The organism is Ruminococcus sp. RTP21484sp1_RTP21281st1_A8_RTP21281_210402 (assembly GCF_040914025.1).
In the GTDB taxonomy this organism is placed as follows: Bacteria; Bacillota; Clostridia; order Lachnospirales; family Lachnospiraceae; genus Blautia_A; species Blautia_A faecis.
The window spans coordinates 1-57,671 of sequence record NZ_JBCPGE010000014.1 but is presented as its reverse complement, the minus strand read 5'-3'; the positions used below and the strand labels follow the sequence as shown (position 1 = coordinate 57,671).

Sequence of the window (57,671 nt, the reverse complement as noted above, 5' to 3'; positions counted from 1 at the left end):
TATGGAAGCTTGGGGAAAATTACCGGGGAAGAAGTTGGGGAAGATCTGGTGAATGAGATATTTAGTAAGTTTTGTATGGGTAAGTAGTGGCAGAGGGACGCGATAATATATGAATGAGTGTGTTATAGAGGAGATAAAAATGAAACATTTAGAGGAGAATTATGACATAGTAGTGGTCGGTGCCGGACATGCTGGCTGTGAGGCAGCGTTGGCTGGGGCGAGATTGGGATTGAGTACGATCATGTTTACGGTAAGCGCAGAGAGTATTGCGCTGATGCCTTGTAACCCAAATGTAGGCGGTAGTTCAAAGGGACATCTGGTCCGTGAGTTGGATGCTCTTGGTGGAGAGATGGGAAAAAATATTGACAAGACTTTTATTCAGTCTAAGATGCTGAACTGTTCCAAGGGTCCGGCAGTGCATTCCCTTCGTGCTCAGGCTGATAAGCAGGCTTACAGTAATGAAATGAGAAAGACGTTGGAGAATCAGGAGAACCTGACCATCCGCCAGGGAGAGGTTACCAAGCTTCTGGTAGAGGATGGCAAGATCACAGGTGTGAAGACGTATTCCGGCGCTGTCTACCATTGTAAGGCGGTAGTTTTGTGTACTGGAACTTATCTGAAAGCACGCTGTATTTACGGTGATGTAAGCAATTATACAGGTCCAAATGGACTGCAGGCAGCCAATTATCTGACTGATTCTCTGAAAGAATTGGGAATTGAAATGTTCCGTTTCAAGACTGGAACACCTGCCCGAATTGCAGGAAATACCATCGACTACAGCAAGATGGAAGAGCAGTTTGGGGATGAGAGAGTAGTGCCATTTTCTTTTTCCACAGATCCGGAGGATGTGCAGATCGAGCAGAAATCCTGCTGGCTGACTTATACCAATGAGGCTACCCATGATATCATCCGTGCAAACCTGGATCGTTCCCCACTGTACTCTGGTATGATCGAAGGAACTGGTCCGCGTTATTGCCCTTCTATTGAGGATAAAGTAGTTCGTTTTGCAGATAAAAAAAGACATCAGGTGTTTATTGAGCCAGAGGGAATGTACACAAATGAGATGTACATTGGCGGTATGTCCAGCTCTTTGCCGGAAGATGTGCAGGAGGAAATGTACCACAGCGTACCAGGCCTTGAGCATGCAAAAATTGTGAAGAATGCTTATGCTATTGAGTACGATTGTATTAACCCAAGACAGCTTTATCCAACGCTGGAGTTTAAGAAAATTAAAGGTCTTTTCAGTGGCGGACAGTTTAATGGAAGTTCAGGTTACGAGGAGGCAGCAGCCCAGGGACTGATCGCTGGTATCAATGCAGCCATGGAAGTGCTGGGAAAAGAGCAGCTGATCCTGGATCGTTCTGAGGCTTATATCGGTGTTCTCATTGATGATCTGGTTACAAAAGAGAACCATGAGCCATACCGTATGATGACCAGCCGTGCCGAGTACCGTCTACTTCTCCGTCAGGATAATGCGGATCTGAGACTTCGTAAAAAGGGCTGGGAGGTAGGTCTTGTAGATGACGAAACCTATGCAAAAGTAGTGGAAAAAGAACGCTTGATAGCGGAAGAAATCCAGCGTGTGGAGAATACAAATGTGGGTATGACAGAGGCAGTTCAGAGCCTTCTGGAAAGCAAAGGAAGCACACCACTTAAGTCAGGAATCAGTCTTGCAGAGCTGATCCGCAGACCGGAGCTTTCCTATGCAGAGGTGGCTCCTATTGATAAGAACCGCCCTGAACTTGCCTGGGATGTGCAGGAGCAGGTAAACATTAATATTAAATACGACGGTTATATCCGCCGCCAGATGAAGCAGGTAGAGCAGTTTAAGAAGCTGGAAGCCAAGAAAATTCCAGAGGATCTGGACTATGAGAAAGTAAAGAGCCTGCGTATTGAGGCACGGCAGAAACTGGAACTTTACAGACCTGTTTCCATTGGACAGGCATCCCGAATTTCCGGTGTTTCACCGGCGGATATTTCGGTGCTGCTGGTTTATATGGAGCAGTATGGGAAGGAGCGTCACTAAACGGACGCGTTTCTGCAAGTAATATTCCACGCAGGTCGGTTGGGCACTAGAGCGTGTTTGAAAAAGGCTTTCTGCAAGATGTGTGTCACAATTTGTGGGAGATTTTGTTCGGATAAGGGCGCCGTAGCGGGCTACGGCAACCGAATTCGGGCAAAATCTCCCGCAAAGTGGGGCGTGCAGATTGCGGAAATGATTTTTCAAACACGCTCTACGGTGAAATAACTGGTAACTACGACTAAGACGCTTGGGAGAGACCTCTCGTCTAAGTCGATCTGACCAGTGGATTTCACCTTCGTTAAAAACGCACCTGAAATGACCTGCTAAAGAATATTACTTGCAAAAACGCTGTGTATTAGCAACTGGAAAGTAAAAAAATAAGTAGTTTGAGGTATAAGGAGAAGTTTATGGAATATGATTTAACCCTCTTTGAGAAAGGACTTGAAGAGCTTGGAATTGCTCTGTCCCAGGAGCAGAAGAAGCAGTTTATCACTTATTATGAGTACCTTGTAGAGAAAAATAAGGTAATGAATTTAACTGCAATTACCGAGTACAACGAGGTAATTTTAAAGCATTTTCTTGACAGTTTATCTATCGTAAAAGTTGGCAGTTTTGACCAGAAAAAGCTGACGGGAAAGTCCGTGATCGACATCGGAACCGGCGCTGGTTTCCCTGGAATTCCGCTGAAAATAGCTTTTCCAGAGCTTAAAATTACCCTTCTGGATTCTTTGAATAAAAGGGTGAATTTCCTTAATGAAGTAATCGAAATGCTTGGATTAAAAGACGTAACAGCCATCCACGGAAGAGCTGAAGACTATGCGAAACAGAAGGAACACAGAGAAAAATACGACTTCTGTGTCTCCCGCGCAGTAGCCAATCTAAGCACCCTTTCCGAGTATTGTATCCCCTTCGTAAAAGAAGGAGGCAGCTTTATTTCTTATAAATCCGGCAAGATTGATGAAGAGCTTGCGCAGGCAGAAAATGCTGTGAAAATCCTTGGTGGAAAAGTTCAGGATGTAGTGAAATTTCCACTTATGGACACGGATATGGATCGTTCTTTTGTGGTGATCAAGAAGATGAAACCGACCGCCAAGAAGTACCCCAGGAAGGCTGGCTTGCCGGCGAAGGAGCCGCTGGCGTAGAATATGTGTTAATATTAAGATAACTTTAGTCCTGAAAGAGGAAGAAATCCGTACTATATTTCTCTCCGATAATATCGGCGATTTTTTCTGAGATAACATAGGTTCTGTCTCAATCACTTTCAAAGGAATTGTCTTCATTGGGAATAGTTTGGTTAGTAGCTTGGTTAGTGTGATTAACCAAGCTACTAACCAAGCTCTTAAACATAACCATAATATCCTCACACTTAATCGTATATTCTGGCATAGGATTTCCAGCTTCCTCGCAACTGTCTTTGATTTTTTCTATTCCACATCCCCGTGCCTTAGAGCGTGTCTGAAAAATCATTCCCGCAATCTGCACGCCCCACTTTGCGGAATGTATTTTATTTTGGGACACATTTCCAACACAAAATAATCACATATTTCTCACATAATTATCTAAATTTCCTCACAGGTTGCACATAAAATAATCATAGATAGATGCATGGGATAAGCCATGCATCTGCAACTTGAAGGAGGTAAGAAACTTGATTGAAGTAAAAAATCTGGTAAAACGCTACGGCGATCACACCGCTGTAGACCACCTTTCTTTTGAAATAGAGAAAGGCAAGATTTATGGTTTCCTGGGCCCCAACGGCGCCGGAAAATCCACAACCATGAATATGATAACCGGCTATATTGCATCCACCGAGGGAACAGTAGTCATAGACGGTCATGATATTCTGGAAGAACCTGAGGAGGCAAAAAAATGCATCGGATATCTACCCGAAATGCCGCCCCTTTATTTTGATATGACCGTTCTGGAATATCTGAAATTCGTAGCAGATCTGAAGAAAATTCCTAAAGATAAAAAAGCCACTATGATCGAAGAAATCATGGACATGGTAAAGATTACTGACATGAAAAATCGTCTGATCAAGAACCTTTCTAAAGGTTACAGACAGAGGGTTGGTATTGCGCAGGCTGTGCTTGGTTACCCGGAGGTTATTATTCTGGATGAGCCGACTGTCGGGCTTGACCCAAAACAGATCAACGAAATCCGCGATCTGATCAAAGGCCTGAAACAGAAACACACCGTTATCCTTAGCTCCCATATTTTGTCCGAAGTCAGCGCCGTTTGCGACTACGTGCTGATCATTTCCCATGGAAAACTGGTAGCCAGCGATACCCCTGAGAATCTGGGAAAACTGGCAGCAGGCTCAAACAACCTGAATCTGCTTGTAAAAGGTCAGAAAGACACTATCAGAGCCGCTCTGGAGGCCGTAGAAGGGGTAAAAGAGGTTACGGTGAAGAAAAGCCCGGAGGAAGGCGTATACGCCATTACAGTGGGCACCGAAGAGAATATGGATGTGCGTGAAAAAGTATTCTACAGTATGGTAAATGTCGGCTGCCCGATTCTTGAAATGCAGTCTAAGAAAGTTTCTCTGGAGGAGATATTCCTTGAACTTACAGAGAGCGAGAAAAAAGATAAAGATGCGTCAGGAAAAAAGTCCGGAAAATCTTTCTTTAAGACGGCAGCAGATGCTGAGAAGTATTTGAATGATAAAAACGAAGATACTGTCCCTGATCATGGATTTGAAGAAAAAGGCTTTGATGAATCGGGCGAAGTATCCGACGATGTGTCAGATAATGGACTGTCTGGTGATAAACAGAATAGTTTTGTCGCATCTGAGAAAGAAAAGGGGGAAGAGTAAACCATGCTTGCTATTTATAAAAGAGAGTTGAAGAGCTACCTGACTTCCATGGTCGGCTACCTGTTTATGTTTTTTGTGTTGCTGATCGCAGGTATTTACTTTTCAGCGTACCAGCTTTCAGCTGCTTATCCGAAATTTGAATATACTTTAAATGCCATGACCTTTGTGTTTCTGATTGCAGTGCCGATCCTGACCATGCGTGTACTTGCTGAGGAAAGAAAGCAAAAAACGGACCAGCTTCTGCTTACCTCTCCGGTATCTGTATCCGGCATCGTAATGGGAAAATATCTTGCACTTGTGACTATTTATGCAATCCCCATTGTGGTTCTTGCAACTTATCCGCTGATTATGTCGAAGTTCGGAACCGTTGCATTTGGTTCCGCGTACACAGCACTCCTTGGATTTTTCCTTCTGGGAAGTGCAAACATTGCAATCGGCGTATTTTTCTCAGCAATCACTGAGAGTCAGGTAATTGCAGCAGTTCTTACCTTTGTATTTTTATTTGCTTTTTATATGATGAATGGAATTTCTTCCTTTTTCTCAGAGACGGCAATGTCTACGTGTGTGACATTTGGCATTCTGATCATAGCGCTTAGCCTTATGATTTACAGTATGATAAAAAATGCAGTGATCTCAGGTGCTGTCTGCGTGATTGGAGAAGTGGCACTGGTGATTATTTATGTTGTAAAATCCAGCGTGTTTGAAGGAGGAATCCAGAAGGTTCTTGAAGTGTTTAACTTAAGTTCACACTTTGAAAACTTTACAAACAGTATTTTTGATGTGACTGGAGTTCTTTATTTCCTGTCTGTCATTGCCATTTGTATATTCCTTACCATGCAGACGATTTTGAAGAGACGTTGGAATTAAGGAGGTGGGGAAAATGTTTTTTAAGAAGAAAAATGATAACAATATTGATAATAACGATAAAAACGCAATTAATATTAAAAATGTCGAAAATAATAACAATAATAACAAAAAAGAAAAACGAAAATTTAAAGACAGTATTAATAAAAAGTACTTGAAAAATGGAAGCTACAGTTCTGTTATGATTGTTGTTTTCATTGCTATCATTATTGTTATAAATATGATCGTTGGAAATCTTCCTTCAAAGTATACGCAGCTGGATATCAGCTCCGAGAAACTTTACACCATCGGTGATGAGACAAAAGCTATGCTGAAAAATCTGGACAAGGATGTAACCATATATCAGATCGCCCAGAGCGGAAGTGAGGATGAGACTATCAGTAATCTGCTTCAAAGATATGCAGATGAATCTGATCATATTAAGGTGGAACAGAAAGATCCAGTGGTCAATCCTAAATTTGTCAGTGAATACACCAGTGACAACCTTTCCTCTAATAGCTTAATTGTTGTATGCGGAGACAGAAATAAGGTTATAAATTATAACAATATTTACGAATCTACAATGGATTACAACACATACAGTTATCAGACAACAGGATTCGACGGCGAAGGTCAGATCACAAGTGCCATCGCATATGTAACTAGTGAAAACCTGCCGGTATTGTACACATTAGAGGGACATGGAGAGCAGGAGCTTGATTCTACGATCAAGGAAGATATTGAGAAAGCAAACATGGAAATCAAATCCCTGAATCTGCTTACAGAGGGAAGCGTTCCAGAGGATGCCAGTTGTCTGCTGATTGATTCTCCTACAACAGATATCTCAGAGGATGAGAAGACTGCATTGATCGATTATCTGGAAAATGGTGGAAAAGCAATGATTTTCTCCGATTACACAGGAGAAAAAATGGAAAACTTTGATGCAGTGCTGAAAAACTACGGCGTAAGCAGAGTAGATGGTCTTGTATTTGAGGGTGATGCACAGCATTATGCCGCTCAGATGCCTTACTATCTGGTTCCAACTGTAAACAGCACAGATATTACATCTGATGTTGCTTCTTCCGGATATTACATCCTGATGCCGTATGCACAGGGGATCCAGAAATCTGATGACGTGAGAGACACTGTAAATATTGAAAGTCTTCTTACAACTTCCGATAGTGCATATTCAAAGAAAGATTTGAACAGCGGTTCTCTTGAAAAGGAAGACGGTGATGTGGATGGCCCATTTGACCTGGGTGTCAGCGTTACAGAGACTGTAGATGATGATAAAGAGACTCATATTATTTATTATTCCACATCAAACCTGCTGCAGAGCCAGATCAATCAGATGGTTTCTGGTGGAAATGAGAAACTTGTGATGACTTCTTTAAGTTCTCTGGTAGACACAGAAGACAGTACAACAGTCTCTATCCCATCAAAGAGCCTGGAAGTATCTTATCTGACTTTGACAGCATATGATGCAAGCTTCTGGAAAATCTGTACCATTGGTCTGATTCCTGGAGCATTCCTGTTGATTGGATTTATGATTTGGTTAAAGAGGAGAAAAGCCTGATGAAGAAAAAATCAGTAAATCTTATTACAGCAGTGGGCGTTTTGGTTGTCCTCAGCGGCGCATACGTAGGCGTAAAAGCCTACGTAGCCAAGCAGGAGGCCGCGGATGCCGAAAGTGCGGAGGAAGAAAATCCGGAAATTATTTCCATAGCGTCTGCTGATGTAAAATCAATAAAATTTGTAATTGATAAAAAAGAAGTTACCTTTGAAAAAGAAGGAGATTCCTGGGTGAAAAGTGATGAAACTGATTTTCCGGTAGATCAGGATAAAATCGACACACTGGTAAGCTCCCTGAATTCTATAAAAGCGGAAAGAACACTGGAAAATGTGGAGGATGCATCAGAGTATGAATTGGATCAGCCGGAGAACACGATCACGGTTACCACAGAAGATGGGAAAACGACAGTAATCCAGCTTGGAATGGAGAATGATTCCACAAGTCAGGAATACATTGACTTGAACAAGGATTCTTCTACAGTTTATGTAGTAAGCAATTCCACGTTTTCTTCTTTTGAGGGAACTTTGTACGACTTTGCAAAAAGCGGCGTTTTCCCAACTGTGGATTCCTCTACGGTCAGCAAAATTTCTGTAGATGGAAAAGATTCTTCCTATGTTGTAGAGAAAGATGAAAATAATTTCTGGAATATTACTGGTGATGGAGAGACTGAGAAAGCAGATTCTGCGAAGGCAACTTCCTTAGCCAGTACATTATCCAGTGTGGCTTATGCAAGTTATGTAAATTATAACTGCGCAGAAGATGAGCTCTCTCAGTACGGATTAGATAAGCCGTATGCAGAGATTACAGTGGATTATCAGGAAGAAGTTGAAAAAGAGTCCACTGATGATGAAAACGAGGCTGAAAATGGCGATGAGGAGGTCTCAGAGGCATCTGGGGATGAGAACCAGGCGGATGAAAATGCGGATTCTGAAACAGATGGAAGCGAAAGCTTGGATGAAGATGCGGATTCTGAGACAGATGGAAGCGAAAGCCCAGATGAAGATGAGGATTCTGAGACAGATGGATACGAAAGCTCAGATGAAGATGTGGATGTGGCAGACACAGAAGATTCAGAAGCTGTAGAAAATGAGAATACAGATGAAACAGCAGATGACAACGTCGAAGCAGAAGATACAGATGTAACTGAATCAGATGACGAGGCTGGGGTGGAAACTACAGATACTGAGTCCGCAGAAAGTTCTGAAGATTCAGAACCGGAAACTGAAATGGTTGACAGAGAACTTGTAATTCAGGTTGGAGATCAATCTTCAGATGGTGGAAGATATGTTCGGGTGAATGACAGCAACGAAATTTATACAATATCCGAGGATTCTCTTGATACTTTCCTTGGAAAAACAAATGCTGATTTCTGGGATTTGACAGTAAGCTATTTGTCTGCAAATAATCTGGATACTCTGGATGTGAACTACGGAGGAGAAGATTATATCGTAAATGTTTCACGTGAAACATCTGAGGATGAAAACGTAGAAACATCGGATAATGAGACGGAAGATGAAGATACAACAGATAGTACCAGCAGTGATGTTGCCGACGGCAACGATGTAGAGGGAAATGCTGCTGATGATAACACTTCATCAGGTGATTTGACCGACGAAGATACTGAAAATACAGATGACAGTTCTTCTACTGCAAGCACCACAAGTTCAACCAGTGTAACCTTATCTTATACACTAAATGGAAAAGATCTGGACAGCACAACATTTACAACGTTCTACAATAAGCTGATCAACATGACAGCGCAGAAACGTCTGACTGATGAATTTAAGTCCAATACAGATCCGGAAATGACTGTGAAATTTACAGATATAGATGGAAATGAAATGGAAGTGGAGTATTATTCCTATGATACAAATTACTATGCCGCTGTTATAAACAAAAAAGTATATCTGGTAAATAAAATGACAGTAAAAGAACTGTTTCAGGCATTTGAATCTGTAACTGGTGAGAAAGAGGAAAACGAAAAAGCTGAGACAACAGATCCTGAAACAAATGCTTCTACAGATAATGCTGAAACAGAAACGACAGAGGCTTCAGAGGATGCTGAAGAGTAGTAGTAGCTGAAAAAATGATAAAAAAAGATCTTTGCCTGTGAAAAAAACAGGACAAGGATCTTTTTTACTATTTGAAAAAACTGTTGAATTGCCTGTTACATAAGAATTCTACTGGATATGAATATGCGCGTACATCGTTTTGCAAATAACGATATCAATCAAGCTGGATGCGTGAAGTTGAAGGTGCGGATGGAAAAAATGTGTGGCGGGCTACGCCCGAGCGTGTCTGAAAAATCATTCCTGCAATCTGCACGCCTTGCTTTGTTATATATCTTATTCGGATTCGGTCGCTGTGGTTCACTACAGCAACTGAATTTAAGTTAAAGCTCCTGTGAATTGTGGCATGCATTTAAAAATCATTCCTGCAATCTGCGTGCCAAATTTTGTGGTATATTTTGTCCGAATTCGGTTGTCGCAGCTCGTTACGACGCCCTCATCCGGGCAAAATCTCCTACAAATTATGACGCACATCTTGCAGAAAGCCTTTTCCAAACACGCTCTGGTCCGCTGACATTTCAAATGGTATGAAATATGTAATTAACGTTGGCTATTTTGTCTGTTTGAATTTCTATATGCATTGTTTTTGAAAATAAAATTTTAAAAATCTTTGAATTTTACTCATATGGTTTTACATTAGCCGACTATATAAAAAGTCCGAAAACAGAAACTTTGCTTTTGCTTTCTGAAATATTACGGTAAATATAAAATGTAATAATAACTTTTATAAAATAAAAACCTACTAAAACATACAATAAAGTCCAATAAATAACACTTAACGACACGATGATACAACAAAGACCTATTTAATGTACTTTGAACAACAAAACAGGCAAATGAATCGTAAAAATCCTCTGAAAAATATATTGTTATGTAAAAATATACTTTTAAACAATTCTAATTAAAACAAAAAGATTGTATAAAGATAAAATGGAACAGCGCATAATTGAAAAAATAACAAAATAACAACAAAACAATACGAAAAGAGCTCTGAGATGTATTTGAAAATCATTTCTCAATCCACACCCCCCACTTTGCAGTATATTTTACCCGTAGTTGGGTGTGTCGTAGCACGTTGCAGCACCTTCATTCTGGCCAAATCTCCCGCAAATTGTGGCGCGCACCTTGCATAAAGCCTTTTTCAAACACTCTCTGGGATGTGTCAAAAAACATTTTCGCAATCCGCACACCTTACTTTGTGGTATATATTCCTGAATTTGGCTGCCATATTCGCTACGGCAACCTCATCCTCATCCTGGTCAAAGTCCCACAAATTGTGACGTACATCTTGTAGAAAGCTTTTTTAATATACTCTGGAAATATAGAAAGAACAGGAAAAGCATAAAGCATAATAAATTATTATTACAAAAACAAAAAAACTTCGGGATTATATTATACAATCTCGAAGCTTTTTATTCTGCTTTGAAGGCATATCTATATCTTTATTTTAATTAAAAGAATGCACCAACCTGCTCAAGAAATGCTTCTACATTCTCAATATGTGGAAAATGCTTGGAACATGGAATGGTTGCTGACTCAATTGCTGGATTTACTTTCTGATAAGCTTCTACAATTGCAGCACCATTTGGCTCATCTTCACCTTCTACGATATAAATGCTGTTATCAATTGATTCTACAGCATGGCGAATGTTGATATTCATATATTTAGCACTTTGGCTGGAGTATAGGCATTTTGCATAATAACCACCTTTGTGCGCAGCTTCATAATATGCATCCAGGACATCTTTGTCTACATGGAATGGATTATAATAAAGCTTATCAAGGAAGAAATCATTAATTGTTTCACGTGAAACAATTATATGGTAGATAAAGGTTCCAAATATAGGCAGTTCGATAAAGAATTTGAATAATTTATCCTTTTTTGTGGTAGTTTGGGCAAGAGAAATCATGCTTACCGGATTAATAAACATGATTTTATTAATGCTTTCTTTATCGTAAGCAGCGGCAGTAGTAACAAATGAACATGAGAAACCACTTGCAATGATGTCGGTTTTCTCTTTAATTACATTTTTTATAAAATCGCAGATGATTTGTACGAAAAGAAAATTTGTATATGTAATTCCAGCTTTTTCCGAACGTCCGCAACCTAATAGATCAAGGGTATATACGGTGTGCTCTTGAGCAAGTTGATCCTCAACACGAGACCATTCGTATCCACTGGCTCCAGGCATTGTATCATGAATAAGAAGAAGAGGAGAGCCTTTTCCCTTCTTGGTATAATAAATTTTTCCGAAACGCCAATTATAATAGTTGTGATTGGAAAAATCAAGCATTTCTTTTAACTGGGAAGAGGCAACAATCACTCTATTGGTGAGATGGATGACACCAGCGGCAATCGTAGTCAACGCGGCCAGAGTCAGAATTTTATGTTTAGTGTCTTTCATTTTATAGAGGACCTCCTTTGGGTTTGTATGTATATTATACGCCAAAGAGGCTGATTTTACAATGTTTTTTGGCATATAAATGGGAATTGACAGAATACTGGGCTGCTGTTCACTCCGTTCACAGTAACACGCTTTCTGTGCAAACTTAATTCTCGGGGGTTCTGTGAATTTTTTTCACAAAAAACACCTCGCGGAGCATCACTGGTGAACAGCAACAATACTGATTGCTACTCATTTCGTGACCAGTAACATGCTTCACGAAAAAAGACATATTATTTGCTTTTGATAACCTGTTTAGATATGGTTGATATTTCGCGGTTTTATTGGCTTTACCAAACCTATAACTTATTTAATGTGTTGGTCGTTATCCCGGACGCGATTTCACAATGTATATTCACCGCCGCGCGTCGCAACGTTCCGGCAAGCTAATGACTAACTGCGACTAAGACGCTCAGGAGAGCCTTCGCGCCTAAGTCTCCGTAAGTCATGGATCTCACCTCCACTAAAACCGCTCCTGAAATGCGCGGCTTGCGAATATACATTGCAAAATTGCTTGATGCTGGAAAGGGAAGAAAGAAACAGTAACGATAACAACGGGAGTGGGGGAAGTAATTGGTATCCCGCAACTTTATTGTTTTTTGCAAATCTATCGTTGCCAAGAAAGTGTAGGGAAAACAATCACTCCCCCTCCCCTCTTCATTAAAAGTTCTTATCAACCAGCAAGTCTCAGCCAGTACACAGCATTTGGGCAATGTGTATTACTCCAGCGAGCCATTTCAGGCGCGCTCTTAGCGTAAGCGAAATTCAGCGCTTACGTAGACTTATGCGTGAGGGCTCTCCCGAACGCATTAGTCGCAGTTAGCGATTAGTTTGCTGGAGCGTTGCGCCGGCGAGTGAGTAATACACATTGTCCAAATGCGTCCGCATTGAAGAACTTTTAATCAACTAAATAGCAATAGAAAATAATAATAATTTTTTATATGTTGACTTCCAACAAATACATTCCAAAAAATGTTTAAAATCCCACAGTTAGGGTTATAATTAATAAGAAGATAAAAATAGACAATATTTTTATGAAAAGAAATGCCATTTTCTATGTTTCACGTGAAACATTATGTGGCGAGATAAATTTAAAAGTGTTATAATAGCAATAGTTATATGATAAGATTGCAGAACCTGTAGGATGGTGGTGTAATCTATAAACTTTGGTTATTGTGTGCAATTAAAATTTGCAAAATGTTTCACGTGAAACATTTTTATGTAATAAGAAATTCTGTTAAAATTTTCTATTGCATAAAAAGCCCTACCAGGTAGGATTACACTGTGGCAGAAAGTTAGATGGCGCTCGAGGTGCCCCGCCGTAGGTGGAGAATCCTGCAAGCAGGCTTCTTTTTTACAATTAAACATGTTGCTTTTTATAAAAATGTTGTGTGAACAGTAACCTAAATAATATGAAAGGGAGGGTTGATATTGGGCAGAACGATTGCGGTTGCTAATCAGAAAGGCGGCGTTGGCAAATCTACCACAGCCATTAATCTTTCTGCATGCCTGGCAGAACAGGGAAAAAAGGTTCTGACAATTGACATGGATCCTCAGGGAAACACTACCAGTGGATTAGGTGTTGATAAAAATGAAGTAGAAGATACCTTGTATGAACTTCTGGTAGGACAGTCCGATGTTGAGAAGACGATTGTCAAAGATGTAGTAGAAAATGTAGATTTGATACCATCAAATGTAAATCTGTCTGGCGCAGAGATTGAGCTTGTTGGTATTGATAATAAAGAATACATATTGAAAGAGATTACTGACAAAATAAAGAATAATTATGATTATATTATTATTGATTGTCCCCCATCTCTGAATATGCTTACTATTAATGCACTTACTGCTGCGACATCTGTTTTGGTTCCGATTCAGTGTGAGTACTATGCATTGGAAGGATTATCACAGCTGATACATACTATTGATCTGGTAAAGGACAGGCTGAATAATGATCTTGAGATTGAGGGCGTTGTGTTTACTATGTATGATGCCCGTACAAATTTATCGCTACAGGTAGTAGAGAATGTTAAGGAAAATCTTCAGCAGAATATTTACAAGACCATTATTCCGAGAAATGTCAGACTGGCAGAAGCTCCAAGTTACGGACAGCCGATTACTCTTTATGATCCGAGATCCACAGGAGCAGAAGCTTATCGCCTTCTTGCGGAAGAAGTGATAAACAGGGAGGTTGAGTAATGGCAGTTAAGAAGAAAGGTCTTGGAAGAGGTCTGGATGCTCTTTTCCCGGAGAAGTCAGTGAAGCCAGCTGAAAAAAAACCAGAGCAAAAGCCAGTTGCCACAAATGAAAGCTTACATCAGCAGGAAGAAGGTTCTTTGAATGCTTCAGCAGTGAAGAGTGCTGCAGAAACAAAAGATACAGCACAAGCTGCAGTAGTTGAAGAACCGAAGAAATCTGAAATGCTTGTAAAGATTTCAAAGGTAGAGCCAAACAGAACTCAGCCACGCAAGCAGTTTGATGAGGATGCTTTACTGGAATTATCTGAATCAATTAAGCAGTTTGGCATCTTACAGCCACTTCTGGTTTCGGATAAAGGCGATTACTATGAGATTATTGCAGGCGAGAGAAGATGGAGAGCAGCCAAACTTGCCGGATTGAAAGAAGTTCCGGTAATCATTAAGGAATTTAATGATCAGCAGGTAGTTGAGATTTCCCTGATTGAAAATATTCAGCGGGAAGACTTAAATCCAATAGAGGAAGCGATGGCCTATAAGCGCCTGATCGATGAATTTAAGCTGAAACAGGATAATATTGCAGAACGCGTTTCTAAGAGCAGAACTGCAGTGACTAATTCCCTTCGCCTTTTGAAATTGGATGAAAGAGTTCAGCAGATGCTGATTGATGAGATGATTTCAGCTGGGCATGCTCGTGCAATTCTTGCAATTACAGACAAGGATAAGCAGACAAGTGTGGCAATGAAGGTTTTTGATGAGAAATTAAGCGTTCGAGAGACTGAAAAACTGGTAAAACATATTGTGGAGCCACCGAAGAAAACTCAGAAGACGGTAAATACAGCTGAAGATGCGATTTACGAGAGTCTCGAGGAGAAAATGAAGGGCATTATGGGAACCCGGGTTTTTATCCACAGAAAGAAAAATAATAAAGGTAAAATTGAAATTGAATATTATTCCAGAGATGAACTGGAAAGAATCATTGAGTTGTTTGAATCAATAAGATAAGGAGAGTGCATGAGCAGTATTTTTGACAGCCTGGGAATCGACCCGGGTATCATTATTATTTTACTGCTGATTCTGACCATCGTTCTGGCGGTGAATGTATTCAGCAGCAAAATGAGGCTTAGCCGTTTGGAACGTAAATACAAAATGTTCATGAAAGGCAGTGACGCACAATCTCTTGAGAAAGTTTTTGTACGAAAATTCGCTCAGATTGACCGCCTTTATGAAGCCAAAGAGGATCATGAGCACGACATCAGCTTTATCAAACATCATTTGGAATCTATGTTCAGCAAATATGGCGTTGAAAAGTATGATGCGTTCGATGATGTAGGCGGAAAACTTAGTTTTGCACTGGCTTTGTTGGATCAGGATAATTCCGGAGTAATTTTGAATGCAGTACACAGCAGAGACAATTGCTTCCTTTATCTGAAAGAAATTGTAAAGGGAGAGTCCTATGTAATGTTGAGCCAGGAAGAACTTGAAGCCCTTAGAAAAGCTGTAAATTTTGGCTTGGAAAATATTGAAAAAGATGAGTAAATTGGTTGCTGCGAACAGTTGGTAAAAAATGAATATAAGTCATAAAAAAACAGCGAAAAATGACAAAATTGTTATAAAAAATAAATAGTAATGACAATATTGTTATAAAACGAAAAACAAAACAGATACTTGCCATAAAAAGAGATATGAAAAAATAAAACAGATACTTGCTGCAAAAAGAGATATGGAAAAATAAAACAGATATTTGCCATAAAAAATAAAGTATCAGTACAGGAGGAAGACATGTTAGACATTAAATTTGTGAGAGAGAACCCGGAAATCGTAAAGCAGAACATCCGCAATAAATTCCAGGACAGCAAACTGGAGCTGGTTGACAAGGTTCTGGAGTTGGATAAGGAAAACCGCGAGATCAAACAGGAAGTAGAAGCTCTTCGTGCAGAGAGAAATAAAATTTCCAAACAGATTGGTGCTCTTATGGGCCAGGGAAAGAAGGATGAAGCAGAGGAAGTTAAGAAACAGGTTGCAGCTTCCGGTGAGCGTATTGAGGAACTTTCCAAGAGAGAGAAAGAAGTTGAGGAAGAGCTTCTGAAGGATATGATGGTAATCCCGAATATCATTGACCCATCTGTACCGATTGGTAAAGATGACAGCGAGAACGTTGAGATTGAGAAATTTGGTGAGCCTGTTGTTCCGGATTTCGAAGTTCCGTATCATACAGAAATCATGGAAGCTTTTGACGGAATCGACCTTGATAGCGCAAGACGTGTTGCTGGTAATGGTTTCTATTATCTGATGGGTGATATCGCAAGACTTCATTCTGCTGTTATTGCATATGCACGTGATTTCATGATTAACAGAGGATTCACATACTGTGTACCGCCGTTCATGATCAGAAGTAACGTTGTTACAGGTGTTATGAGCTTCGCTGAGATGGATGCCATGATGTACAAGATCGAAGGTGAGGATCTGTACCTGATCGGAACCAGTGAGCATTCTATGATTGGTAAATTTATTGACCAGATCATTCCGGAAGAAGAGCTTCCAAAAACTCTTACAAGTTATTCTCCATGCTTCCGTAAAGAGAAAGGTGCTCATGGACTTGAAGAGAGAGGCGTTTACCGTATCCACCAGTTTGAGAAGCAGGAGATGATCGTAGTTTGCAATCCAGAGGACAGCAAGATGTGGTTTGACAAACTGTGGCAGAACACTGTTGATCTGTTTCGTTCCCTAGATATTCCGGTTCGTACACTGGAATGCTGCTCTGGTGACCTGGCAGACCTGAAAGTGAAATCCCTGGATGTTGAAGCATGGTCTCCAAGACAGAAGAAATACTTTGAGGTAGGAAGCTGCTCCAACCTTGGTGATGCACAGGCACGTCGTCTGAAAATCCGTGTAAACGGAAAAGATGGCAAGAAATATCTTGCTCATACTCTTAATAACACAGTTGTTGCTCCGCCAAGAATGCTGATCGCGTTCCTTGAGAACAACCTGAATGCAGATGGAAGCGTAAATATTCCAGTTGCCCTTCAGCCATACATGGGTGGAATGACAAAAATCGAGAAAAAGTCCAAATAATTGGACTTAAAAACAAAATAGTATAAAAATACCGAAAATGGGACTTTGATCTGAAAATAGTAATAGTCAAAAGTAAGGTATCAGATGATCCGGAGAATATCTGAATATCTGAAAAATTGTTTGATTTGCAATAAGACTGCTTAACAGGGAGGTGATAATGTGCATAGTTATTTAAGAACTGTTGGCTTTTCAAAGGTAAAGTCACGTAAAGAAATGCAGGAAATCATTCAGGATGTGATAAATACTTACGATGAGAAAATTGCAGTGGAGAATCATCCAGATGGAGTTTTTGTACAATATTCCAAGAATTATGGCTGTGACTGTGGAATAACAGTCTGTGGACAGTATGATGAAGACAATGAGTTTCACGTAGAATATTCATTTCCGTTTTTTCGCGGCACAGGAATCACCTCTCAGGAGAGTGTAGTCGTGGAGAGACACGCAGAAAAAGAGTCTTACGCAGGGGCGTGTGATGACATGCGCCTTGGCGTGACTTTGATCTTTTATCTTCAGAATCCTGCAGAATATATGCTGGAGAAGTATAAGGGGAATATGCGTGAAGGACAGCCACTGACGATTACAGGACTGGCAAGAGAAGGGAAGATCCTTTTTCCGGTTCAGAAAGATAAAGAAGCTGTAAAAGTAGAGCGGGAGCTGACAAAAAACCGCAATAATCTGATCGCGGCTGCCAGAAATGGTGATGAAGAAGCTATGGAAGACCTTACAATGGAAGATATGGATATGTATTCCATGATTTCCGAGCGTATTGTCACAGATGATGTGCTGACAATTGTGGATACCTGTTTTATGCCTCATGGAATTGAATGTGACCAGTATAGTGTGATGGGCGAAATCGTGGATTTTGTGAATTTTAAGAACATTCTCACTGGTGAGAAACTGTGCCAGATGACCATCGAGTGCAATGATATCCAGTTCGATGTGTGTATAAACTGTGCGGATCTGCTAGGAGAACCGGCTGTGGGACGCAGATTTAAGGGGCTGATTTGGCTGCAGGGGCAGCTGCATTTTTAGACGAATCTTTAGATTCGTATTCATAGACTAATTTAAGTTAAGTTATAAAACACAATCTCAAAGTTAATAAAAAAGCTCTTGACAACTTCGAAAAAAGCTCCTATAATGCAGAACTATCAAAAAGCAAACGAAACTACAAAGGCGTAGAACACTTCAATGTGTCTGCGCCTTTTTTGTTTCCAGGCTTAAAAACAATTTTTTTACGAGGAGGAAATCAACTATGAAAAAATTCAAAACAATTTCAATGGGACTGGTACTTACAATGGGACTGATGACTGGCCTTGGTGCAACTCAGGTATTTGCAGATGATGAGAAAGTTTACAAGATCGCATGTGACCAGGCATATGCTCCATTTTCCATTCAGCAGGATGATGGAAGTTATAAAGGAATTGATGTAGAACTTCTGGCTGCAATTGCAGAGGAAGAGGGATTCGAATATGAGTTGACTCCTATGGATTTCTCAGGTATCATCCCGGCACTGGTTTCAGGAACAATTGATGGTTCTATTGCAGGAATGAATATCACAGATGAGAGAAAAGAGAGCGTTGATTTCTCTGATGGATATTATGAATCTGGTTCTGCACTGGTTGTAAATAAGGATGATGATTCCATTTCTGATTTTGATGATCTTAAGGGAAAAGTTGCAGCATGCAAGGAAGGAACTACCGGTCAGCTGTGGTGTGAAGATCATGCTGATGAATACGGATTTGAGACAACTGTTTATCCGGATTCTGTAAGTATGATGATGGCAGTTGCAAACAAACAGGCTGATTTCCTTATCGAGGATTATCCGGTAATCAGCTATCAGATCAAGATTGGTGAGCAGGAAGATCTGAAAGTTGCCATTGACGCAATCGAGGAAGCACCTCAGAATGGATTTGCTGTAAAGAAAGGCGAGAATGCTGATCTTCTTAAAATGTTTAACGAAGGACTTCAGAAAATCAGAGATAACGGCAAATATGATGAGATTATTGCTGAATATGAATAAAAAAGACAGACAGAAAGCTGCATAATAAAGCAATATTAAAGTCAACGGAAAATATATTTTTACTCATAACTGTAAGGTGTTGAAATGTTATGAGCAGAAGAAATAATCATTGAAAAGTAAAACTGAATCGTAAAAAGGCATTCAAGGGAGAACGCATATAAAAAGCGTTCTCCCTTGCACTTTTTACAGGAAAACAAACTTATTGAAAAATGGATGCTGTTTGCAGGTAATGTTGCGGAAAATATTTGGGCTAAATGGAGCAAACAGCAATAAAAGGAACTTTTTAAAGGGAAACAAAAAGAAATCCGATAATAAAGAGGTACAATATGGCAGATTATTTTTCTAATTTTGTTGAATACTTTCCACGGCTGATGGAAGGTCTGAAACTGACAATTATAATAGCGATTTTTGGTATTCTCCTGGCGGTGGCGCTTGGTATTATACTTTGTATTTTTTCTATCAGCAATAGTCGTATCTTACAGAAGATTGCCAGTGTGTATATCACAATTATAAGAGGTATTCCGCTTATGATTCTGGCGCTTTTTTTGTATTTTGGCGTAATTAAAAACTCCCTGACCCTGGTGCTGGCTGCAATTATTATTTTGGGAATTAATGCTTCTGCATATATGGCAGAAATTTTCCGGGCAGGTATTCAGGCCATTGATTATGGTCAGATGGAAGCAGCGAGAAGTCTTGGTTTAAGCTATTTTCAGACTATGAGAAAAATTGTTCTTCCACAGGCGGTAAAAATTATGATCCCGTCTCTTATGAACCAGTTTATCAGCAGCCTGAAAGATACTGCAATTCTTTCCGCAATCAGTGTTAATGAGTTGACAATGACTGCCAAAACCATTATTGCAAGAAACTACAAAGCCTTTGAATTATATTCCTATGCCGCAATCATTTATATTGTATTGATTACAGCTCTTACATGGCTTTCCAAGAAAGTAGAGCGCAGACTCAGCTATGATAAACGTTAGGAGAAATGAATTATGGCAATTATCGAGGTAAAACATTTACATAAAGTATTTGGAGATCTGGAAGTTCTGAAGGACATCTCCTTTAATGTAGAAGAGGGCGAAGTGATTTGCCTGATCGGACCGTCCGGTTCCGGAAAATCCACCCTGCTCAGATGCCTGAACAAACTGGAAGAGAAGCAGGATGGCGATATTGTGATTCTTGGAGAAAATATTTCCGAGATTAAGAAAATCAATCAGTTCCGTGAAAATATTGGAATGGTATTTCAGCATTTTAATCTTTTTCCAAACTATACTGTGCTGCAGAATATGACTTTGGCACCAACTATGCTGAAAAAAATGTCAAAAGCGGAGGCTGTAAAAAAGGCAGAACAGCTTCTGGACAGAGTTGGATTGCTGGATAAAAAGGACGTGTATCCTGTAACCTTATCAGGTGGTCAGAAACAGCGTGTGGCAATTGCCCGTGCGCTTGCAATGAACCCGAAGATTATGCTGTTTGATGAGCCTACCAGTGCATTGGATCCGGAGATGGTTGGAGAAGTTCTGGACGTTATGAAAGAGCTTGCCAGAGAAGGTATGACTATGGTTGTAGTTACACATGAAATGGGATTTGCAAGAGATGTTGCGGACAGAATCATTTTTATGGATGACGGTTACATTGTAGAAGAGGAAAAACCGGAAGAAATGTTTGCACATCCGAAGACGGAAAGATGCAGAAACTTCCTTGCAAGTGTGCTGTAAATTGAAAACGAGTATCTATGCTCAGTCAATATTGTTATGAAAGCTGGCAGCTATGCACCCATAGTGTGTTTTTATCTGCCGGCCTCATTTGCAATCTGTGGCATTAAATAAGCAAAAAAACTGCAGTGGACAGGACGGCAGAAGAGTTTGGGCCACTCATATCATCTAATAAGGAGCGTGGTCAAAGTTGTATCCATGCATACATATCAATCTGGATAAAATTGCAGAGAATGTAAGAGTCATGAAAGATCTGACTGAAAAACATCATATAGAAATAACTGGTGTAACCAAAGTTTTTGGTGGCGAGGAAAGGATTGCTCAGACTCTGGTGAATCAGGGGATAAAAAGGCTGGGAGATTCCAGAATTGAAAATATCAGAAATTATGAAAATCTGCCTTGTGAAAAGTGGCTGATCCGTATGCCATCCATATCTGAGGCGAGAGAAGTGGTGCAGTTCTGTGATGTGTCGGTAAACTCTGAGTTTGAGACACTGAAAGCACTTAACCAACAGGCCATACAGTTGAAAAAGAAACACAAAGTAATTCTGATGGTGGATCTGGGAGATCTGCGGGAAGGCTATTTTAAAGAAGAACATCTGGCAGAAGCGATAAACTATGCAAAGCAGGCAAAGGGGTTGGATTTGTATGGACTTGGTACAAATTTGACCTGTTTTTCTTTTGTACAGTCTGATGAGGAAAAAATGAACCGGCTTCTTGGTCTGGCAAAGAAATACGATGCATCTGTATGTATCAGTGGTGGCAATTCTGCGACTATTCACCTGATGCTGGAAAATGGGATTCCGGAAGGAATCAATAACCTTCGTCTTGGTGAGTCTGTGCTGTTTGGCAGAGAACGGACAAACTATGAGTATTTGCCGGGAACCAGCAACGACGCATTTATCATGGAAGCTGAGATCATTGAATCTAAAGAAAAGCCGTCTATGCCGATCGGAAAGATTGGTGCGGACAGTTATGGTCATGTGCCTGTTTTTACAGACAGGGGAATTCGAAAGAGAGCCATCTGTGCCCTTGGCAGACAGGATGTTGACGTAGAAACCATGTGGCCGGTAGATGAAGGCGTGGAAATCATCGGAGCCAGTAGCGATCATCTGATTGTGGATGTAACGGACTGCGAGAAAGAATTTAAGACTGGAGACAGGATTTGCTTTCGTTTAGGTTACTTTGCTGTAATGCGTGCTTTTACCAGCAAATATGTGGAAAAGATATATGAAAAACAGGAGATAGAAAAGGAAAAAAACGAGAGCTTGTATAAGGTATCATAAGAATTACTGTTTGCAAGTAATGTTTCACGTGGCACTTTTTGTAAGCAAACAGAAAAGCGAAAATATAATTTATGCAAAATGAAAACAGTAGTTCGTAGAATTTTGAGAAAAACATAAAATCCAGGAGGAAAATCATGGGAAAGCATTTTGTACTGACTATCAGCCGTGAATTCGGTGCAGAAGGTCATGAAATAGGAAAAGTACTTTCAGAACGTCTGGGAGTAAAGCTCTATGATAAAGAACTGCTTGCCAGGGCAGCTGCAAAATCAGGAGTGGATGTTAATTCTGTGTGTGGATATGACGAAAACGTGGAACGGCGTTTTATGGATCCTTATCTTGGAAACGGACGCATTAATTCTGCACAGGAGGATAAGCTTTTTCATCAGGAAGCACAGATCATGAGAGACCTGTATGCAAAGGAATCCTGTATCATCATAGGCAGGTTATCAGATTATGTACTTCACGATGAGCCGGATGTACTGAGTGTGTTTATTTATGCTCCGGAGAGCTTTCGTATTGACAACATTATGAAGAAGCACCACATTTCTGCCAAAGAAGCCAAAAAGCTGGTGCGGAAAATGGATGCGGCGCGGGACAATTATTACCGTTTTTACTCCATGGGAAAATGGAGCCATAAGAAAAAGAAGGATCTTACTATAAACAGAGAGACTTTTGGAATCGAAGGCTGTGTAAAAATTCTGGAGGCAATGATCCGTACGAAAACGGACGAGGAGGAGTAATAGATCATGAGTGAAAAATGGGACGAAAAAGTAATTGAGCTGGCCAAAAGTCTGATAAACTGTCAGAGCTATTCAGGACACGAGGATAAAGCGGCGGAAGCTTTAAAGGCGTATATGAAAGAGGCCGGTGTTTTCGATGAGATAGAAACTGACTGCTACGGAAATGTGATCGGTCATATTAAAGGAAAAAATCCTGGTTCGAAAGTCCTGTTTGATGGACATATAGACACGGTTCCAGTTGGAAATTTAAAGGATTGGAAACATGATCCATTTCATGCAGTTGTTGAAGATGGAAAGCTTTATGGCAGAGGAGCTGCTGATATGAACGGTGCGGTAGCTGCATTTACAGTTGCTGCGCATAGATATGCGGTGGAAAATGGGAAAAATTTTGCCGGAGATGTATATGTGGCAGGTGTTGTGCATGAAGAATGCTTCGAAGGTGTTGCCGCGCGAAAAATAAGTGCGAAAGTGAAACCGGATTATGTGGTAATTGGTGAAGCATCTGAAATGAATTTAAAAGTAGGACAGCGTGGCCGTGCAGAAATTGTGGTTGAGACCTTTGGTGTCCCGGCACATTCAGCAAACCCGGAAAAGGGCGTAAATGCAGTATATAAAATGTGTGAGGCCATTCAGGCTATCCGCGAGATCGAGCCGCCTGTCCAGGATAAACTGGGAAAAGGAATCCTGGAGCTGACAGACGTAAAATCTTCCCCATATCCAGGAGCCTCCGTTGTTCCGGAATACTGCCGTGCAACCTATGACCGCAGACTTCTGGTAGGTGAAACCAAGGAAAGCGTGCTTCAGCCAATCATTGAAAAAATGGAAGAGCTGAAGAAAAAGGATCCGCAGTTTTCCTATAAAGTTTCTTATGCAGTGGGAAAAGAGGAATGCTACACCGGAGAAAAAATCCAGGGAGAACGCTTTTTCCCAGGCTGGCTGTTTGGCGCAGAAGAGGAGTGGGTGGCAAAAATAAAATCCGAACTGGAAAAAGAGGGTTTTTCTCCAGAGGTAACTACCTACAATTTCTGTACAAATGGAAGTCATTATGCAGGAGAAGCTGGCATCCGTACTATTGGAATGGGACCTGCAAGGGAAAATCTGGCGCATACCATTGATGAATATGCGGAGGTGGAAGATCTGACAAATGTATTCAGATGTTATGTGGGGATTATGAAGGCGTTGTTGGGATGATGTATAGCTTTCGGTAAAGTGAAGAAATAATGTGAAAATGATAGAAAAGGCATTCTTTTTTGAGTATACTATTACTTGGAAGGGAGTGCTTTTTTATGATTATTGATAGGCTTTCGGTGTTTGTGAAATGGAAATTTTGGAAGCAGTTGAAAAAAGATAGCCTACAAAAAGAAGCAGCTAAAAAATGAAAAATAGAAAGAACAACTGGATAAAAATAGTTATCCAACTACTGTCGTTTATCTTAATCCCAGAACTGTTCGTAACAGGATTTACAGCTATTGGAGATATCTTTTCCCAGATCTATGCTGGAAGTATTTCCTGGGAGAGTGTCAGGTATTCGGTGTATGTACTAATCGCGACAGTGCCAGGAAGTGTACTGGTGGGGAGATTTTTTTGCGGATTTTTCTGCAGCTTTGGAGCTGTGCAGGATTTCTTGTGGTTTGCAGCGCGGAAGCTGGGAAAAGGCAGCTGGAGGCGGAACAGAAATCCAGAAATATACAAGAAAGCTGACAGAGTTCTGAAACTGGCAAAATATGGAGTACTTGTTTATTTTGTAATATTTATATGGAGTGGTGTTTTGACCTGGAAAAAGCAAGGTCCGTGGGAAATATTTGGCCAGTATATTGTGCCTGGACATTGGCCGGGAGTGAAGCCTTTGTGCTCGGTGGGGGGAATTTTACTCTTGGTGATTTTGACAGGATCAGTGTTGGTAAAGAGATTCTTTTGCAGATATTTCTGTCCAATGGGAGCGGTGTATGCACTGATTTCCAGAGGTGCATTTTTGAAAATCGAAAAGCTCGGACGAGAATGCAGTGCCTGTTCTTTGTGTACTGCGAAATGCAGCATGGGAATTGATTTTACGAAAAAGGAACAAGTTACAGGTGGAGAGTGCATTGCGTGCCAGCAGTGCATTAGCTGGTGCCCGAAAGGAAATGTGCATTTTGGAATTAAATATGGAATGGTGATCGGAGTATTGCTCACGTGTGTGATGATTGGGGCTTCCCAGCTCCTTACGGCGAGAAGCTATACGAAGGATAGAAATATAGCAGGCGGTGTTGTTGAAGGTTTCAGATATAAAGACGGTACTTATACTGGAACAGGTGAGGGCTATCGTGGAGCGATACGTGTCACTGTAAGTGTGGCGGACGGAAAAATAATCAGTCTTACACTGGATAGTTATGAGGATGACAAGTCTTATATGGAAAAAGCGAAAGCTGAAATCTTTTCTGCAATAATCGGACAGCAGAATACGAATGCAGATACCGTATCCGGTGCTACATATAGTAGTAAGGGGCTGATTCAGGCTGTACAGAATGCTTTGAAGGAGGCAGGAACTTCAGAGACTGCGGAGAATGGTTCTGATGATAAAGCTGCGGACAAGGCTGAATTTATTTCTGCAGGCCGCTTCCGGAACCTTGTCGATGGCGTATATACAGGATCTGCCGATGCTTTTCGTGGTGATGTAGAAGTTCAGGTTACTGTGGAAAATCAGCAGGTAACGGATATTTCCATCTTCTCATACTGTGACACAGAAGAATATTTTTTTAAAGCTGCGCCAGTTGTAATTGAAGAGATGAAAGAGGAACAAAGTCTGAACATTGATGCTGTCAGCGGAGCCACATACAGCAGCAACGGAATTATTCATGCTGTGGCAAATGCATTGGAGATTCCCGAAGATCAATATGCCGAACGTCCTGGCCGGAATCTGGCTGCCAAGAAGAAAAGCCATGGACATATTGTAAAACATGTAATAGAAAACCAGGAAGAGTATGAAAAGAAGGTTAAGGAGTATGAAAAATAGATAACAGAAATCAGAAACGGAGGATGCAGACTGGGAATCGTGAAGAATAGACATTGACAGCCCTTATACATCAGGCATATAATATATCAGATATACACAAAAAATATATGCAAAAATGTAAAATATCTGGTAACTATTCAATATCTGCGCTGCAAGCGTTACAATTTGGAGTATAAGTACTGGGGAAAAAATGAGACGAACGAAAGCATATCGGTTGATTTTTGTGGGAGTGGCATCTGTTCTGCTGGGAGGCTGCTCGGGGAGTTCGAAGGCAAACATGGAGGAGGCAGCAGAGCAGCCCGCTGTGGTGGACTATACCTGTATTTCCAATCCGGAAAGCGATAAGCAAATATATGTTATTCTGAAAAATTATCATGGTGCTTACTGGGAGAAAGTAATAGATGGTATAACAGAAGCTGCAAAAAAACTGGATGAAGCGGTTTATCTTGGCGGAATTGATAACGAAACTGACATTTCCGGCCAGATTGACCTGATGAACCAGGCTATGGAGCAAGGCGCTGACGGAATCCTGCTGGCTCCGGCAGATTCCAATTCACTGGCAGACGGCTGTCAGAAGGTACGGGAAAAGGATATTCCGGTAGTACTTATTGATTCTTCTATTAACAGCAGCGAATTTGACGCCTGTTACATGACAGATAATATAGATGCCGGAGAAATGGCAGCGAAAGAAATGCTGGAGTTGCTGTATGATGCAGGAAATTCACCCACAGACCCACTGGAAGTGGGAATCCAGTTGTCATCGGATAGTTCACAGGCAATGGTAAATCGTGTTTCCGGATTCTTGAATTTCTGGGCGGGTAATGCACCGGAGCAGTGGGAAATCGTTCAGGATATAAGAGTTAATGGCGGTGATACGAAAAAGGCACAATCGGATGCTTCTGCATTATTGAGAGAAAATGCAGATATAAAGGGCTTTTTCGGCTGTAATAACACATCTACTGTCGGCATCGTAAATACTCTTTTTGAAGAAGAAAGAACAGATGTGGTGCTGGTTGGTTTTGACCTGGCGGACGAAACGAAACAGATGCTTCAGAATCCGGAGTATCATGCAGTGACTGTGCTGCAGAAACAGGATCAGATGGGATATCTGGGAATGCTTTCCCTGAATTCTCTTATAAAGGGAGAAAAATCAGAGCAGAAGTATTTTGATACCGGAGTCATTATGGTTGATTCTGATTACCTTATGGAGAATGCTGTCTCATGAAAGATCGAAGAAAAAATAAAAGAAAAAGAAAAGTCCTGCTGACTTTGTATCTGGCAGTCTGCCTCGTCATTATCGTGGCGGCATACTTTCACCTGAGCAGAATTGCGCGGAATTTCAATACAGAGCATCTGGAGCTGATCACAGGCCTGTACGCGGAAAAGATGAATGATTCTATGGAATATCTTCAGAACTATGTACAGGAAGATATAAAGATGATCCGGTCTATGGAAAATGCCCAACCGGAGGAAATCCTGGAACAGCTGGAGAAAAATCTTGACAAGACTGTTTTCGGTGATATTGGTTTTATTATGAATGATGGCGAAATTTATGGCAGCAGCAGCTGCGCTGTTTCCGATATCAAAAAGAAGAAGCTGGATGAGGCGGCGCTGGCTTCGGATACGTCTTTTAACTCGGATCCTTACCAGTCCAGCAGAACTGGAAATATGACCATGACCGTTTTTGTGCCAGTAGGGGATACTTCACTGGTTCATACACTTTATGTGTCGATTATGATTGAAAATCTCAGACAGTTGGGTGAGTATGAGCTGCTTCAGGGCAAGATCAGTATTCACCTGTTAAAGGCCGATTCAGAAAATTTTATTACCTGTGTCAGTGACAATTCCGGCCCGTCTGGCAGTTGGAACAATCTTTTACTTCAGCAGAAGTATTTCCAGTATGATGCAGGTTATTCCTACAACCAGTGGATAAAGGACATGCGTTCCGGAAAGAAGGATGGGAGATTTTCCGCTATTATCAGAGGAGAGGAATCTACAATTTCCTATAGGAGTATTTCTGTTATGCCAGGCTGGTATGTGATCGTTGAATTGACAAATAAGAATATTTCTGATATTACTCAGCAGTTTTCCGCCTGGGGCGGAGTATATGGAAGTATTCTGGTAGGCTTCACAATGCTGTACATGCTGACCATTGTGCTGTTGGAGAAAAAAGATAAGAAAATGTACATGGGATTGTCTACTACAGATTCTCTTACCGGAATTCTGAACCGCAGAGCTTTTCAGATTGCCGTGGAAGAAGAATTGCGTAAAAAAACGCCAGGCATCTTCATCTTTATTGATGTAGATAATTTTAAAATTTATAATGATACTTACGGTCATAATAATGGAGACTTCTGCCTGAAGCATTTTGCGAAAACTATGAAAAGCTGTTTCCCGGAGGATAGCATAATCGGCAGGTATGGCGGTGATGAATTTGTGGTTTACCTGAAGAATCTTACAGGGGAAATGGCGCAGACTTATATGGAAAAGTTTCAGAGGATGATTTCCCAGCTTACACTGTCTACAGGAGAGGCTGTAGAGCTTTCAGCCAGCGCAGGCGGAGCTGCATTCCCGGAACAGGGAGAAGACGTTATGTCTCTTTGTAAAAGCGCAGATATGGCTTTGTATAAGGTGAAACAGAATGGGAAAGCTGATTTTAAAATGAAAGGAATGTAAATGAAAGGATCCCTGCAAGGACGAGGCTTGTTAGCCTTCTACCTTGCGAGGGATCCTTTTTTACTTGATAAATGCATCCTGTGGAAATATTAATTCACGTTTGCCGGATCACTCTCTGTAATGGCTGGTGCCGTCCAGGTGTCCAGTGAATCCACATCCTACACGATTGGTATAGTTATTTACGAAAACATGTTTTTCTACATAAAAATTTTATGGCTCGATAATATTAAAATATTTATACTCTGAGGTAACCGTAACTGCATCCATCAATCGTGTCAGGCAGGTCTCATCACCCTCCTGCTGGATCAAAGCTGCAACATTTTCCGCGTTTTTCTGAATAATAGACAGCAGTCCGGCACGTTTGGTAGTCCATGTCACATCAGCATCCGCATCCTGTGTATCTTTCTGATAAAGAAGTACACCATTTTTCACGCGGAGTACATAATTACCTTCCGGCAATATAAGATTTGCTGTAAACGTCAGATCCGGAACCTTCGTTGTATCTACAAGAATTCCCAGATAATCCAAAATCATTTCAGGTGTCATATGTAAAATAACATCACCGTTACCATTGCCTCGCGTTGCATCATCGGTATTTGTACCATTTCGCAGCTCCTGTGCCGCACAAAGGTAAGCACTGCGCCATGGACCGGATTCTGCCTGATACCCCAATTGTTCTAATGCATCTGCACAAAGATAACGTGCATCCATATTTTCCGGATCAGCAAAAACCAGCGTATTGGTAATCTGGGCAACCCACTGATATTCTCCCTTTGCAAAATCTTCTTTTGCTTTTTCAAGAACCGCATCTGTGTCACCGAAATATTCTACCAGCTTTTGTGCATAATCCGATGGTGTAAGTTCAGCAAGATGGACAGGATTACCGTCATACCATCCCATGTATTTCTCATATACTGCCTTCGAATTATGAGAAACTGTGCCATAATACTGACGGGTATACCAGACTTTCTCCAACTCCTTGGGAAGCTGGATCATATTAGCAATCTCTGTCTCCGTATAACCTTCATTAATGTAAAGCAATGTCTGGTCGTTAATAAACTTATACACAGCTGCAGTATTGGTCATATATTCCTGAATAATATCCTTTCCCCAATGTGGCCAGTTATGAGACTGGAATACTACATCTGCCTGATCACCATAAAGTGCCAGAGATTCCATAATGTACTCTGCCCATGCGTTTCCGTCACGTACCTGGGCTCCGCGGAGTGTATACAGGTTGTGGAGCGTTCCAGTACAGTTTTCAGCCATCCACAAAGCATTTTTCGATCCAATCCAAAAGTTCATCTCTGCCGGTGCTTCAGTACCCGGAGTAAGCTGAAATTCAATTTCCACTCCATCAATAGTATGCTTCTCACCGGTTTGTGTGATTTCAAGTGTAGGAGAAATATAACTTGTGCTGCCCCTGGACTGCCCCATACCAATACCAATAGCAAGAGCTCCTGTTTCACTGGTCTCAAGCATTGTTCCATACTGATAGCTTGCTCTGCGCCCCATAGCAGTACCTGCATAAATATTCTCGCTGACAGCATGCTTCTCAAAGCCCTCCGGTGCAATTACCTGCACATCACCGGATTGTACATCTTCTTCCGAAATAATTCCCCTGACTCCACCGAAATGATCAATATGGGAATGACTATAAATTACTGCCTTTACAGGAAAAGTACCAAGGTTCTCTTCTACCAGGGAAAAAGCCGCTGCCGCACATTCCATGCTCATCAGTGGATCTACTACAATCCATCCCGTATCGCCTTTTATGAAAGTGATATTTGACATATCATAGCCACGCACCTGATAGATTCCATCGGTTACTTCAAAAAGACCATAAATATGATTCAGCTGTGTATCTCTCCAAAGACTTGGATTCGCTGTATCCGGAGCATCCTGATCCAGAAAAGCATATGCTGTCTGACTCCATACAAGTTTCCCATTCTCATCATAAATATCCAGAGTATCCGGAGAAGCAATAAGACCCTTTGTAGCATTTTCAAATTCCGCAGTATCCTCGAAATCCAGCAATGCATAAACTTCCTGATTTGCATCAATGGTATACTGGGTGGCTGGTTTGCTTTCTGCTGTTAATTCTGATGCGGCAATTACGGTGAAACTGCCACAGGTAGTCATGGAAAGTGTCAATGCAGCGGTAATCAAAGCAACTGTTTTTTTCTTTTCATGATACGGTTCCCCCCTTATCCTGCAAAAAATTTAGATATTCTCTGCTGAAAATCTTAATTAATTGCAAAAATGATATCTAATAGAAATATAGCATGAATATATCAGGGGAACAATCGAATTATAGCGAAACAATTTTTTTGTTGCGGTAAATTAACCTGATAAGCGGTAAAACGACATTTTTTATTTAGAAGAATTACTTTTCATGGAAACTTCAACCAATCTGACCAGATAATTTTCTTCACTTATAGATTTCATTTTGTCTGCATTAAACAAAATGCATCCGCAGTGTCCTGGAAATGTAGGAAAACATATAATTTTCAGATTCGTATCTATTTCAGGACTATAATCCATGATTTCCAGTGTTTCACCATACAAGGTGGCACGTTCATAAACCTGAAGCCATTTCGCATCCATATTGGAAAAAAGACTGGAAAAGGAATTTCCGATCATCTTGTCTAAGGGCAGCTTTTCCAGAGTAGCCAACGCTTCATTTCCATATCGGAAGATCCAGTCCACTGCCTTTTTTTCTTCATTGAATACCATTTCTATATCTGTAAATGCAAAAGGAAGAGCATCACATATTTTATAATATTTGCAATATTCCTCTGCTGTCAGCGGCAGCTTTTTTTTACTGATTTTTGCGATCAGAAGCTCCTGCTTTTTCTGCCGTTCTTCTCTGAGCATCCTTTTTTTGCGTTTTGTATAGCAAATCTTCTCACCATTAGACAGTAAAATCATGTCTTGAATATCACTGATTGCAGACACAGCTACCATACAGCCGCGTTTTACCTCCATAAATTCTTCATTCAATTGTTTCTTTAATTCTTTCAGTGTCATTCGGCAGCGATAAATGTTTCCATCAAACATATGAATCCTGCAATGATCATCTGACATGATTACATAGAGAATGTCTGCATATCGGATCGCGATCTTCGTGCGATTGAAGGTTACTGTAATGAATTCCTGTTGCATGGCTGAAGTCTCCTTCTGGTAATTAAAAATCTATTTGAAAAATATAACTTTTACTATTCTAGCACTGTGCCAAAGCTCTTACAAGTATACAGATGCCAACCGTATAGTGCATCAATTTATATTTCAGAAGTGGTAACTGCTTCGTGATGCACATCTTGTAGAAAGCTTTTTTCAAACATGCTCTAACGAACAGTAACCATTGTAAGGGCGGAACAGAAGAAAAGTCTTGTAATTTGTGTGTAATTATAGTACAATTGAAGCTACAGATTTGTCCTGTTAGTTTAATGGATAGAACAAGTGCCTCCTAAGCGGCAGATGGTTCGATTCCTTTGAGCCTTGAAAATTGCATAAAACTTATAAATGTCTCAGTAGCTCAGTTGGATAGAGCACACGCCTCCTAAGCGGTGACCAGAGTTATCGCCTCGGTGTATAACAGAAAAATGAATTTAAGTTCGATTCTGTTATGTGATGTCACAATTAAGAGGACATGCGTTTTTGGAAAAGGCGATAGCTTCATACCAAAAAATTTCATCATATAAGATTGATTCAGCTGACGTAAGTCAGTTTTAAATCATAAAATCCAATGCCGTTGAAATGGCTGAAAACCTTGATTTTAAGCCAAAAATCCGGTATTTGTCCTGTTAGTTTAATGGATAGAACAAGTGCCTCCTAAGGGTCAGGTGGAGCAATCCCCTTTCGGAAGCGATTTATGAAATAAATTTGAAAATTGCTCAATTACAATTAAATACGTCTCAGTACCTCAGTAGGATAGAGGGTTCGCCTCCTAAGCGAAACGTCGCAGGTTCGATTCCTGTCTGGGACGCCAGCAAACAACGCTGAAAGCCTTGATTTATCGAGGTTTTCAGCTTCTTTTGTTTTTGGCTTATAACCTGTCGGATAAGAACATATTCAATTTATATTTTGCAATTTCTTTTGATTTTCAGAATTTGTAATTCGATATTTTTATGACTGTTTGAGTAGAAGAGTTTGCTAACACTTTTTTTATTTTGAAAAAATATCAGCAGATTTTTGAAGATTTGCTAACACTTTTGAAAAATTACTTTGAAGCTGATTGATTCAAAAGCATTGCTTTCATCTCCGGCGTAAGTGATTTTAAAAGCTGTAAAAGCTCCATATCACTGTCTGATAAGCCGTTGTTTTCTGGCTGAACTTCCTCATTTTGTGGTTGCATTTCTGAATCATGGTTTAGAGTGGAATAAAATTGTTCGTCCATCTTTTGAGCATTGTAACGTCTATCTTCGTCTATGATTTCTGAATAAACGTCTGTAACCATTTCTGCTTCTGCATGACCTGTATCGCCTTGTACCGATTTTACATCGCCGTTGGTCATTTTCAATTTGTATCCTGTGGATAAATGACGCAGACTGTGGAAAACAACTTGTTCATAGCCATTTTGTTCGCATAACTTTTGAAATCTGTCTCTCACAATTCTACTCTCAACGGGATTTCCATTTTCCAAAGCTATAACAAGGTTGTAATTGTTATAAGCGTCTCCTAGAAATTCCTGTAATTCCTTTTGGTCTTTTTGATATTGCACCAGTAATTCTGCAACCGTCTTTGGCAACCATACGGTACGATTACTTGTTTCTGTCTTTGGTGTTTTTAATACAAGCCTTGTTGTGCAATGCGGTTTCTGTGTCGGAAAAATCTTGATAATATCTTTTTCCTTTAATTTCTGCATAGCTTGTGCATTTACTCTGGAAAGCTCTTTATTGATGATTACCCTTGCGTTATTCGTTGCAATGGATTGTTCATCAATAACTACATCTTCCCATGTAAGACCTGTAATTTCTCCAATACGCATTGAGCAGGAAAACGCCAAATGCATACAGATGGTTAATAAATCGTCGTCTGACTGCTGAATTGCTTCACGGAATGTATCTACACTCCATACTTTTCTTTTTACCTTAGGAACTTTAGGAAGCGTTGCTAATGAAGCAGGGTTACGCTTGTTGGTATCAATATATTCCCAACGGATTGCTTGATTTAATGCACAGCGTATAATGTCGTGTATTTTCTTGATATTGGCAGGTTGTACGCAACGTCCAGTAGCTTTTCTGTTAGCTCTGGGTACTTCTGGAACACTCAATAAATCGTTGTAGTAGGCAGATAATTTCTTTGTGGTAATCTCATTTAACTTCCAATCCCCGATAAGTGGATTGATGTAATTTTCGATAGTACCGACTTTGCTACTAAATGTACTAGGCGACCATTTTGACGTACCATAGAGATTGACAAATATTTTTAAGAAGTCACGAAGCGTAATATCTTCATCGGTACTATCAAGTTCTTTTTTCGATTCATCAATCTGGCGTGCAAACTGTTCCTCTAAAGGAACAATCACATAACCATATTTTTCTTGATAATACTCAACAAATGCTTTTCTCTGCTTTGCCTCTTTCTTTGTCTCTAACGTATCCCATTTCTGTTTACGTTCTCCTGCATTGTCCAAATACCAGTAAATAACGGAAAATGTTGATTTTCTTTTTTTGATTGAAGCCATAATATATTCTCTCCTTAACAGTTAATTTTGATTTAACCATTTATCGAAAGAATCTTTAGATACCCGTATGGCTCTACCAGCACGAACATAAGCGAACTGTCCACTTTTAACCAATGCGTAAGCCACTTTTTTACTCACACATAATTGTTCTGCAATTTCCTCTACTGTATATGTCTTTTTCTCCTTTTTGGGAGTTTCTATATTTGATGTATCACTTATCACGAGTAATAATAACTCCTTTCCGTGTGATAACAGCAAAATACATACGTTTAACAAGGTCATTATAGCATATCAATAACTCTTGCGGATATGTTTTTTGCCGTTGCTAACACTTTTGCTAATACTTTTTATATGCAGACAAATGGCTTTGGCAAGCTCCACTGGTATCTCAACCATTCCCATTCCTGTGGGCTGAACCGTGTCATACGGGTGTATCATTATCCTGTGTTGCAGGTCATGGCAGAACGACTTTTCCAACGGTCGCTCCCAGATCATTGCATGAATCGCTATCTCCCGATTGGAAAAGTCACGGCGTACAATCTCTGATGGCTCACTGCAAGCACAAACGTATCTGTCTGCATTATTCAGTTGTCAAAGAACTATTAGGCTCTTGTCAGCCTGTACCAATCTGTTTTGATAAATAGACTGATACAGAATGGCAAACTAAGAAGTAAGCGGAACAGGAAAGAGGGAAGTGTTTATATGAAGCGTTCCGCAGATATTACTTATTCGATTTTTATGTCAAATTCTAATATCATTTTCATAATGGCTTCTCTGATACGACCTTTTAACTCCATATCCACAGCGATATATACATTTCCATATTCATCATATAATGGGCGAATACAGCTTTTTGATATATACGGGTCATAGAAATCTAAGATTTTATCAATGGAAATTTTGTCGCCGTCCATAGCCGATGAAATCACATAAAATGATGGCTTCTTATACGAACGTTTTTGTTTCAAATACTAATTTTCCTCCTCTAATGACTTTTTCATTTGTTTTAATGCATAGTGTCGGTTTTGAAATACACCACTTCGGGATATATTCTGCAATTTTGCAATTTCCGTATCACTCATATCCAAGAAATAGTACATAAGTACATTTTCACGGTAACGGTCAGATAATTGTTTAATGACTTTTGCCAGCTCATCGTCATATACATAAATGTCATGTCCACATATATTGAAAGTAGTGTAATCCGTTTTATATGTATCCCATACAGCAACTTTATCTATGATAATGTCGGGAAGCTCACAAAAGGGGATAGCTTCTGCTTGATTCTTTTTCAACTCTTTGTAGTAATCTTTTACAACTCCGAAAACAGTTTTTTTTAAACAACTATCAAAACGACACATTACAGTTTTCTGGAAGTCAGATGGTTTCACATTCTCACCTCCTCCCTGTGCTGTTTTGTATCTATCCCTCTTTCCACTCCATATAAGAAAAAAACAGGGCAGTTGCTAAGTGATTTGAAAAAATAATCGCTATTTTAGATAAAATTTATATTTGCTCTCACTATATAGCCGACGAGAAAGGCAAAAATTGTTCGATTCGATAAAAAAACGACAAAAAAAGACCTGCACATTTAATGTACAGGTTAAAGAAGTGATGATTTTTCATAAAATCAGTATTTAATTTTTGTTGCCATCGTATAAACGTATTCTTCTGGTGTAGGTCGTTTCTTTCCAAAATAACTTGAAAATTCAGCTTGCACATCTGGGTCATCGCTGTAATACATTTCATCAATGGTTGACTGAATACGTTCTTTTACTTCTAATACGGAAACACCCTGTTGATGTGCAATCGCTTTAAATACTTGTTTTGTATCACGTTTTTTGATACCCAACATCTAACCACAACCTTTCTGAATAAATTTATTTCCATTCGATAATACCATAGCTCATTAGTTTTTCACAGTCGAGTAGACTAAGACCTCTCAATCTTAGCCCCTCACAGATCCGTACGTGCGGCTTTCCCGCATACGGCTCCTCATAGTAACATTCGCTTCAATATAAACAATAGTACGTTTTAGGTTTTGCTAACGGGTAATACTTGAGCATTTCCACAAATCCATTCCATGTGTATGCCCGTCTACAACCTCTCCGATTCATGGCTTTGAATAGAAACTGTTGTACTCTATGCAGGAATGTTGTTATCTTCCGAAAATTCCATGTAACACCATAATACCGATAGTGTCCAATTAGTTTTACGTTCAACTCTTTAATTATTTCTCGCATTGGTCGATTTCGATTATCGTAAATCCAGTTCTTGTATGCTCTAACCTTTTGCTCTAACTTCTTTCTTGAAGTCTGTACCTTTGGCACGAAACCTCCCTTTCGAGTTTTGCTACAATAGAAGGTAAACCCCAGAAAATCAAATGTTTCAGGTTTACATTCTCCTCTTGCTCTACGATTCTGCTCTGCAAATCTCCCAAATTCAATTAGTCTGCTTTTACTACTTTCCAGCTCCAGTCCAAACTTTTCCATTCGTTCCTTTAACTCTTTATAGTATCTTTCAGCTTCTGACTTATATTGAAATCCTGCAACAAAATCATCCGCAAAGTTGACGAGAAAACACTCTCCCTGCATTTCCCTTTGCACCACCAGCTTAAACCACAGCGTCAGCACATGATGCATGTATATATTTGCAAGCATCGGACTCATTGCTGAGCCTTGTGCCGAACCTTCCTCTGTTGGCTCGAATTTTCCTTGCTCCATTATTCCTGCTTTAAGGTATTTACGTATTAGCCACAATAAGTTCTTATCCTGTATATTCCATTCAAGGAACTTCATCATCCAATCATGGTCGATATGGTCAAAGAAACCTTTGATATCGGCATCTACGATATAGCTGATTTTTCCATAGCTTATCCGTTGGTATACTTCTTTTATTGCTTCGTGACACCCCCTATTCGGTCTGAATCCATACATGCAGTTTAGGAATCTCGGTTCATAAATAGCTCCCAGTATTTTCTTCACTGCCATTTGTACAATCTTATCTTCATAGGAAGCAATCCCTAATGGTCGTTTCTTTCCATTTCCTTTAGGTATATATACCCTCAGTGACGGAAGTGGCTTAAAGGATTTGTTTTTCAACCTCTGTACCAGTTCCTTGATATTTCTATTAAGGTTCTTCCCATACTCATCCTTAGTTACCTTGTCAATTCCGACTGCTTTGTTCCCATCTAATTCCTTATGGCATTGCTTTAGCATATCTTCATTTATCAAGTGGTACACTGATGTAAATATAGGATGTTTTGATGTTGCTGATATCTCAGCTATTCTTACTAATTTCGTTTCCATTATTTCCTCCGTCCCTGAGTACGGATAATGTGTCCTCAGTAAGACCTTTACTATGCAATCCCCTTCCCTCCATCGGCATTGCCCGATTTCTACAGTACTATGGGATTGTCCGACCACCTACCATTCATTTGAAATACTCCGTTTTCAGTTGCAATTTCATACTCTTCTTCGAGAAATGGCAGGTTCTCCCCAGTTGATGTGTATTCACAATGTAAAACATGATTGGTTCTCTGACTCCGCAGTGCCACATAACACTCGCCATATCGCATTACATGATATTGTCTTCCGCACCAGTTAAGACGTCGACCGACTGAAGTTAACGTTTCGAAGCTCAATCACTATTCAACCCTGCTTTCTTGCTGTCTACGCTTGTCAGATGCCGTTACCGGCATCATCCCAAGACTCGCTATTATCTGGTTGGCTAAACCTTGGATAAACCGGAATCCCACCGGCTTGACTACACACCCTTAGCTGGGCGCACAACTGGAAGTTACATAAATCTGCTTATCAGATTATATGCTGTGACTACATAGACAAAAATCGCTATGCCTGCAAATATCATGGCATCTTTCTTCGCACCTTTATCATAACACTCCTTTGCATTTGTCAACATAGTTAATCCCATAAAGACAAACATAATCGGCAGTGTTATATCAGTAGAAACTATGTTTATCAGTCCCAGTGAGCCAAAAATAATAGTTAATACGCTGAATATTGCTTTCCATATACGCATACATAGTCCTCCTTTGCAAATTCACAACTTCCGATTTTCTCAATTCTCCAAACTTGAATTTATACCCGGTACTTGTCTCGATTTATAGTCATATCAACCAAATGAAATACAAGTAAGATAATAAAAAAAACGGAAACTATTATTATTCCTGCGCCCAGCTTGATAAAATCAATTATACCGCCAAGACAAAAGAGCATTGCCCATGTCTTAATCCGTTTTCCAGTAACTCTGCATATTTTCTCTGTGTTTAATCCAGTATAATCTCCTGATAAAAACAGCACACTTCTTTCTGTATTCCTTGATTTGATAAAAAATCTTCCAACAAAAAAGAGAACAGTTGCCATCAGTAAATCAATAAATATAATTATTATTTTCATTTTCAACACCTCTAATTCTAAGTTCACAACTTCAAATTGTTTTAATTCTTCTCAGTTCCACTTTCTTGCCCTTCGGACAAGAAGTATCCCTCGCTCAAAGAGCTCGGTCAATTCAAATCTTCTGTTGCTTTCAGTCTCTGCTGAAGACTGAAAGTTACCTTCGCTTTACTATTTCTAATAGTTTTCTCACATAATCATCTGCGTGGTTTATTGAAAACTCTCCATGATACATATTAGGAAGAACTTGTATAAAACTATCCTGCAATTTTTCATGAATGATTTTAGCAGATTTTTTCATTGATTGCTTTTCTTTTTCTCCAACATAAATTTGAACGGTTGCTTCACACTCTCCAATGCCATCTTTTAGTGAATATACTGAGTTTTCCTGTAAAAAGGCAATCATATCACTCTTTCTAATAGCACAAGTATCTTTGTAATATTCATCAAACAAATTCGACTTTATTCGTAGTGATTTGAATTGCAATTTTGAAAACCACTTATACTTTATTAAGCCATAGCAACTTCCAAACGCCGGTTTAATCATAGAATATGTAAATTTTGAAGGTATCACAAGTACACTTTCCACTATTGCATACTTACATATATCTTTGCGTTGAGATAAAATTTCAAGCAAAATCTGCCCTCCAAGCGATAGTCCTCCCATCATTAAAACAGAACCGCCCAATTTGCTATTTACAAATTCTATAATATCCAAAGCATTATTCTCTATCGTTGTAAACTGCTTATCACATCCTGCATGACCATCTAATATAGGCAAAACCACATGATAATCTGTTTGAAGTCTTTCAGCAACCTCTTTGTAATTCCACCATGATAAACCGCCTCCGTGTAAGAGGATAATTACATCGCTGTTTTCTTTTCCATATTCTACATAATTCAACCTCTTTCACCTCACTGTAAACTTCCGATTTTCTCAATTCTCCAAACTGAAATTTGTAATTACATTCCATACATATTGGCATTCTTTACAAGTACTTTATCACCCTTTTCTAATTGTTCCTTGGAAATTCCTCGTAACCCAAGTCCAACATGCTCTGTTTTATATCCACAACCATTTGCTTTTCGTTCTTTTGTATGTACATCGACAGTAGTAATTCTGGTTTCTAAGATATCTCCATTTGCTTTATAAATACATGCATTTTCCCCTTCTCTGCACATCCCTGTTAATATGTTTCCTGTGGCAACTGTTCCAACTCCCATAATTGTAAATATATCATCAATAATCAATTCAAAATCTTCTTTTAAACACGATGGAACATCTAATCTGCTCATGTATTCTGTTTCTCGTTCTTTTTTGCTTTTACCAAATAATCCCATGGTATTCCTCCTTTAAAACTTCCGATTTGTATATTTCTTAATTCATACTATACCATAACAAAATGCAGAATAGTATAGATAAAACAACAAATTACCATACTATTCTGCTGTAATATTTATCCTACAATCTTCCAGTTATCGTCCTTATGAAGCACAAGCTCATACTGTGAGATTTGCGTCATTTTCGACTTGTTATCCAGATACTTTACGGACACACTGACCTTGATGTTATCGCCATCTTTGGTAAAGACAGGGTTTACCAGTTCCGAAAATACATAGTCGCCGGATACAGGAGCAAGCACACCGTCTTTGACATAGTAGGCAAGTTCTTTTTCTGTGGCTGTCGGGTACAGCTTAAAGAATGTTTCCAAGAAAGCAGTAGCGTCCTTGACTGTGTCGGAGCTGACACTGACATCTGTTTCCTGTGCTTTCGGTTCATACTTTGATTTCTGCACTGCCGGAGCAAGGGTAGGATTCTGGGTAATGACCATTGCACCGTCCTTATCCACATGAACGGTCACGGTATAGTTTTCTATGACTGCCTGTGTCTGTTCGCCCTCTTTTACCTGCTGATCTACTTCGTAGGCAACGGTAAAATCGTCCGTTCCAGACTGTTCTACATTCCAGACCAGCACATTTGTAACAGTAGCACTGGTTGGTATGTCCGTTCTAATAGTATCGGCGTTCAAGTCCTGTAATTCTTTGGTAATGTATTTACTGATTTCTGTTGTCCTTGCTTCAATGGCTTCCTTGCTGGTATCCCATGAGTAGTAGGCTTTCGCAAAGTTCTTGACGAAATTTTCAATACCGTTGGTATCGTTCAATCTTAACTGAATGATTTCTTTTTCATGTACCGTGTGGGTGTCAATGGCGGTAAAGTTCTTATACACACCAAAGCTGGTGCTTGCCAGAAGCACCGCCCACAACAGCAGGACAGATTTCTTATGTGTCCCGACTTTCATGGTACGCACTTTCTTATTCTTAGGTGCTTTCTCTGTTTTTTCTTTCTTCTTAAACATATTTCAAGTCCTTTCTATTGTTTGATTCTTCCGGCACAAATGATGTGCTGTTGCCAGTAGGCAGAGGTCAAATCGGTATAGCCGATTGGATTTCCGGCATGATACATCTGATTGTTTCCGACATAGATTCCTACATGGGTAACATAGTCACTGGTATTGTAGGTGGAATGGAAAAAGACCAAATCGCCAGCCTGTGCCTGTGACAATGGGATATGCTGGGTTGCGTCATACTGTGCCTGTGCGGTTCGTGGCAGGCTGATTCCGGCTTTTCCGTAGCACCACTGGGTAAGACCAGAACAGTCAAAAGAGGTGTTCGGGTTACTGCCACCATAGACATATTTCCAGCCTTGATACTTCAACGCTTCATTCATAACCGCCTGTACCGTTTCGTTACTGAACTGCTTCACGGTCAGATATTGGTTGACCAGCTCCACATAAAACATATTCCCGTAGTTATAACGCCAGCCACCATTTTTACTGACTGCTATCGGGTTCGTATAGGTCACTTTTGTACCGCCGGATTTATTCTTTGCGAAATTCTCTGCAAGATTGAAGCTGTGCTTTTTCCCGTTCTTCGCCACATAGTCTGCATAGCCACCACCATAGTTGTAAGATTGAATGACCACGTTAATGTCATTCATACCTTTGGCTTTACAGGAAGAAAGCAGAGACGCAAAATATTTACACCCCTGCTTAATGGATTCTTCTGTACTTAATGAGTTTGGCGGTAGTCCCAGACTTTCACTGGACTGCATGACATCGATAGCCGTACCGCCACTTTCCACCTGTATGATGGCAAGCAGGACGTTCACATACTCCGTGATACCGTTTTCTCTGGCGTATTTTTCTACCATCGGCTGATGTTTGAGGACATCGGCTGACAGGTTCATGCCAGAGTAGACAGTTGAATAACTGTTGGAACTGTTGTCATCTTCGCCGGAAATCAGTATCCCGAAAAAGAGGACGATGGAGAAAAGGACAGGAAATATCGTACCTATGATAAGGATACGCTTTAATCTCATTTCTTCCGTCCTTTCTCTGGTTGCTTCGTAACAGTTTTACGATTCTGTTTTTGATTGACCTGTGTTTTCTGTACCGTAGATTTCTTATGATTGCCGATGGATTCTGCTACGTTTGGCTGGTTCGCTCTGGTAACCGATTTGACCTGTTGTTCCTGTCTGATATTGGTTCGGACGGTTTCTTTTCCAGCCTTGATTTCTGCATTTTTTATCACAGGAGAAGTAGCAGGACGTTTCATATCCGGCTTCGTAACTGTATCAGTCTGTGCAGATTTTGGAATAGTTGTGGCAACAGGGCGTTCATGGCTTCTGGTAGCTCCGGCTGTCGCTGATCCATTCGCATGAACTGTCTGCCTTGCTTCCTGTGCTTTCTGTAATTCCTGCTTTTTCTGTGAGATATTTTCCCTGTGCAGGTTGTGTTTCTGTGTACGCTGTTCCTGTCGGTTTTCCCGTTCTTCCACAACGCCACGCTTAAAGTCCGATACATTATCCTTTGCTTTCTGTTTGGCAGAATAGATAGCATAACCAGCCTGTGTCGGTAAGTCTTTCACATTTTCTTTCAGAGAAGAAGCACTGTCACGGACTTTATTTTTCGTATCCATTACAGCACCTACCGCAGAACCAACACGGCTTCCCATGGAAACCTCATTATTCCTTTGTGGTCTGGCTGGCGTATTTTTATGTGTAGAACGAGAGTGATTATAAGCAGAACCAGCGACTGCACCAGCACCAGCTCCGACCATACTTCCTGTACCCACAGCCCTTGCAAGTCGGCGTTCCATACGTCTTGCCCTGTGTCGCATGAACACCATCGGTCTACGGAATATCCGGCGACCTATCTGCTGGCTGTCATTGGCATTAAGGCTGAACATACTCATTAGTTCTCCGAGCTTCATGTAGATTCCGGCAAAACAGATTATCTGCAAAAACGCCACCATGAAGAACGGATAATCTGTGGAAATGTTGTAGAACATACTGGAAATCGAAAATGCCACAGTCACAATCAGCGTGATTCCAGCTCTTGTCATAATGGCATTGAAAACACGGACAACTGCCTGTTTCGCCATGTTCTCATAGGTCGGTATCATGGACAGTAAAAAACTGACAGGTAAAAACATGGCATATATGATAAATAGTATCTGGGAAAATAACATCATGCCGGTAAGCAGGAAGATAAAGATTGTGATACCGAGATTGAAAATGAGCAGGAAGAACACCATGCCAAGACGGTTGACGACCTGTGGAATGGTAAGGTTGTCATTGTCGTTATCCTCAATCTCTGTTTTCACAATATTTTCCCTTGTTTCCCCATCTTCATCGGACGGGCTGGCAGATACCAGAGCTTCTACACGGTCAGTCCCGATTTCTTCGGTATCGCTGTTCCCGAACTGCAACAACAGCCACGGTTTTTCTACCTGTATCGCAAAAAGGCTGTCACGGATAAGGTCTACGCTGTCCTTGCCTTTGCTTTGTGAATCGGGGAGCATGATTTTTGTTCCCAAGTCCAGAGAAGCGGTGCTGATGTCCGAACTGAAATCATTGATTTTCTGGATATAATTGGGAGCATAAGCAATAAAGGACGCAGACACAATGAACACCACCACAAAGTTGATAACAGCGTGAAGTGCTTTGCTTGTTTCCCGTTTGAGAAGCCCTGTATAGGCGGTGTAAACACCTACAATCAGAATGATAATGAGCAGGAATCCCACATAGAATCCACTGCTGGAAAATCCATGTTCGGTCACTCCGGCAAGTGTCTGGATACTTTTCCCAATACTGTCTGCCATGTCATTGATGAAGTCCAGCTTATACGCCTGTTGCACCACATATCCTGTGGCATTGCTAAGATACATGCTGATTGTCCAGACAAAATTTGTGATACAGTAAAGCCCGTACTGCACCGATTTTCCAATGCCGTCCAGCCAGTTCCACGGTAGCCAAGACCAGCTATTGTCCACATAGAAATCAAGCTGATAGTTGGAAAGCGGATACTTTGAATACAGGTTGTCTGCATTGACCGTATCATCGACCAGTCCAGACGCATGAGCTACCGTCCCAAGCAGGGACAGCAGTACCAGCGTAACGGTCACGGCAAGCAGTACCAGTTTCAGTACATGGAATACCTTTTCTCTTGTGATAGATTTCATCATTCCAAATCCACCTCACTTTTTATCGGCGGTCTGGTATCAAAGGCATGGAGCAGTTCTACAAAGACAGGGTGTATCTGTACCACACCGACACGCCCGTATAAATCCTGCATTAAACATTGTCCGTTCTCCAAATCCCTCAACCGTTTCTGGTTATTTTCGTCCTCACTGTCCAGCCCGAAAAACTCTAAGGTCTGCTTGATTTCATTGGTATCTGTGGAGCGGAACGCAAACTTTAAGCCGATGTTATTTTTCAGACTTTCTTTCGATACGTCCCCAGAGGATTGTGTCACGAAATAGACTCCGGCGTTCATGGCTCTACCAGCACGCACCAGTTTATTTGAGAGTGTTTCGCCCTGTGCCACATTTAAGAACGCCCATGCTTCGTCCAAATCCACGATTTTAAAAATGCTTCGGTCACTGTGAATAAAGTCAAGGGCAAAGGTACTGATAACAATTAAGATGGATACCGACAACAGTTCAATGGTCGTGTATTCCTCAAAGGTAGTATCCTTATCCGGCAGAACCAAATCTGCAACCTGTATGATGTTGAGCTGGTTATCCAGACTGATTGCATTTTCCACCGAACCGTCCGAGAACAGGAGCTGTGCAAAATCATAGTCAGTAAAACTTTCGATATGGTCTGCAATGTTACGGGATACGGCGGTATCCTCTTTCCGCAGTTCCTCAATGACCTGCAACAGCCCGTGGTTCTGATTCTGGGATACCGTGCGGACAGCTTTTCTAAGGACAGGAAACTTTTCGCCATCACGACTGCTGATACCTGTAAGGAACGTCAGAATATCAATGGCAAGACTTTCAGCGTCCTTGACATCTTTCATAATCACATACGGGTCTAACAGCCCTTGATTGCTGGAATCACTGGTAATGTTTACAATGTTGATTTCCTCTGCAATCTCCGGCAGTGTTTCTTTCCAGTTTCCACGCTCACTTTTCGGGTCTAGGATAACTGCCTGTCCACCGAACAGAACGGAATAATACACCAGCAGGTTATTACAGAATGATTTTCCACCGCCAAGCGAACCTACAAAAGCAGAAGCCAACGCATTTGTGACCGTACCTTTTACCCCTTGACTGGCAAGGGACGGTTGCAGGTAGACATTTCTTCCTGTATCCACGGAATACCCGATATAGATTCCTGTATTTTCTCCCAACATCTGGGTAGCACCAAAACCAAGTCCGGCTAAAAAGTCGGATTTCACATACTGGATATAATCATTGATATAACGTTTGCTGGCTGGAAGAAACTCTCCATGCAGTCCCATCATATCTCCGGCAGGGCGAACCAGCTTCACATTCAAATCATCGTAAAAGTCCTTGACTTCATCACAACGGCGTTTCAGTTCGTCAAGATCGGGTGCAGACACCCGTATGACGTAACTTAACTTGTACATACTTTCCTTGCTCTGGTCTAAATCTGTTTCCAGTTCATCGACACTGTCTAAGGCTTCCACCACATTTGAACTTGTTTCATTTCCGGCTTGATAGGCGTGATTATCCAAGTCCTTTAATTCCTTTTTCTTGTTGCGGACAGTGGTTAATGCTTTCTTATTTCCCACAATCTCAACATTCATGGAAGTATCCACAGGGAATGTGAACTGCTGTTGCTGGAAATAAAAGATTTCCGATGATGGGAAGTCCAGTTCTCCGACAATCGCATTGACCGTAAAGTAGGACACATAACTTTCACTGTCCTCATGTTCCAGACGCAAATATCGCTGGCTTTCTTCCACCACACAACGGGTAGGACGGATAAGGTCATAATACTTAATCAGTGTTTCCCTTTTTAATTTTCTTTTTGGCAGAGGATACACATAATCTTCATAGGCTATCCCGTCCCTGCCGTAGAGGTGTTCCATCAGATACGCAAAGTCTTTGGCTTCCAGTCGGCGGATTTTGAATCTACGGGAGATTTTGTTTTCCAGCAGTTTTTCCATCTTCGCATAACGGTTGATTTCATCATTGCTCATGGAAACAAAGTCGTTCATCAGCGTGTGCCTTACCTCATTCAAAAACTCACGGAATGTCAGAAATACCATTTTTTTGATGTTCTTCAGATTGACTTCGTCCTCTGTGACCATGAGCTTGAATCCCAGAAAGAAACGGTAATCAACTTGATTGTCGCCTATCATGGATACAAGGGCTTCGGTCTGGTCGTCTATCTTTTGGATTGCTACCTCACGGAGCTTTCCAGTTACCAGCTTCTTTGACTGTTCCTGTATGCTTCGGATTGAACTTTCCGTTGCAATCTGTAACGCATGAATTTTTCCCTCACGGGACTGTGCGATAAGCTGACGGAAGCTGTCATGCACAAGGTATTTCTGTTCTGGGGATAAGAACGAATAATTGTAAGGTATCAGCTCATAGTAGGCGAACACCTCATTGTCCTTATTCCAGACAAGGTTATTGTCGATATATTTAATCGGGAACATAGGTCACACTCCTTACTGCCGTGATAGTTTCCTCAAATTTCTGCTTATGCAGGTTCACGGCTTTTCCGGCATAAGTCACTTTGGGACGCAGGGCATACAGAACCATCGTCTTGATGTAACTGTATGGCTTTTTCCCGTCAAAGGTTTTCTGTGACATAAACCATGTAAGGGCAACGGGAATCCCGAAATATTTCAAAAACGCACCCTCAATCATGGAAAGTGGCGGTACATCTGCAAACAGAATGATGATAAATTCCGTCAGCACGAACCATGTAATCTGGGTAAAGGTCACAGGGAATGGCAGGTTTACATCATTGATGGCATACAGTACCTTTTCCACGTTCCAGATACTTGTATAACTTCGGATTTTCTTCACTTGTAAATGCTCCTTTCTTCATTTTCCTAACAACAGGGACAGCCGGATTTTCCAGACTGCCCCCAAGAGAAAAGCTGACAGTAGCACCAGTGGCGGTGCTGATCTGCCAGCCCTTAACGCAGTACCTCACAGATACCAGCGTTTGTTGCAATAAATGTCCCCTCTATATCGAGGTCACGCCCGTAGGCTTCATAGTCGATATAGTTCTGTAAAGAGGACGGGATTTCTCCGAGTATCTGTTCTTCATCAATCAGATAGTAGGCTAAATCGGTCATCGTTTCACAGCCGGAATACAGAATGATGTCGTCCTTATGTTCCACCAGTTCTTCCAGACTTCCATAGCAGGATATAAAACTGTCCAAGTCGTCCAGCAGGTAATCCGGTAATTCTTCCAACTGCTCATAGATACGGTTCAGTTCTTCGATGGAAATGTATTCGCTAATCTCCATCGGGAAGTTGTCCGTATCATGGATTGCGTATTCTTCGTACTCTGCATTTAAGCCGATACGTTCTGCAATCACTTCTTCGTCCAACGGAAAAGAGAACCAGTCCCCGACCAGTTCTCCCTCATTGTACTTGCCAAGATTGGCTATATAGACTTGCATATCATCAATCATAAACGGTCACTTCCTTTCACTCATTGTATTCATAAAATCTGCCATGCACACACAGGAAATGTTCTGATGTTTCTTCCATATCTGAACAGTTCCGATGGTATGTAATATTGCAAAGTCCGGCTTTCAGCTCTTGCAGGTTTGAAAACCATTCTCTTTGAATTGCAGGTATATCTTCGTGTGGGATTTCACTCTCTGAAATTGCAAGGCAGACATTATTTAGCAAGTCGAGGTCTGTATCTTGCAGGATTTCAAAAGGAAAATCATAATCACTGATAAGATAACGGTCACTGTCCGGCGGTAAACCAATGGATTGTTTTAATGCTTCTATGTTGCAGGGAAGTGTAAACCACGCACAGCCTGTATCTTTTTCCTGTTCATCAAGATTGATAACAAATACTTTCATTTCTGCCATAAGCAATACCATCTGTCAAAGTTTGAACATACCGTTGTTGCAGAGAGCATAACGTCCTTTTTCTTCCAGTTCATGGGCGTAGGCTTCCAGATTAAAATATTTCTTTCCTTTTTCGGAAAGAGCAGAAAATTCAATGTTATGCTCCAAGCGGTAACGGGCAACGTCCATGATGTTGTGACACTCTGGATAAAACAAAAATTCTTCGGATTCCTGCAACAAATCCTCAACACCGCCAAAATAAGAAATCAAGTCTTTGTATGCCTGCTGAACTTCTGGCGATAAATCCGTGTAAGCAAAGTATAGCTTGTTTAAGCGTCTGACAGAAGTTGTCCTTACAATATCGCCAGCAAAGGGGAGCTTCATATCTGTGATTTGATAGTCTTTGCTGTCAGCTTCCACGCCGAGCAGGTCACGGAACAGCTCATAATCAATGGGTAAATCAAACCAGCGAGAGGTTTTATCCTCTGCTGATTTGGTCGTTTCAATCAATACGCTACATTCTTCCATCGTAATTCAGTCCTTTCTTCTAATTTTGAGTATGAAAAAAGCAGTCGATCATAACTGAAAGACTGCTTAACTCTAAAACAATATTAAAGCGTTTCTTCTTTTAAATTCTGACTCAAAAGGGATTTTAACTCTTTTACATCATTTTCAGACAAATCATTTTGATTAACAAGAACCATTTCATTTTTTATTGTTCTGATATATATGTAATTTCTGAAAATCCCCCAACATTTAAAGGCGTTCCAATGATTAGTCCCGTTACCAATATCAGAACTAACTGCAACTCCATCGGTATCAAAACAATATTCACGTTTTCCCGAAGTCAGTTTATTATCCATCTTTGAATGAACAATATTTATTACTTTTTTCTGAAATGTGTTAGCTCCGTTTATGATAATCCAGATAAAGAAAACTGAAAATAATAATCCAATAATACCATAGCCAATACGACTATTCATAAAGCAAAGAATCGTGTATATTAACATTATGACAGCCATCATAGACGATAACCCTGTTGCAAATTTACGTTTCTTTACATTTTTATCACTGGCTAAAACGATTTCTTTTAAAATATCTTGTTCTTGCTGTCCGATTTCAATACTGTATCTAACCATAATAAGAATCTCCTTTAAACATTTTAATGATATTAGTATATTACCACAAGTTTGTGTTCAAAATGTGGGATTCTTAATTTTACGCTCCAATAATCTTATTAAATAACTGTAACAATACGTCTTTTACGCCGGACGCATTGAATACAAGACCAACGGCGACTAAGGCAACTACCAAAAATCCGATAAGTTTGGAAAACTCACGCTTGAATCCCAAGTAGATTCCGATAACAACAATCGCCATCAGCACAAGGCTCTGTGCGTTGCTTAAAAACCAGTTATAAAGGTTCTGTCCAAAATTCATGCTTTCTTTTCTCCTTTCAGTTCCATCATTTTTCGGTCAGACTGTCTGCCAGCCTGTAAAATACACATGGCAATCACGCCAACTGTTCCCCCGAAAGAGAAGAACAGGAAGTCAAATAATAATCGTTGCATTTTTCAATTCTCCTTTTCTAAAATCACATCTTCGGTAGATGTGGTCTGTTGTTCGATTATCTTGTAATGCTTTTCTGTCAGTTTCGTGGATTTACGGATTTCTTTCAGATAATCAATCCCTGTTTTCGCTGTGATTGTTTCCAGCATTTTGAGTGTAGGGTCAACCTGCCGTTGAATCCAGCGTAGGGTTCTGTCCAGTGTGTAGGGTTCGGGTTTGGTCGTGAGCTTTAACGGCTCTCTGTTTTCCCCGATGAACCACGCCCAGCGGACAGATAATTTCCAGTCGCTCCGTTTCTTGTCTGCTTCCTTATCCACAAAGCGTACATAACGGTTGATAATAGAAAATGCCGTCCGTTCAGCGTCATAGTAAGTCAACAGGTCACGGACAGCATAATAAGCACGTTCATTTTTTAACCGTATTTCAAATCTGTTTTTTATCGGTGCTTCCTCAATGGGAATCCCAAGTTTGATGTACTGCTCATAGCTTTTTTCATAGACACAGAAGTACACCTCACTTTTCAGTGAACCGATATAAAGCGTATACCCCATACCAGCCTTGTCCTGTTCCTCATGCTTGACCAGTTCGCCGGAAGCATAGGACTTAAAGGAACGGAACACCGATACACATTCCTCATTCCGGCATTTTTCGGTCAGTTCTGGAATATCTAACATTCCCGTATGGTCATTGATGGCAAGGTCAAGGCGTTTCATCACACCACCGTCCACCAGAGCGTCCATAAGGAAATCATACCAGCTCCGTTCCTGTGCCAGCAGATAACTTTCAAACTGGCGACAGCCTTTTCCTTTCAGTTCCAGTAGGACACCTTTTTCTTCATCGGGAGAAGTATATACGAAAATATCTCCGATGTAGTAGTGTTCTGTATAACTGTAATGCCCGAAGTCCTCATGTATCATGTACTGAATATTGAGCTGTAAAATATCTTTGATGATATGTCCAATATCCAGTGTCGGAAACCGTATCCTCACATAATCAAACAGCATGGTAAGCGGTGCTTCTGGATTGAATTTTTCCAGAGCTTCCAAAAGTTTCACTTTCATTTCTTCTGTGACCGCCACCTTGCCGGATTCGATACGGCTTAAATGTTCACGGCTGATTCCAGCCATGACCGCAAGTTTCGTCTGGGATACACCGTACTGCAAACGTCTGTCTGCAAAATCCTGTATCCACTCTGTATCATTCAGTGCGATACCCCCTTTACGAAAAAACTGTGACATTTTATATCCGATGTCACAGCAGTAAAAAAAGCTACCAAACGCTTGATTTCAGCCAAGAATCGGTAACTTTTGTGTATGTTTCCTTGTGATTTGTGCCCCTCTGTTAGATACCGAGGGGCTTGATATATGCTGGCGTGGCTACCGCCACACCAGCAAGGCTAGTCCGTACCTGTGGCTTTCGCTTCGCACGCCACCTGTCCGTCCTGCCTTATGTGTGCAATCATTCCATTTCCAGAGTAAATTTTTCTGGATTGTCCACAATATTGTATGAGCCGTCTATCTGGTTCTCCTGCTGATAGGAAAAGCTAAATGCCGAGTTGCCGGATTCAGCGTCTTTCTGGTTCTTGTAGACCGTAACAGAAAGTGCGTGGGGAATCTGAATATCATAACTGAAACGGACACTGTGAAAAGAATTGTCCCTGCATTTTTCAAATATTTGTTCCACACATTTCTGTTGATTGGTCACGACCAGAGTGTTGAGTATGACCGACACCCGTAGCTCATAATGGTTATCAGAGCCAGAGCCGGACGAAGAAGATACGTCCATCTGCCGTCCCCATTGCAGGTAAGACAGGCTTCCTGCCAAGAGCAGAAGTATAGTGATTGCTATAATTACTGTCCGTTTTCTTATCATTTTAATTTCCTCCGTACACCTGTATTACAGTACAAGTGTAGAGCAAAACAGCTTATTTTTCAATACAGCTATATTTATAATTTGATTAAAAGAACGAGGTAAACAAAAATGACAGTGTACATGGATTTAGAAAATCTTCTCAAAGAAAAGAATATCAGTAAAAACAAAGTCTGTGAAGCCTGTAATTTACAGAGGACACAGCTCAACAACTACTGCAAAAATAAAGTAACCAGAATCGACTTCTCCATCTTAGCAAAGTTGTGTGAATATCTGGACTGCACACCTAATGACATCTTGAAATTAAAGTAAGGCTTCGGATTGTTCCAGAGCCTTTTTTTCTGTTCTCCTTTCTGCAAGTTCCCCAATCGTACCTAAGAAATCATAGCCTTTAGGTACGAGGGGAGTGTAAAATTCTGATATGACGCTTGTTCCCACATCACAATATCCACGCCCTTTAATTCGCTTCTGGAAAAACTGCTTTTTCACATCACTTCCAAAGAGCATACCGTAGCCAAGTTCACTCATGCGACCAAGCCCCACACGGAAGTTGAAGTTATCTCTGATACCGTCCCCGAAATACTTTGCGTCTGGACGCTGGCAAGCCACAATCAGAAAGTATCCAGCCTGTCTGCCGAGCATGACAATTTTCTTTAGCTGGCTTAACAGGGCGGTGCTTTCCTTTGTCGTGAGCATTTCCAAGAACGCCACATATTCATCAAAGATAAGGAACTGTGGAGCAAGCCCCAGATAGGCGTAGTTTTCTCCTGTGCGGTAGTTCGGGTGCAGTTTCATTTCTTCCGAGCGTGTGACCATGCCCTCATAAAAGGTATTGACGCAGTCAATCATATCGTCTTTCGTGTGGTAGACGTTTCTCATGACTGTTCCCAAGTCTGCAAGGTCAGCGTTCTTCGGGTCAAGAATGTATAAATCTGCATTGGTTCTAAGCAGGGCTTCAATGATGGTCAGCAGAAAATAGGTCTTTCCACCGCCAGTACCACCACAGATAAGGGCATGGGGAAGTGAATCATATTCCCACACCAGATTTTTCATTAACCGTAGACCGCCTTTTTCGGCAATCACTTCATTAATCGAAATACGGTTCGCTATCATATCATAGAGCAGGGTGTATTCGATATAGCCGTCATGAAGTGTCTTGTCGGTCAGCTCACAGTACAGCCCCGATTCCAGTTTATCCTCTAAGGACAGGAGCTGTTCTTGATATTTTCCCATTGTGATTTCACATAGAATATGCAACAAACCATTGTCCATCTGGTAGTAGATTTTTGGAAACCACACGATTTTTTCTCTTGATCTGCTTTGCAGGTCAGTGAAAAAACCGCTGTCTTTAGTGTTTTCCGCTTCATACCATTTATTTTCCAGCACCATGCGAGCCAGTTTTTGCCTGTGAAACAACCGCTTGATACGGTCATATCCGTAACGGTAGTAGAGAAAAGTGACCAATACACAAATACCAGTCGCTATCAGAACCGTAATGGAGTTGTAGGCAGTCCAAGTAATTCCGGCATGGAGCAGGTTAAATTCTTTCCAGTCTGTAACAAGAGGCTGTCGCAGGTTCAGTAGCAAGAATACCGCAACAAACAGGCGCAACAGCCAGCCAATACAGAAATGATAGACCAGTGATTTGTCACTGGCACGAATCCTGTTACCTTTCTTTTTCCACATCATACGCTAACACCTCTTATTTCTTCGGTGGTTGCTGTGGAGCATTGTTCTGTAGATTTCCGGCATGAGTGCCTTTGTTCTTCAAAACAATATCGTCTGCTTTTACATACCAGTCCACATCTGCACCACGGTAATTTGCATTGGCTACCGTATCTGCAACAGGATTGATAAGTTCCACTTCGGCGTTGTAGTCATAGTCCTTTAACGGAACAGTCGCCGGAACGGACACCTGTATCATGCGTCCCTGTGTGTTGCATTTTAAATCATAGGTACGTTCCTTGATTTCCTCACTGACCGTTCCATCTTCATTCTGTACATGAACCTCACGGCGTAATGCGGAGAACTTCAACACTCCGAAAGTCTTTTCTTTATCAATAACGATTCCATTTGCTAATCTCATAATCTGAATACCCCCTTATTTACTTTCTGCTGGTAACATATCGTCTGCAAGTAAGATGTAATTGACAAATCCACGTTCCCCGATTTTATAACCATCGGTAGTAATACGTGGGTTGATAAGTTTTACTTTCTGCTCCGGCGAGAAATGTTTTTCGCCAGCTTTGGCAGGAAGCGTCACAACTACATCATCAGCTCTCTGCACATCAGAATACAGGTTGTAGCTTCTGGTAATGACAGCCATACGCCCGTTGATTCTCTGCTGTTCCGTAGTATTTTCTCCGGCAAACTCCAAGTTTCCGAATGTCTTTTCCATATTTGGTACGACAAATCTTAATTCCATGATAATTGACCTCTTTTCTTTCTATATATAAGTTCTTTCCTGCTGTACTTTGTGGGGAGCTACACTCCCCACGCCCCTAGTAGACTTCACGCCCCCGTAAATCAGAGCTTCACGGGAGCGTGAAGTTGCAAAAAGGGTGGCGACCTTGAACGCTCTACCAACCGCTACCTTACCGCCTTATGATTTCTTTCTACGGCGTTTGAAGTAAAGCATACCGCCAAGCCCTACGCAGGAAAGACCGAGCATGGCAAGGTAAGCATAGATATTGGTATTGTCGCCTGTTTTTGGGCTGTCACTTGTCTTAACCGTAGATGGTGTATCCGGCGTGTCAGTATCCTTTGGTGTGTCTGGGACTTCCGGTACTTCCTTGATTGTCACAGTCTGTCCATCGTCTGTGATGTCCTTATGTTCTGTCACTTTCTTTGGTTCGTCTGGATTGGTCATATCGTATAATTCCTCAAATGTAACAAGGCTCTTTCCACCAAGAGAAGAACCATCAAAGGTAAATGCAATCTCAACCGTCATTTTTTCACTGTCGGCTGTAAACTCATAATCATTGGATACTTTCTTTCCATCAATCAGAAGTTCTACATTTTCCTCTTTTAACATCTGCCAGCCGGAAAGTTTGTATTTTGTTCCAACTTCCAGACCATCTAATGTGACTTTATCCACAATCGTTACATCTTTTCCGGCTTCGATTTCTTTCTTGCCGTTCTTGTCCGTAGCGGTAGTATGGATTTTGATGATACGTTCTGTGATAAGAACCGTCTGTCCATCATCGTTGATGTCCTTATGTTCAGCAACCTTGACAGGCTCTTTCGGATTGCTCATATCATACAATTCCTCAAAGGTAACAAGGTTCTGACCGCCAAGAGCTGAACCATCAAAACTGTAAGTAATCTCAACCGTCATTTTTTCGCTGTCAGCAGTGAATGTGTAATCATTGTCTACACGTTTCCCGTCAATCAGAAGTTCGGCGTTTTCTTCCTTTAACATTTGCCAGCCGGAAAGTTTATATTTTCTGCCTGTTTCCAATCCATCAAGTGTGACCTTGTCCACGATCTTGATGTCTTTTCCGGCAACAATCATTTTTTCGCCAGTTTTCTTGTCGGTAGCTGTGGTATGGATTGTGATTTCTTTTTCATATTCATCGGTCAGTGTCCCTAAATTTACGGTCACTTTATTTCTGGATACGACCACCTCAAAAGCTGGAATCAGCTTAAATCCGGCGTTGGAATCACACTTTAATTCCTCAATCACATAGGTATCATAAAGTAATGCACCTTTGCTGTCGTCTGGTTCAGATGTACCAAACCATACACCGTCCTCACTGGATTTTCCGGCATTGGTATTGACCTTGTGGGAAGCCCAGCTTGAAGCAGTAGAGAACTGACCGTTTTTGTCAGTAACTACAATATGGGATTCTCCCGTTGTCTTGCTTGTGATTCTGAATGGAACACCTGCAAGTCGTTTGTGTGTACCTGCACCGATTTTTACACCCTCAATATCGCCACGTTTAATCTGGTTGTAGACAGAGTGAGATTTGTCGGTCAAGTCCACGATTTTTCCATCTTCCGTGATAGAAAAGTCGATTGTTTTTGCACCGTCTGTCAAGTAACCCTCTGGTGCTTTGCTTTCTTCTAATCTGTAATTTCCGTAAGGGAGTAAGTCAGCAGAAGTAGAAGCGATTCCGTCAATTCCTGTCTGAATTTTCTTGACAGTTTCATTCTTGCTGTATAATTTTCCCTCAACCAGTACAGGACTGTCATTTAAGGAAATGATATTAAATTCTGTGTACTGTAAGGTAGCACTTCCCTGTGCTTTGGTATCCTTTGTTTCAAGGTCACGTTTCTGGATTTTCACACCGCCACGGATAACCTTGTCGGATACGGAATACTGGTTGCTTCCAGAGAGTATGGCAAGTTCGCCATCTTTGGAAATCTGTGTAAGGTACGTCCCCTTAATCTGTTCAGAACTTCCGTCAGCCTGCATATATGCACCATCTAATAAGTAGCCGTTTGGTGCTTTTGTTTCTGTGACAGTGAATGTACCAAGTGGCAGTACATTTTTACCGTCCTGTGTATAGAAGCTGTCGCCGGATACTTTGTAGCTGTCGGCAAGTCTAGATACATAATGGATAGTTCCGTCACTGTCTTTTTCTGCAACGGTTTTAGTTGTCCATGTACGGGTAGCTTTTGCAGGTAGATTATCTGCATTGTAGTATCCGTCATAATAGCTCCATGTGAACTCTGCACCCTCTAAAGAAGCATTTCCCTGTGGAGTGGATTTTCCTGTTTCCATGTCGATTTTAAATAAATCAATCAAAGTTTCTGTGACCTTTGGAGTGTCAGCAACAGTCAATGTCGCTGTTTTTCCAGCTTCCACATTTAAGGCATGGACAGTAGAATCCAGCTTGTAACCCTTTGGAGCAGAAAGCTCTTTGATGTAAACTGTTCCGGCTTTTACCTCAACTTCTTTGGTATCGCCATTTCCATCGGCAGTAAGTGTAGCAAGCTGGCTGTTACAGCCCTTATCAGAATAGACACCAAATGTCGCACCCTCAAAGGAATAGTTGGCATTGCCATTTGTGACCGTGGGATTGGAAGAAGTCTTTTTGACCTTTGCATTTCCCACATTTAACTTCGCCCAGAACTGTCCGATGTCCTGTCCTTCGCCAGTGTAGATGTAACCGCCACATTCATAGCGTCCCTTATTTGCTTTCACAAATGCTTTCGCACCAGCGTAAACTTCATTCTGTACTGCCTGTGAGATTTCATTATAGGAAGCTCTGACGTTATCGCACTGCCAGCCGAGCTGTTCACTCAACCTCTGCCAGACAACACACTGTTCCAGCAAGTATCCCTGTTTGTAATTCAAGTTCGTATGAGAAGCGGTATATTGCTTGACGTACTCTAAGGAAAGAGCAACGTCCGCAATCTGATCGCTACTCATACGGGAGCTTGCGTCAGAACGTGTTTTATATCCATTCTTAAAACTGGTGTTGATATCCACGCAGTAGGCAGTTTCGCCCTCAACTTTCATGTGTCCCTCATTGAATGTAGATTTGATAGAACCATCATTCATAACGTGTTCAATGTAGCCGACACGTTCTGCTGATTCTGTCCAGTATTGATTGCCGGAAGCATGAACCGCCGTCACTGGTAATGCCGTGAGAATGGTTGCAAAAGCAAGCGTTCCTGTCAGCAATCGCTTTACTAGCTTATTCATATTTTCTCTTTCTCCTTTCGATTTTGGGTATGAAAAAAGACGCTCATTTATTGAACGCCTTTGGTAAACTAATTTAACCTAACGGGTATCTTGTTTCTTTGTGATAAATGATTTAAAATACGAATGTAACGAATTGTCAGTAATTCCCGAAAAAGTAGTTGGTTTGCTAACAGCCTGCTAACACTCTAAAGGATATAATTGAATATTAGAGTTTATTAACAGAGTCGTTGTGCAAGCCCCTTTTCCGCTTTTTGGGGCGTTAAACGTCCCTTACAGGATAATCGAACTACTGCATACTAACCGCCACAGGGAACTCCTAAGAGAAAGCCGAGGCATTCCCCAAAGGGAAAAAATGAAAAACAACTTTCAGTTCGAATCTATTCTGAAAAATGCTAATGGTGACAACAAAGCATTCCCCAAATTGGGGAACGTTCTAATGTTACCAAATCGAAAAAATCTGTAGATTGACAACTCGAAAAAGAGTTGATAATCTTATATATGGCCGAAGGGAAAAATCCAAGAAACCCAGTAAAATCAAGGGTTTGCGGCATGTGTCGTCATAGCTCAGCTGGATAGAGCACTCGCCTCCTAAGCGAGGGGTCGGAGGTTCAAATCCTCTTGGCGACGGGCTTCAAAGCGTTCGAAAAT

General features: G+C 40.9%; 56 protein-coding genes, 2 tRNA genes and 5 pseudogenes (1 of these 63 running past the window's edge). 28 read left to right on the top strand and 35 right to left on the bottom strand.

Annotation, left to right across the window (positions count from 1 at the left end; translation table 11 throughout):
• On the top strand, positions 1 to 87 hold the 3' portion of the coding sequence (gene mnmE / locus AB5170_RS08745) for a tRNA uridine-5-carboxymethylaminomethyl(34) synthesis GTPase MnmE (RefSeq protein WP_195380223.1). Its footprint begins 1,287 nt before the window's first position; 87 of the gene's 1,374 nt are visible here — the last part of the coding sequence; the start codon falls outside the window, past its left edge; the stop codon is at positions 85 to 87.
• Between the two features lie 52 nt (positions 88 to 139).
• Positions 140 to 2,026: a tRNA uridine-5-carboxymethylaminomethyl(34) synthesis enzyme MnmG gene (gene mnmG, locus AB5170_RS08740; RefSeq protein WP_187565408.1), complete on the top strand. Its 1,887-nt coding sequence runs from the start codon at positions 140 to 142 to the stop codon at positions 2,024 to 2,026.
• Here the strand turns inward: mnmG and AB5170_RS08735 are convergent.
• Positions 1,964 to 2,167 (bottom strand): annotated as a pseudogene (locus tag AB5170_RS08735) (DUF6783 domain-containing protein); the annotation flags it as partial. The gene mnmG and the pseudogene AB5170_RS08735 overlap by 63 nt on opposite strands.
• Between AB5170_RS08735 and AB5170_RS08730 the strand changes: the two are divergent.
• Together AB5170_RS08730 and rsmG are read left to right on the top strand one after the other, a co-directional pair.
• On the top strand, positions 2,105 to 2,248 hold the full coding sequence (locus AB5170_RS08730) for a DUF6783 domain-containing protein (RefSeq protein WP_306797078.1): 144 nt from the start codon (positions 2,105 to 2,107) through the stop codon (positions 2,246 to 2,248). The pseudogene AB5170_RS08735 and the gene AB5170_RS08730 sit on opposite strands and share 63 nt — an antisense overlap.
• Positions 2,249 to 2,430: 182 nt before the next feature.
• Positions 2,431 to 3,165, top strand: coding sequence for a 16S rRNA (guanine(527)-N(7))-methyltransferase RsmG (gene rsmG, locus AB5170_RS08725; protein WP_118580808.1), 735 nt, complete (start codon positions 2,431 to 2,433; stop codon positions 3,163 to 3,165).
• Positions 3,166 to 3,274: 109 nt separating this feature from the next.
• On the opposite strand, the gene AB5170_RS08720 is transcribed toward rsmG, so the two are convergent.
• Positions 3,275 to 3,541 carry a DUF6783 domain-containing protein gene (locus tag AB5170_RS08720; RefSeq protein ID WP_368361759.1) on the bottom strand — a complete coding sequence of 89 codons (267 nt, stop codon included), beginning with the start codon at positions 3,539 to 3,541 and terminating at the stop codon, positions 3,275 to 3,277.
• Positions 3,542 to 3,671: 130 nt separating this feature from the next.
• Between AB5170_RS08720 and AB5170_RS08715 the strand changes: the two genes are divergently transcribed.
• The 5 genes and pseudogenes from AB5170_RS08715 to AB5170_RS08695 form a co-directional block, all read left to right on the top strand.
• Complete coding sequence (locus tag AB5170_RS08715; protein ID WP_368361758.1) at positions 3,672 to 4,838, top strand: ABC transporter ATP-binding protein; 1,167 nt, start codon at positions 3,672 to 3,674, stop codon at positions 4,836 to 4,838.
• A 3-nt stretch (positions 4,839 to 4,841) separates the two neighbouring features.
• Positions 4,842 to 5,705, top strand: coding sequence for an ABC transporter permease subunit (locus AB5170_RS08710; protein WP_195478467.1), 864 nt, complete (start codon positions 4,842 to 4,844; stop codon positions 5,703 to 5,705).
• Between the two features lie 13 nt (positions 5,706 to 5,718).
• The gene (locus AB5170_RS08705) at positions 5,719 to 7,257 is read left to right on the top strand and encodes a GldG family protein (RefSeq protein WP_368361757.1); all 1,539 of its coding nucleotides are present in this window, start codon (positions 5,719 to 5,721) and stop codon (positions 7,255 to 7,257) included.
• Complete coding sequence (locus AB5170_RS08700; protein ID WP_368361756.1) at positions 7,257 to 9,326, top strand: DUF4340 domain-containing protein; 2,070 nt, start codon at positions 7,257 to 7,259, stop codon at positions 9,324 to 9,326. The genes AB5170_RS08705 and AB5170_RS08700 overlap by 1 nt, the downstream gene beginning before the upstream one ends.
• 202 nt (positions 9,327 to 9,528) lie before the next feature.
• A pseudogene (locus AB5170_RS08695) lies at positions 9,529 to 9,624 on the top strand (DUF6783 domain-containing protein); the annotation flags it as partial.
• Here AB5170_RS08695 and AB5170_RS08690 read toward each other — a convergent pair.
• Positions 9,586 to 9,675, bottom strand: a pseudogene (locus AB5170_RS08690) (DUF6783 domain-containing protein); the annotation flags it as partial. The pseudogenes AB5170_RS08695 and AB5170_RS08690 overlap by 39 nt on opposite strands.
• On the bottom strand, positions 9,642 to 9,797 hold the full coding sequence (locus AB5170_RS08685; RefSeq protein ID WP_368361764.1) for a DUF6783 domain-containing protein: 156 nt from the start codon (positions 9,795 to 9,797) through the stop codon (positions 9,642 to 9,644). The pseudogene AB5170_RS08690 and the gene AB5170_RS08685, both read right to left, overlap by 34 nt.
• Here AB5170_RS08685 and AB5170_RS08680 point away from each other — a divergent pair.
• Both AB5170_RS08680 and AB5170_RS08675 read left to right on the top strand, forming a co-directional pair.
• A complete protein-coding gene (locus AB5170_RS08680) occupies positions 9,762 to 9,854 on the top strand; it encodes a DUF6783 domain-containing protein (RefSeq protein ID WP_368361763.1) in 93 nt (30 codons plus the stop codon). The two genes, AB5170_RS08685 and AB5170_RS08680, sit on opposite strands and share 36 nt — an antisense overlap.
• A 464-nt stretch (positions 9,855 to 10,318) precedes the next feature.
• Positions 10,319 to 10,447 (top strand): annotated as a pseudogene (locus tag AB5170_RS08675) (DUF6783 domain-containing protein); the annotation flags it as partial.
• Here the strand turns inward: AB5170_RS08675 and AB5170_RS08670 are convergent.
• Together AB5170_RS08670 and AB5170_RS08665 are read right to left on the bottom strand one after the other, a co-directional pair.
• A pseudogene (locus AB5170_RS08670) lies at positions 10,400 to 10,513 on the bottom strand (hypothetical protein); the annotation flags it as partial. The pseudogenes AB5170_RS08675 and AB5170_RS08670 overlap by 48 nt on opposite strands.
• A gap of 261 nt (positions 10,514 to 10,774) precedes the next feature.
• Positions 10,775 to 11,728, bottom strand: coding sequence for an alpha/beta fold hydrolase (locus tag AB5170_RS08665; protein ID WP_173718485.1), 954 nt, complete (start codon positions 11,726 to 11,728; stop codon positions 10,775 to 10,777).
• 1,470 nt (positions 11,729 to 13,198) lie between these two features.
• Here AB5170_RS08665 and AB5170_RS08660 point away from each other — a divergent pair.
• From AB5170_RS08660 to AB5170_RS08595, 14 genes are all read left to right on the top strand, one after another.
• The gene (locus AB5170_RS08660) at positions 13,199 to 13,966 is read left to right on the top strand and encodes a ParA family protein (protein ID WP_148463060.1); all 768 of its coding nucleotides are present in this window, start codon (positions 13,199 to 13,201) and stop codon (positions 13,964 to 13,966) included.
• Positions 13,966 to 14,967, top strand: a complete 1,002-nt coding sequence (locus AB5170_RS08655; RefSeq protein WP_148463061.1) for a ParB/RepB/Spo0J family partition protein — start codon at positions 13,966 to 13,968, stop codon at positions 14,965 to 14,967. The genes AB5170_RS08660 and AB5170_RS08655 overlap by 1 nt, the downstream gene beginning before the upstream one ends.
• A gap of 9 nt (positions 14,968 to 14,976) precedes the next feature.
• Positions 14,977 to 15,501, top strand: coding sequence for a DUF4446 family protein (locus AB5170_RS08650; RefSeq protein ID WP_118580781.1), 525 nt, complete (start codon positions 14,977 to 14,979; stop codon positions 15,499 to 15,501).
• 243 nt (positions 15,502 to 15,744) lie between these two features.
• Positions 15,745 to 17,037, top strand: coding sequence for a serine--tRNA ligase (gene serS, locus AB5170_RS08645; protein ID WP_148463062.1), 1,293 nt, complete (start codon positions 15,745 to 15,747; stop codon positions 17,035 to 17,037).
• 159 nt (positions 17,038 to 17,196) lie between these two features.
• On the top strand, positions 17,197 to 18,069 hold the full coding sequence (locus AB5170_RS08640) for a DUF3881 family protein (protein WP_173718483.1): 873 nt from the start codon (positions 17,197 to 17,199) through the stop codon (positions 18,067 to 18,069).
• 220 nt (positions 18,070 to 18,289) lie between these two features.
• Complete coding sequence (locus tag AB5170_RS08635) at positions 18,290 to 19,057, top strand: transporter substrate-binding domain-containing protein (protein WP_148463065.1); 768 nt, start codon at positions 18,290 to 18,292, stop codon at positions 19,055 to 19,057.
• A gap of 326 nt (positions 19,058 to 19,383) precedes the next feature.
• Positions 19,384 to 20,037, top strand: a complete 654-nt coding sequence (locus tag AB5170_RS08630) for an amino acid ABC transporter permease (RefSeq protein WP_148463066.1) — start codon at positions 19,384 to 19,386, stop codon at positions 20,035 to 20,037.
• 12 nt (positions 20,038 to 20,049) lie between these two features.
• Positions 20,050 to 20,775: an amino acid ABC transporter ATP-binding protein gene (locus AB5170_RS08625; protein WP_148463067.1), complete on the top strand. Its 726-nt coding sequence runs from the start codon at positions 20,050 to 20,052 to the stop codon at positions 20,773 to 20,775.
• Between the two features lie 187 nt (positions 20,776 to 20,962).
• Positions 20,963 to 22,057, top strand: coding sequence for an alanine/ornithine racemase family PLP-dependent enzyme (locus AB5170_RS08620; RefSeq protein ID WP_173769914.1), 1,095 nt, complete (start codon positions 20,963 to 20,965; stop codon positions 22,055 to 22,057).
• A gap of 134 nt (positions 22,058 to 22,191) precedes the next feature.
• The gene (locus tag AB5170_RS08615) at positions 22,192 to 22,797 is read left to right on the top strand and encodes an AAA family ATPase (protein ID WP_148463069.1); all 606 of its coding nucleotides are present in this window, start codon (positions 22,192 to 22,194) and stop codon (positions 22,795 to 22,797) included.
• A 3-nt stretch (positions 22,798 to 22,800) separates the two neighbouring features.
• On the top strand, positions 22,801 to 23,988 hold the full coding sequence (locus tag AB5170_RS08610) for a YgeY family selenium metabolism-linked hydrolase (protein ID WP_368361700.1): 1,188 nt from the start codon (positions 22,801 to 22,803) through the stop codon (positions 23,986 to 23,988).
• Positions 23,989 to 24,172: 184 nt separating this feature from the next.
• A complete protein-coding gene (locus AB5170_RS08605) occupies positions 24,173 to 25,789 on the top strand; it encodes an FMN-binding protein (protein WP_173769912.1) in 1,617 nt (538 codons plus the stop codon).
• A 190-nt stretch (positions 25,790 to 25,979) separates the two neighbouring features.
• Entirely contained in the window at positions 25,980 to 27,014 is a 1,035-nt protein-coding gene (locus AB5170_RS08600; RefSeq protein WP_368361699.1) for an ABC transporter substrate-binding protein, read from the top strand.
• The gene (locus tag AB5170_RS08595; RefSeq protein WP_368361698.1) at positions 27,011 to 28,465 is read left to right on the top strand and encodes a GGDEF domain-containing protein; all 1,455 of its coding nucleotides are present in this window, start codon (positions 27,011 to 27,013) and stop codon (positions 28,463 to 28,465) included. The genes AB5170_RS08600 and AB5170_RS08595 overlap by 4 nt, the downstream gene beginning before the upstream one ends.
• Positions 28,466 to 28,675: 210 nt before the next feature.
• On the opposite strand, the gene AB5170_RS08590 is transcribed toward AB5170_RS08595, so the two are convergent.
• Positions 28,676 to 30,634, bottom strand: a complete 1,959-nt coding sequence (locus AB5170_RS08590) for an alkyl/aryl-sulfatase (protein WP_368361697.1) — start codon at positions 30,632 to 30,634, stop codon at positions 28,676 to 28,678.
• Between the two features lie 204 nt (positions 30,635 to 30,838).
• On the bottom strand, positions 30,839 to 31,630 hold the full coding sequence (locus AB5170_RS08585) for a LytTR family transcriptional regulator DNA-binding domain-containing protein (RefSeq protein WP_204454338.1): 792 nt from the start codon (positions 31,628 to 31,630) through the stop codon (positions 30,839 to 30,841).
• 749 nt (positions 31,631 to 32,379) lie between these two features.
• Between AB5170_RS08585 and AB5170_RS08580 the strand changes: the two genes are divergently transcribed.
• Positions 32,380 to 32,456, top strand: a tRNA-Arg gene (locus tag AB5170_RS08580).
• A 231-nt stretch (positions 32,457 to 32,687) separates the two neighbouring features.
• Here the strand turns inward: AB5170_RS08580 and AB5170_RS08575 are convergent.
• The 23 genes from AB5170_RS08575 to AB5170_RS08465 all read right to left on the bottom strand — a co-directional run bounded on the left by AB5170_RS08575 (position 32,688) and on the right by AB5170_RS08465 (position 51,373).
• Positions 32,688 to 34,154 carry a tyrosine recombinase XerC gene (locus AB5170_RS08575; RefSeq protein ID WP_195413310.1) on the bottom strand — a complete coding sequence of 489 codons (1,467 nt, stop codon included), beginning with the start codon at positions 34,152 to 34,154 and terminating at the stop codon, positions 32,688 to 32,690.
• Positions 34,155 to 34,175: 21 nt separating this feature from the next.
• Entirely contained in the window at positions 34,176 to 34,376 is a 201-nt protein-coding gene (locus AB5170_RS08570; RefSeq protein WP_330609770.1) for a helix-turn-helix domain-containing protein, read from the bottom strand.
• Positions 34,377 to 34,879: 503 nt separating this feature from the next.
• Positions 34,880 to 35,068, bottom strand: coding sequence for a helix-turn-helix domain-containing protein (locus AB5170_RS08565; RefSeq protein WP_005334926.1), 189 nt, complete (start codon positions 35,066 to 35,068; stop codon positions 34,880 to 34,882).
• A gap of 57 nt (positions 35,069 to 35,125) precedes the next feature.
• Positions 35,126 to 35,545: a sigma factor-like helix-turn-helix DNA-binding protein gene (locus AB5170_RS08560; RefSeq protein ID WP_195413308.1), complete on the bottom strand. Its 420-nt coding sequence runs from the start codon at positions 35,543 to 35,545 to the stop codon at positions 35,126 to 35,128.
• Between the two features lie 239 nt (positions 35,546 to 35,784).
• Positions 35,785 to 36,009 (bottom strand): sporulation initiation factor Spo0A C-terminal domain-containing protein, encoded by a 225-nt coding sequence (locus tag AB5170_RS08555; RefSeq protein ID WP_118660946.1) that lies wholly within the window; start codon positions 36,007 to 36,009, stop codon positions 35,785 to 35,787.
• Between the two features lie 157 nt (positions 36,010 to 36,166).
• On the bottom strand, positions 36,167 to 37,462 hold the full coding sequence (ltrA, locus tag AB5170_RS08550) for a group II intron reverse transcriptase/maturase (protein ID WP_368361696.1): 1,296 nt from the start codon (positions 37,460 to 37,462) through the stop codon (positions 36,167 to 36,169).
• 490 nt (positions 37,463 to 37,952) lie between these two features.
• Positions 37,953 to 38,195, bottom strand: coding sequence for a hypothetical protein (locus AB5170_RS08545; protein WP_002596221.1), 243 nt, complete (start codon positions 38,193 to 38,195; stop codon positions 37,953 to 37,955).
• Between the two features lie 59 nt (positions 38,196 to 38,254).
• Positions 38,255 to 38,572, bottom strand: a complete 318-nt coding sequence (locus tag AB5170_RS08540; RefSeq protein WP_005611085.1) for a hypothetical protein — start codon at positions 38,570 to 38,572, stop codon at positions 38,255 to 38,257.
• Between the two features lie 154 nt (positions 38,573 to 38,726).
• Positions 38,727 to 39,473, bottom strand: coding sequence for an alpha/beta hydrolase (locus AB5170_RS08535; protein WP_005342006.1), 747 nt, complete (start codon positions 39,471 to 39,473; stop codon positions 38,727 to 38,729).
• A 59-nt stretch (positions 39,474 to 39,532) separates the two neighbouring features.
• On the bottom strand, positions 39,533 to 39,910 hold the full coding sequence (locus AB5170_RS08530; protein ID WP_008374225.1) for a hypothetical protein: 378 nt from the start codon (positions 39,908 to 39,910) through the stop codon (positions 39,533 to 39,535).
• Positions 39,911 to 40,026: 116 nt separating this feature from the next.
• Complete coding sequence (locus tag AB5170_RS08525) at positions 40,027 to 40,929, bottom strand: conjugal transfer protein (RefSeq protein WP_347005490.1); 903 nt, start codon at positions 40,927 to 40,929, stop codon at positions 40,027 to 40,029.
• A gap of 14 nt (positions 40,930 to 40,943) precedes the next feature.
• Positions 40,944 to 41,951, bottom strand: a complete 1,008-nt coding sequence (locus AB5170_RS08520; RefSeq protein ID WP_347005489.1) for a bifunctional lysozyme/C40 family peptidase — start codon at positions 41,949 to 41,951, stop codon at positions 40,944 to 40,946.
• A complete protein-coding gene (locus AB5170_RS08515; RefSeq protein WP_368361695.1) occupies positions 41,948 to 44,098 on the bottom strand; it encodes a CD3337/EF1877 family mobilome membrane protein in 2,151 nt (716 codons plus the stop codon). The genes AB5170_RS08520 and AB5170_RS08515 overlap by 4 nt, the downstream gene beginning before the upstream one ends.
• Positions 44,095 to 46,548 carry an ATP-binding protein gene (locus AB5170_RS08510; protein ID WP_368361694.1) on the bottom strand — a complete coding sequence of 818 codons (2,454 nt, stop codon included), beginning with the start codon at positions 46,546 to 46,548 and terminating at the stop codon, positions 44,095 to 44,097. The genes AB5170_RS08515 and AB5170_RS08510 overlap by 4 nt, the downstream gene beginning before the upstream one ends.
• On the bottom strand, positions 46,535 to 46,924 hold the full coding sequence (locus AB5170_RS08505) for a conjugal transfer protein (protein ID WP_005611098.1): 390 nt from the start codon (positions 46,922 to 46,924) through the stop codon (positions 46,535 to 46,537). Before AB5170_RS08505 ends, AB5170_RS08510 begins: the two co-directional genes overlap by 14 nt.
• A 113-nt stretch (positions 46,925 to 47,037) precedes the next feature.
• On the bottom strand, positions 47,038 to 47,538 hold the full coding sequence (locus tag AB5170_RS08500; protein ID WP_199664582.1) for an antirestriction protein ArdA: 501 nt from the start codon (positions 47,536 to 47,538) through the stop codon (positions 47,038 to 47,040).
• A 19-nt stretch (positions 47,539 to 47,557) separates the two neighbouring features.
• Positions 47,558 to 47,953, bottom strand: coding sequence for a hypothetical protein (locus AB5170_RS08495; RefSeq protein WP_195488989.1), 396 nt, complete (start codon positions 47,951 to 47,953; stop codon positions 47,558 to 47,560).
• A gap of 15 nt (positions 47,954 to 47,968) precedes the next feature.
• Positions 47,969 to 48,460 (bottom strand): antirestriction protein ArdA, encoded by a 492-nt coding sequence (locus AB5170_RS08490; protein WP_055214776.1) that lies wholly within the window; start codon positions 48,458 to 48,460, stop codon positions 47,969 to 47,971.
• Between the two features lie 83 nt (positions 48,461 to 48,543).
• A complete protein-coding gene (locus AB5170_RS08485; protein ID WP_195488988.1) occupies positions 48,544 to 49,071 on the bottom strand; it encodes a YcxB family protein in 528 nt (175 codons plus the stop codon).
• Positions 49,072 to 49,150: 79 nt separating this feature from the next.
• Entirely contained in the window at positions 49,151 to 49,372 is a 222-nt protein-coding gene (locus tag AB5170_RS08480; protein WP_004844214.1) for a hypothetical protein, read from the bottom strand.
• On the bottom strand, positions 49,369 to 49,503 hold the full coding sequence (locus AB5170_RS08475; RefSeq protein ID WP_081018984.1) for a DUF3789 domain-containing protein: 135 nt from the start codon (positions 49,501 to 49,503) through the stop codon (positions 49,369 to 49,371). The genes AB5170_RS08480 and AB5170_RS08475 overlap by 4 nt, the downstream gene beginning before the upstream one ends.
• 3 nt (positions 49,504 to 49,506) lie before the next feature.
• Positions 49,507 to 50,712 carry a MobT family relaxase gene (gene mobT, locus AB5170_RS08470; protein WP_173774966.1) on the bottom strand — a complete coding sequence of 402 codons (1,206 nt, stop codon included), beginning with the start codon at positions 50,710 to 50,712 and terminating at the stop codon, positions 49,507 to 49,509.
• Positions 50,713 to 50,959: 247 nt separating this feature from the next.
• Positions 50,960 to 51,373, bottom strand: coding sequence for a hypothetical protein (locus tag AB5170_RS08465; RefSeq protein WP_195413230.1), 414 nt, complete (start codon positions 51,371 to 51,373; stop codon positions 50,960 to 50,962).
• Positions 51,374 to 51,481: 108 nt separating this feature from the next.
• Here AB5170_RS08465 and AB5170_RS08460 point away from each other — a divergent pair, with 108 nt between their 5' ends.
• Positions 51,482 to 51,682, top strand: coding sequence for a helix-turn-helix transcriptional regulator (locus AB5170_RS08460; protein WP_005334884.1), 201 nt, complete (start codon positions 51,482 to 51,484; stop codon positions 51,680 to 51,682).
• Here the strand turns inward: AB5170_RS08460 and AB5170_RS08455 are convergent.
• The 4 genes from AB5170_RS08455 to AB5170_RS08440 all read right to left on the bottom strand — a co-directional run bounded on the left by AB5170_RS08455 (position 51,674) and on the right by AB5170_RS08440 (position 57,023).
• Positions 51,674 to 53,056 carry an FtsK/SpoIIIE domain-containing protein gene (locus AB5170_RS08455; RefSeq protein ID WP_330609755.1) on the bottom strand — a complete coding sequence of 461 codons (1,383 nt, stop codon included), beginning with the start codon at positions 53,054 to 53,056 and terminating at the stop codon, positions 51,674 to 51,676. The genes AB5170_RS08460 and AB5170_RS08455 overlap by 9 nt on opposite strands.
• A gap of 16 nt (positions 53,057 to 53,072) precedes the next feature.
• Positions 53,073 to 53,456 carry a YdcP family protein gene (locus AB5170_RS08450; protein ID WP_195368043.1) on the bottom strand — a complete coding sequence of 128 codons (384 nt, stop codon included), beginning with the start codon at positions 53,454 to 53,456 and terminating at the stop codon, positions 53,073 to 53,075.
• A 15-nt stretch (positions 53,457 to 53,471) separates the two neighbouring features.
• Entirely contained in the window at positions 53,472 to 53,795 is a 324-nt protein-coding gene (locus AB5170_RS08445) for a YdcP family protein (RefSeq protein WP_008704175.1), read from the bottom strand.
• Positions 53,796 to 53,972: 177 nt separating this feature from the next.
• Complete coding sequence (locus AB5170_RS08440) at positions 53,973 to 57,023, bottom strand: VaFE repeat-containing surface-anchored protein (protein ID WP_195413232.1); 3,051 nt, start codon at positions 57,021 to 57,023, stop codon at positions 53,973 to 53,975.
• A gap of 553 nt (positions 57,024 to 57,576) precedes the next feature.
• Here AB5170_RS08440 and AB5170_RS08435 point away from each other — a divergent pair.
• Positions 57,577 to 57,650, top strand: a tRNA-Arg gene (locus tag AB5170_RS08435).
• The last annotated feature ends 21 nt before the right edge of the window (positions 57,651 to 57,671 follow it).

Excerpts from the sequence above, each read along its gene's own strand:
- mnmG (WP_187565408.1), top strand. The coding sequence starts at position 140 with ATGAAACATTTAGAGGAGAATTATGACATAGTAGTGGTCGGTGCCGGA.
- AB5170_RS08730 (WP_306797078.1), top strand. The coding sequence starts at position 2,105 with ATGTGTGTCACAATTTGTGGGAGATTTTGTTCGGATAAGGGCGCCGTA.
- rsmG (WP_118580808.1), top strand. The coding sequence starts at position 2,431 with ATGGAATATGATTTAACCCTCTTTGAGAAAGGACTTGAAGAGCTTGGA.
- AB5170_RS08710 (WP_195478467.1), top strand. The coding sequence starts at position 4,842 with ATGCTTGCTATTTATAAAAGAGAGTTGAAGAGCTACCTGACTTCCATG.
- AB5170_RS08705 (WP_368361757.1), top strand. The coding sequence starts at position 5,719 with ATGTTTTTTAAGAAGAAAAATGATAACAATATTGATAATAACGATAAA.
- AB5170_RS08700 (WP_368361756.1), top strand. The coding sequence starts at position 7,257 with ATGAAGAAAAAATCAGTAAATCTTATTACAGCAGTGGGCGTTTTGGTT.
- AB5170_RS08685 (WP_368361764.1), bottom strand. The coding sequence starts at position 9,797 with ATGTGCGTCATAATTTGTAGGAGATTTTGCCCGGATGAGGGCGTCGTA.
- AB5170_RS08665 (WP_173718485.1), bottom strand. The coding sequence starts at position 11,728 with ATGAAAGACACTAAACATAAAATTCTGACTCTGGCCGCGTTGACTACG.
- AB5170_RS08655 (WP_148463061.1), top strand. The coding sequence starts at position 13,966 with ATGGCAGTTAAGAAGAAAGGTCTTGGAAGAGGTCTGGATGCTCTTTTC.
- AB5170_RS08650 (WP_118580781.1), top strand. The coding sequence starts at position 14,977 with ATGAGCAGTATTTTTGACAGCCTGGGAATCGACCCGGGTATCATTATT.
- serS (WP_148463062.1), top strand. The coding sequence starts at position 15,745 with ATGTTAGACATTAAATTTGTGAGAGAGAACCCGGAAATCGTAAAGCAG.
- AB5170_RS08635 (WP_148463065.1), top strand. The coding sequence starts at position 18,290 with ATGAAAAAATTCAAAACAATTTCAATGGGACTGGTACTTACAATGGGA.
- AB5170_RS08630 (WP_148463066.1), top strand. The coding sequence starts at position 19,384 with ATGGCAGATTATTTTTCTAATTTTGTTGAATACTTTCCACGGCTGATG.
- AB5170_RS08625 (WP_148463067.1), top strand. The coding sequence starts at position 20,050 with ATGGCAATTATCGAGGTAAAACATTTACATAAAGTATTTGGAGATCTG.
- AB5170_RS08615 (WP_148463069.1), top strand. The coding sequence starts at position 22,192 with ATGGGAAAGCATTTTGTACTGACTATCAGCCGTGAATTCGGTGCAGAA.
- AB5170_RS08605 (WP_173769912.1), top strand. The coding sequence starts at position 24,173 with ATGAAAAATAGAAAGAACAACTGGATAAAAATAGTTATCCAACTACTG.
- AB5170_RS08600 (WP_368361699.1), top strand. The coding sequence starts at position 25,980 with ATGAGACGAACGAAAGCATATCGGTTGATTTTTGTGGGAGTGGCATCT.
- AB5170_RS08595 (WP_368361698.1), top strand. The coding sequence starts at position 27,011 with ATGAAAGATCGAAGAAAAAATAAAAGAAAAAGAAAAGTCCTGCTGACT.
- AB5170_RS08585 (WP_204454338.1), bottom strand. The coding sequence starts at position 31,630 with ATGCAACAGGAATTCATTACAGTAACCTTCAATCGCACGAAGATCGCG.
- AB5170_RS08575 (WP_195413310.1), bottom strand. The coding sequence starts at position 34,154 with ATGGCTTCAATCAAAAAAAGAAAATCAACATTTTCCGTTATTTACTGG.
- AB5170_RS08565 (WP_005334926.1), bottom strand. The coding sequence starts at position 35,068 with ATGGACGGCGACAAAATTTCCATTGATAAAATCTTAGATTTCTATGAC.
- AB5170_RS08555 (WP_118660946.1), bottom strand. The coding sequence starts at position 36,009 with ATGTTGGGTATCAAAAAACGTGATACAAAACAAGTATTTAAAGCGATT.
- ltrA (WP_368361696.1), bottom strand. The coding sequence starts at position 37,462 with ATGGAAACGAAATTAGTAAGAATAGCTGAGATATCAGCAACATCAAAA.
- AB5170_RS08545 (WP_002596221.1), bottom strand. The coding sequence starts at position 38,195 with ATGCGTATATGGAAAGCAATATTCAGCGTATTAACTATTATTTTTGGC.
- AB5170_RS08540 (WP_005611085.1), bottom strand. The coding sequence starts at position 38,572 with ATGAAAATAATAATTATATTTATTGATTTACTGATGGCAACTGTTCTC.
- AB5170_RS08530 (WP_008374225.1), bottom strand. The coding sequence starts at position 39,910 with ATGGGATTATTTGGTAAAAGCAAAAAAGAACGAGAAACAGAATACATG.
- AB5170_RS08525 (WP_347005490.1), bottom strand. The coding sequence starts at position 40,929 with ATGTTTAAGAAGAAAGAAAAAACAGAGAAAGCACCTAAGAATAAGAAA.
- AB5170_RS08520 (WP_347005489.1), bottom strand. The coding sequence starts at position 41,951 with ATGAGATTAAAGCGTATCCTTATCATAGGTACGATATTTCCTGTCCTT.
- AB5170_RS08515 (WP_368361695.1), bottom strand. The coding sequence starts at position 44,098 with ATGATGAAATCTATCACAAGAGAAAAGGTATTCCATGTACTGAAACTG.
- AB5170_RS08510 (WP_368361694.1), bottom strand. The coding sequence starts at position 46,548 with ATGTTCCCGATTAAATATATCGACAATAACCTTGTCTGGAATAAGGAC.
- AB5170_RS08495 (WP_195488989.1), bottom strand. The coding sequence starts at position 47,953 with ATGGCAGAAATGAAAGTATTTGTTATCAATCTTGATGAACAGGAAAAA.
- AB5170_RS08490 (WP_055214776.1), bottom strand. The coding sequence starts at position 48,460 with ATGGAAGAATGTAGCGTATTGATTGAAACGACCAAATCAGCAGAGGAT.
- AB5170_RS08485 (WP_195488988.1), bottom strand. The coding sequence starts at position 49,071 with ATGGTTAGATACAGTATTGAAATCGGACAGCAAGAACAAGATATTTTA.
- AB5170_RS08480 (WP_004844214.1), bottom strand. The coding sequence starts at position 49,372 with ATGAATTTTGGACAGAACCTTTATAACTGGTTTTTAAGCAACGCACAG.
- AB5170_RS08475 (WP_081018984.1), bottom strand. The coding sequence starts at position 49,503 with ATGCAACGATTATTATTTGACTTCCTGTTCTTCTCTTTCGGGGGAACA.
- AB5170_RS08465 (WP_195413230.1), bottom strand. The coding sequence starts at position 51,373 with ATGATAAGAAAACGGACAGTAATTATAGCAATCACTATACTTCTGCTC.
- AB5170_RS08460 (WP_005334884.1), top strand. The coding sequence starts at position 51,482 with ATGACAGTGTACATGGATTTAGAAAATCTTCTCAAAGAAAAGAATATC.
- AB5170_RS08455 (WP_330609755.1), bottom strand. The coding sequence starts at position 53,056 with ATGTGGAAAAAGAAAGGTAACAGGATTCGTGCCAGTGACAAATCACTG.
- AB5170_RS08450 (WP_195368043.1), bottom strand. The coding sequence starts at position 53,456 with ATGAGATTAGCAAATGGAATCGTTATTGATAAAGAAAAGACTTTCGGA.
- AB5170_RS08445 (WP_008704175.1), bottom strand. The coding sequence starts at position 53,795 with ATGGAATTAAGATTTGTCGTACCAAATATGGAAAAGACATTCGGAAAC.
- AB5170_RS08440 (WP_195413232.1), bottom strand. The coding sequence starts at position 57,023 with ATGAATAAGCTAGTAAAGCGATTGCTGACAGGAACGCTTGCTTTTGCA.